Below are 57671 nucleotides of genomic sequence, written 5' to 3' on the forward strand. Positions count from 1 at the left end.
GTTTTGATTGTCCTGCTGTTTTTAGGCTCATTCCGTTCCACCGCCATTACAGGCATGACCTTGCCGATTGCCCTCCTTGGCACTCTGACGTTTATTTGGATCTTTGGCTTTAGCATCAATATGATGACCTTACTGGCACTATCACTCAGTATTGGTCTACTGATTGATGATGCGATTGTGGTACGTGAAAATATTGTTCGACATGCAGACATGGGCAAAGACCCTGTCACAGCAGCCCTTGATGGGACCAAAGAAATTGGACTCGCTGTTTTAGCCACTACCTTAACGATTGTTGCGGTGTTCTTACCTGTGGCATTTATGGGCGGTATTATCGGTCGCTTTTTCTATCAATTTGGCGTAACCGTCAGTACCGCTGTGCTGATCTCGATGTTTGTCAGCTTTACTTTAGATCCAATGCTATCTGCACATTGGGCTGAAAAGCATAATCCACATAAGCCACCCAATCGAGTCAAACGTTTCTTTAATTGGATTTCTGGCAAACTAGATAATCTCAGCCATGGCTATGAGAAACTACTCAAGCTTGCTCTGCGCTTCCGATTCATCACCCTCATGATTGCAGTGGCCTCTCTATTCGGTGCATTAGGCTTATCTAAACTGATTGGAACAGAGTTTGTCCCTATTCCAGATAAAGGTGAGATTCGGATTAAGTTCGAAACACCCGTCGATGCCTCTTTGGAATATTCACAAGCCAAACTGCTGCAAGTCGATAAAATTATTCAGCAGCACCCTGACGTTCGAGCAACTTATGCGGTGATTAATGGCGTTACGGATCGTGGTAAAAACCATGTCAGTATTCGCGTAACAGTTACACCACGTACAGAACGCAAGAAAAGCTTAACCGACTTAAACAATGAGTTCCGTCAACACCTACAACAAGTGGGTGGCATTACCGTGACCTCAATTGCCTCCGCAGATGAAACGGTATCGGGCGGACAAAAGCCCGTGATGATTTCCATCAAAGGTCCAGACTTAGCCGAATTGCAAAAAATTTCAGACCGCTTTATGGCAGAAATTGCGCAAGTCAAAGGCATCGTTGACTTAGAAAGCTCACTTAAAGCCCCTAAACCGACTTTAGGCGTGCATATTAATCGGGTCTTAGCCAGCGATTTAGGGCTATCGGTCAACCAAATTGCCAATGTCATTCGTCCATTGATTGCAGGCGATGATGTCACCACATGGCAAGACGACAAAGGTGAAACCTATGACGTTAACCTACGCTTAACTGAAAATGCGCGGAGCTTACCTAGTGATGTACAAAACCTTTACCTCACATCGCAAAAAACGGATGCCAATGGTCAAGCTTTATTGATTCCCCTTTCTAGTGTTGCGCATTTAGAGCAAAGTCTGGGGGCATCGCAGATTAATCGTCGCGATCTAGCACGGGAAGTCTTAGTCGAGGCCAACACTGCTGGTCGACCTGCAGGTGATATTGGTGCAGATATTAAAAAAATTGAAGACAACTTTGACCTTCCAGCAGGTTATAGCTTTGACACACAAGGTTCAAACAAAGACATGGCTGAATCCGCAGGCTATGCCATGACCGCTATCACCTTATCGATTGTGTTTATTTATATTGTGCTAGGTTCACAGTTTAATAGTTTTATTCACCCTGCGGCGATTATGGCTTCCCTCCCTCTATCATTGATTGGGGTGTTCTTAACGCTCTTCTTATTTAACTCCACAATGAACTTGTTTTCCATTATTGGCATTATCATGTTGATGGGTCTGGTAACCAAGAATGCAATTCTATTGATCGATTTCATTAAAAAAGCCATGGATCACGGCGTTGATCGTTATCAAGCGATTATTGATGCGGGTAAAACACGTCTACGCCCTATTTTGATGACTACTAGTGCCATGGTGATGGGCATGGTGCCCCTGGCTTTAGGACTAGGTGAAGGAGGTGAACAAAGCGCACCGATGGCACATGCAGTGATCGGCGGTGTCATTACATCGACACTACTGACCTTGGTGGTGGTTCCTGTGATCTTCACCTATTTAGATGACTTTAAGAACTTTATGCTGCGTCAAGTACGTAAAATCATGTCATAATAATCAACATTTTTCTGAGGTGGTGTCGACATGCCTCCTCATTTTTTATCGTATAATCTTTGACTTTCAAAGTTTAAAATTTTAGGACAGTTTCCATGCGCGCGAGTCGCTTTTTATTTGCAACGTTAAGAGAAACCCCAAATGACGCAGAAGTGATTTCACATCAACTAATGCTGCGTGCTGGGATGATTCGTAAATTGGCTTCAGGTTTATATACTTGGCTGCCGATGGGCGTTCGCGTATTAAATAAAGTTGCAGCGATCGTTCATGAAGAAATGAACAATGCGGGTTCACTCGAAGTCCTGATGCCCGTAACTCAGCCAGCGTCTTTATGGGAAGAATCTGGTCGATATGTTCAATACGGCCCTGAATTGCTTCGTTTTAAAGACCGCCATGGCAACCCTTTCGTACTTGGTCCTACACATGAAGAAGTTATTACCGATCTTGCGCGCAATGAACTCAAAAGCTATAAACAATTGCCTGCAAACTTCTATCAAGTACAAACCAAATTCCGTGATGAAATTCGTCCACGTTTCGGTGTAATGCGTTCACGTGAATTTATCATGAAAGATGCTTATTCTTTCCACGCAAACCAAGAATCACTGCAAGAAACCTATGACATCATGTATGGCGCGTACTGCAAAATCTTTAGCCGTTTAGGTTTAGATTTCCGTCCAGTACAAGCAGATACAGGTTCAATTGGTGGTTCAGGCTCACATGAATTCCACGTATTAGCATCAAGTGGTGAAGATGATATCGCCTTCTCGACTGAATCTGACTATGCGGCAAATATTGAAATGGCAGAGGCCGTTTTAGTCGGTGAACGTGCAGCGCCAACCAAAGCTTTGGAAGTTGTCGACACACCAAATCAAAAAACCATTGCTGATGTCTCTAACTTCTTGAAATCTGATCCTGCACACTCTGTCAAAGCCTTGTTAGTGCAAGGTATTGCAGCCGAAGAAGGCCAAGCAACACCGGTAGTGGCATTGTTCTTACGTGGCGATCATGAGCTAAATGAAATTAAAGCCGAGAAGCATCCGCGCATTGCATCACCATTAACTTTTGCAACAGAAGAACAACTTGCTGCACTGGGTTTAACCGCTGGTTTCTGTGGACCACAAGGCTTGATAGAAAAAGGCTTAACGGTCATTGTCGACCGTGCTGCATCGGTACTGTCTGACTTTGTTGCGGGTGCAAATGAGGTTGATAAACACGTGACTGGTCTAAACTGGGAACGTGATGCGCAGTTCACCGAAGTTTATGACTTACGTAATGTGGTTGAGGGTGATCCGTCTCCAGACGGTAAAGGTACGCTGCAAATTAAACGTGGTATCGAAGTTGGGCATATTTTCCAACTGGGTCAAAAGTATTCAGAAGCTTTGGGTTGTAAAGTTTTAGGTGAAGATGGTAAGCCATTTACGGTAACCATGGGTTGTTACGGTATTGGTGTAACACGTGTAGTTGCCTCTGCAATTGAGCAAAACTTTGACGAAAAAGGCATTATTTGGCCTATGGCAATTGCACCGTTTGAAGTTGCCATTGTGCCGATGAATGCACATAAGTCTCCACGCACTTTGGAAGCAGCTGAAGCACTGTACGCTGAACTTACGACAGCAGGTTATGATGTTTTACTGGATGATCGTAACGAACGTCCAGGCGTGAAATTCTCAGACCTTGAGCTTACAGGTATTCCTCACCGTATTGTGATTGGTGAGAAAGGCTTAGATGCTGGTACTTTTGAATATAAAGGCCGTCGTGATGCTGAATCTGTAAACATTTCTAAAGAAGAGTTATTGGCGAAAATTGCAAAATAATTCATTTTAGATTAAAAAAATCCCGCGTATATCGCGGGATTTTTTATGAAAATTTAATTAGCAGAATTTTAAACCACCGTAACAGTTTGATCTAAAGTTTTGCCCTTGTAAGCTTAAATTGGTCAGTGGAAAATCCAAAGTCGTCGTATTCATTGGAACATTCCCAACAACTAAGGCAGAACCACCGACACATCCTGTTAAAAGATTACCGCAATTTCGAGGATTGTCCGTTAGATCTTTATTAATACCCGCAATGGTTTGTTTTAAGACTTCATTGGTAATTGCCACTTTGGTCGTTGGGCTTAAGCTACCCAGTTCGACTTCATCTTCCATTGCCAGCCACCAACCTTTATTCGCACCAACCGCAGCACCCGTCCATAAAATATCTTGGGACTGCAAGGATAATGATGCTGGGTTGTTTAAATACAATGCGTGAATTAAGCCTAAACTTTGGTTCACAGTGATATCTGTTTTAAGCCCAGTAATATTGCCGGACACCTGTTTATCTAAGTTTAAAAAACCGAGTACTTTAGCTGTTAATTGTCCACTAAAATCAATTTTCCCAACAGTACCCGTCCCTTTTAAAGTTACATCCTTCATTCGAGTCCCCGACACAACTGTCGAATTAATCGTAAAAGGCGCTGTAGTTGAAGATAGATTTAAATTATAAGTATCAGACGTATATGAAATATCATAACAAGGGTCTAAAGAACCACTGACACAAGTTGTCCCAGAACTACTTCCGAGTAATCGTCCTTGCACAATACCATTCATAGTTAATCCTGTATCTGCAAAGGTCATGCTACGAGCTGCTGTCACTGCAGTACCAGATGCAGTTTTGGTTTTCATATATCCACTAAAGGTATTAATTCCATTAGGTATCGCATTATTATTTGCATCTACATCATTATTGGTACCTAATGTCATCAAACCTTTAATCTTTTCAGCACTGACACGAAAACCAAGTACTTCACGTGTTGCGGCTGAAGTCGGATTTTTAATGGCAAACTGAATAAATGGATTTGTGATTAATGCCGAAGTTGCTGCACGCTGATCCGATGTATAGTTCGCATCATCAGGTAGTCCACTTAAAGAAATATGATCGATATCAATATCACAACTGTTGGCTCGAATTGAATTATTGTCGCCACCACATCCCAATTGAAGCTTTTTAATATTGGCATTCAGCTCCAATTCCGCACTTAGGGCCAACTTATAAAAACCAATGTTTGATTGATTATATGTTTTCCCTTGTGCATCGGTTGTATTTGTCCCCTGCTGAAACTCTAGGTTCATCAAAGACTGACCTTCGACTTCTGACAACTCCTCGTCATTTAAAGCGGTCATCGCATAACTTTGACTCAAGCCTAATGTCGCTGTGATTAGAATTGAAATTAAAGACTTATTCATTTTATTTATTCCTTGTCATCCTTTTTAGCGCGGCGTAATCCCTAATGTGCTACGCATAGCCCCACCCGTAATGGCAATATCTGCAACCTTCTGCATGGTACCTGTTGGAGACAATGCAACCTCCGTTCTAAAGGCAGTCCCTTGTCCCCCTGCTAATGCCTTATGGTTAAATTGCACTTGATTATCTATGACCACTGAGTCCTTTTGCATATGAATTTTTCCATTCAAACCCAAGTGACCTTGCATTTTGTTTAAGTTAAAACTTGAGGTTTTTGTTGCTGTTCCATTACTATCGGTATTACTTAAACTAATAAAACTGCCTTTTTTACTTTCATTACTCAGGTCTGTGCTACTCAGTGTATTAAACTCAAAATTGGATTTAAATGACAAATAGTTGCTTTGTGGTGTCCCGCCTACGGCCTCAAGCCCTGGAATAATAAAGAGTTCGCCTTTACCATCTAACATAAAAGCAATTGATGCGAGAACATCATCTTTTTTGGCAAAGTTATTAATCGGCACGACTTCTTTGGCACAACTATTCACCCCTTCTGGGCAGTTATACAGTGCACCTGGAAGCTGTCCGATTGCGATTTCCGCATTGGCAGCAAACAATAAACTATCGGCTTTGATATAGATTTCATTTTCATTAAAACCAATCACACCATTGGCTTTAAAGTATGAGTCAATATTACGTAAGCCTGTATAGTAGTTAACTTCTTCGCCATGCTTACTCATCGCACCATCAATGACGATAATAGACGTTGTTTTCGGGTTGCCTTGACTATCTTCACCATAACCATCGGTTGATACCGCGATGTCATAGCCCAACCCATCCTTCACTGTTCCAACGGTATTGGTATATTTCTTGGAAAAAAATGCCGCATTGGCATTTAGGTTATAAATTGGAATACCTAAACCCCATGTTCCTTCGTTAGTATTGTTTACTGCAATCGAATTATCTGAAATAAAGCGGGCTTTACGTGCAATCGCTTGAAAATCGAGCCCACGTACAGCAATAAAAGCCATATTTGAAGCATTGCCCGTTGGCGATGGGTTATAAATCAGTTCATAGTTTTGCGCACCCAATATCGTCTTAATTTGGTCATTGACCACAAAACCCATTGAGTTGGTGCGAATGTTATTGATATAAATCTGGCCAAAATCAATATAGGCATTTTGACTGTTTATTGCTGAATTGGGGTCAGTAGAAGTACGTACATTGAGCGGTGATAAATTTGAAAACTCGATGGCGTAACTACCTGTACCAGTATGCCCTAATTCAAACGTTGTCGGTGTCGCAGCGCCGAGCAAACTACTCCCTGCACGAGTAAAGTCAGCCGATACATTTAAATGTAAGCCGCCCGCATTCTTAAAACCATAACCTGCAGATGCAACCACCTCATTTTCTTGAACATTACCGTTAACACGGTTGACCATATTAAACTTAGCAACACCAGTTTGGTCAGCATTCAATACGATCTTGCCATTGGTTAATGCACCCGATGCCCCTATCCGAATTAAGTTCCGGTGAGTCGAGTTTGCTGAGCCATAACGTAAATCGACGTTTAACCCCGGATTTGTGGCATTGCCTACACGGCTGTCATGCACATCAGTTTTATCTTCCACTCGACCTAAAACAACAATATTATCGCCAACACTGCCCTTTGAGGTGAGAACTACACCTTCCGTTTCATCGATATAAAGATATCCATCAGCAGATAAATTGAAGTTGAAATCTTTTAAGGTTAAATCTTGATTATTCTGTCCATAACTAATACTGGCATTCTGCAATTTAAAATCTAAATGCACCTTTGAGTCGCGGTTAAACAAACCATTCGTCGTTGCCAAGTACACTTCAAAAGGTGAAATAGTCGAAAGCTTAAAACTTCCTAAATTTTGGTCTGTTTCACCTGTTGCACAATTCGGCGAACACATCAGCATAATTTGGGCAGCCGTTGCGGTAAAAGGTGACACACTTGCAGAGAGCTGAATACCAACCCCTTGCGTACCATTGGCTAATTGTGTTGTGCCCACATCAAAATCGAGTTTGGTTTTAATATTGTTATAACCTGTCGCCGTTTTCACTTCAATATTATGTAAGCCCAGTTTAATCGGTGTTTTACCGACTTCCGCAGGATCCATCCAATTCAATTGTTTAATGTCAACTTTTGAAGCTTCATGGGTAATTGAAATACCATCTTGACCCGTTACATCACTTAAAATCTGATCATTCAAAGCTTGTAATGCATAACTTTGATTCGCTGCACAGATACACAGTGTCAGAAGGTTTAGTTTTATTATTTTATGCATCTCAATATCCTTTTGAAACTATGTGTCTAACAGCGGCTACCCGCAGTGCCCGAGCAGTTATAGCTAAAGATTTTTAGATTTCCATCCAGATGTAAGTTTCCGTGAACATTTAAGCCCATAAAACCTTGTTCTTGACCTTTATCAAAAGTTGGTACAGTTTTACTCGTACCATAACTGTTATACGTTGATGTATTGAAATATCCATTTTCACCACTTTCCACTGAAAGACTGGCAAAACCCAAGTTTCGAATTTTAAGGGGTTTATCATCGAAAAATTTTAACAGCATCGCAGTTTGTGGCTTACCTTCTTTATTCAGAATTGTGGTACCTTCCAGCGAAAATTTATCAATTTGCATGGTGCCTTGGAACTGCTTAAACACTAGCCATTTTCGTTGCCCATTTTCCTTATGATTATTTGGGGAAATGGCGATACGACACAGTTCTAATAAAGCGCAATCTTGATTTGCACGCATTTGATAATAGGTTTCAGTGACAATAGCTCGCCCATTTGCATCTACACCATTGGTCCTAGAGATCGTATTTAAACTCATATCATTGGCATATTGGTGGTTGATCGATAGGGTTAAGCTCAAATCCGCGCCGCCCTGCCCAGTCACACCGACCAGCTCCGTATTATCCAAATCTACCAAACCCGCTTGAGATAACATGGATACCGCCATCAACATGGTTACACATAATTTTTTCATCATGTCGGTATCCTATAGCCCTGTGGTCTTAATTTTTAAGTGTTGGATCAATACACCATCTATAGCAACTGAACCCAAATTCACAGGAACTGCTGTTCCAGTCCCGCGGAATACCACACCAGTAGATTGTGTCGCCGTATTGGCTTTGAGCGTATTGGTGGTCGGATCCCGTGTCACGCTACCAATCGAAATACTGCTATGTGTTGCGTTATTTCCTTGGTATTGAATCGCAGTACTCCCTGCCCCAGTTTGAACAAAATTCGAACCACAATAGGCCACATTACAGGTTGATCCTTTATAATCTGCATTGTTTCCACCTTGTACATCTGGGTAGTAGGTATAAATCTGCTTATAAATTTCAGGCACGTTCGGAATACGCGTGACTTCAAGAATAATATTGCGTCCTTCCGAACCTACAACAAAAGGCTGATACATATTGCCCAAGACCAAGTTAATATTTGGGCTATATAAATAAAGCCCCTCGCTCGCATCAAAAATTGGAGCCAATGAACGATCTAATGCAGGTGTGACTGCCGTACCGTCGTTGGTCGCAGCTGTGCTCAGTCGAAAAACTTTAGCATTCAATAGCGCTTTATTTGCGTCATCGTTGGTATAGACCAATCCAGATGGATCATCATTGGTATTGATCCGAAGTAAGGCTGCCATCCCAAAGGTTTTATTTTGCTGGTCTAAGGTAGATGCTTGAGTTTGAAACATACGCACCTGTGAGCCATTTAAACTCAATCCATTTGCAACCGCCTGTAAACGTATTCTTTGATTTAAACTTAAATCAGGATCCGCAGCCGCATTGGTTGTTGTCGGTGCACCTGTAATAGGATCCACTTTATTTTGGGAGTTCCAACTTCGTGAAAAAGCATCCCACCATAAACCTAATTTAATATTATTATCTGCGTCACTGGCTAGAACGGTCGCTAAAGGGGCTTCCAGCCCTAGAAAACTCACATCTGAACTTGCATTCGATTGATGAAACTGTTTAATCCCCGTGGCTGTGCCAGCACGAAATAACCAAGGGTTAACATCGCTTCCCCATGTAAAGCCCTGATTGCTGAAACGACTATTGGCATTATTATCAGACCGTGAAAGTGCTAAACCATAAATAAAGATGTCCGCTTTGGTTCGTTTCGTGGTCAGATCATCGGCATTGGTATATTTGGAGTAGTTCTCACCCACAGGAATAATACGAATAAAGCCCGTGTCGTATTGTTGTGGATTGGCCACGCCACGGTTATAACTAGAAGCCGTGGAAAGATCATTAGCCCCTTGAAACACCATCTTGAAGTTTTCAGGAAGTAACGCAATGCCTTCACCCGTAGTATCCGCTAGAAATTCATCGGAAAGTGACTCAAGGGCAAATGTAGGCTGCGCAAGCATGAGTCCGACAAGACTAGCTAAACAGGATTTTTTCAATCCTGTGGGATATATACGATTCGTCATCTCGACCATCCTTATTATTCGATGCTCCGCATCTTTATGTACTGCATCCTTTGCTTGGCATTCTACTCTGCGCACTATAATTTTTATTTGCGTCAACCAAAGCACTCTAATTCACAATTGATTATGCTGAAACTCAGCACAAATGCAAAACCAACTGTCCGATAATATTTATTTTCCGATGAATGAATTGACATAAAAAAAGCGGATCAATGATCCGCTTTTTTAAATATCAATAACTTAGGTCTTCGGCAAAGTCACACCTGTTTGACCTTGGTACTTACCACCACGGTCTTTATACGATGTTTCACACACTTCGTCAGATTCGAAGAACAACATTTGTGCAACACCCTCACCTGCATAAATACGTGCAGGAAGATTGGTTGTGTTCGAGAACTCTAAAGTAACATGACCTTCCCACTCAGGCTCAAGTGGTGTGACGTTTACGATAATACCGCAACGTGCATAGGTCGATTTACCCAAACACACAGTCAACACATTACGTGGAATACGGAAATACTCAACGGTACGTGCTAAAGCAAATGAGTTTGGTGGAATAATACAAACATCAGCTTCAATGTCGATAAAACTTTTATCATCAAAGTTTTTTGGATCTACAATTGCCGAGTGAACATTGGTAAAAACTTTAAACTCACGTGCACAACGAACATCATAACCATAGCTCGACACACCATAAGAAATGAGTTTTTGACCATTTTCATCTAAACGAACTTGGTTTTCTGCATACGGTTCGATCATGCCGTGTTTTTCGCTCATTTCGCGAATCCAACGATCGGACTTAATAGCCATTTATTCTTTCCAAAAAAGCTTAATTTCAATAATTGCGTTGTACTTTAACTGAAATCGCTTTCAATGAAAATAAGCGCGTTTAAGTTCTCAAAATTTCTGTCTTTAATTACTAAATTAAAAACTTAAAATCGCAGAATAGCTCAGTGGAATCGAAAAACTCATCAAAACCAGCGACGCTGTTTTTTGCAGGTTGGATTGGTTCAGCCAACGAATTTTATTGCTCGCTAAAATTGACCCAATAAAAGTCCAAAAGAAAGCTATCGGAACAATCAACACCAAAAACAGCGACATATGTGACAAGTAATAATCCAATTTTGTCCACGCAATAGTCGGGAAAATGGCAGAAGCAAATAACAATGCTTTAGGGTTCAATAATGTTGCCAAAAACAGTTCACGCGCCCGAATAGTCGGTTGATTAAAACTCACCTCGACATCGGCTGTACGCCATAATTTGATGGCCAAATAAATGATATAGCTCGCACTGAACAGTTTTAAAATGGTCGGCAATAAAGGCAAGTGCACAGACACTTTTCCAATGAGGAAGCCCCATGCCGTGATTGAAATGAGATAACCAAAAGCTTCTGCAGGAATAAGACGCAAAGATTTACGAATACCGACTTGAATGCCCGAAGAGGCAAGTAAGGTATTGGTTGGTCCTGGAGTTAAAAGAATGGTTATCACTAAACCAATAAAAAACCAAGTGACCATATTCACAGACCCACATATATATAGCTATAAGCGTAATGACTTGCCTTGATGAAAGCAATCAAATTTAGTGAACCGTGATAACAGTTTTTTTAATTTTCATTCAATACTTAACATAAATAACGTATAAGCCCCTTACCCAATCTAGCATTCATAAAAATGACGCCACATGCTTTATTCTTTTTTCAAATCAATGATTTTATAAATCAAATAGACATGCCTAATGAAAAAAAACTATTCAAATGATTTTTAATCAGTTACTTTTAAAACATGCGTATTTTTATTCATCAATCTGATCACGCTAAGTCAAGGATAAAAGAGCCAAGTGAATGGCTTTGAAGATAATAAAACGAGGAAAAGTATATGAAAAAATGGACTCAACTCACGCTACTTTCAATTGCACTTGCGGGTCTAGGAGCATGCTCAAGTGACAATAAAACTACGACTTCAGGCGATGCTCAAACTGAAACCAGTGCACAAGCATCCGACAAACTCCAAAGTAAATTTGTCAACATAGCAACAGGCGGCGCATCTGGGCCGTATAACGTGATTGGCACCAGTTTGGCTGAAATTTATAATAAAACCTACGGTGTAAATTCAAAAACCCAAACCACAGGCGCATCGGTAGAAAATCTTAACTTACTCAAACAGAAAAAAGTCGAAATGGCTTTTGTCATGAGTGACAGCTTAACTGAAGCACTGAATGGCACAGGTAGTTTTGCCAGTGGGAAAATTGATAATGTCCAACAAGTGGCGGCACTCTATCCCAACTATGTACAAATTGTGGCATCAAAAAAATCAGGCATTAAAAAGCTTGAAGACTTAAAAGGTAAACGCATTGCCGTCGGCGCACAAAACTCAGGGGTTGAAGTTAATGCTCGCACCCTCTTAAATGGTTTTGGTATTACTTACAATGACGTGAAGGTCGATTATCTAGGCTATGCAGAAGCCGCGGATGCTTTAAAGGGTGGAAAAATTGACGCTGCATTCTTAACCAGTGGTATCCCCAACTCATCCTTGATGGAACTGCAACAAGGTTTCGATTTACAACTGGTCGGGATCGATCCTGAGAAAGTGAAACAAATCGCCAAAAACCAAACCTATTTCCTATCTCTAAATATTCCAAAAGGCACTTATGGCAATGCAGAAGATATTCCAACTGCAGCTATTATGAATGCTCTAGTGGTACGTTCCGATCTTTCTGAAGATGATGTTTATAAACTGACCAAAACCTTCTTTGATAGTTTAGGACAGTTGGCCAACTCACATCAGGCAGCGACAGAAATTAATCTGGAAACGGCTCAAAAAGGCGTGGTTGCTCCGCTACACCCTGGGGCTAAGCGTTATTACGACGAACTCGCAGCGAAAAAATGAGGCTGAAAAAAAGTGCAGTGTTTACTGCACTTTTTCTACTCGGTTTATGCGGACTGCTGTTCTTACCCGTTCGCTATAGCGAAGTGACTGTTGCTCACATGCAGTGCCGAATTTCAACAGCACAATTTAGTTTGCAGTGGAAACATTCAGTCGAAAAAACTCGTTGGATTGAAAACTATCAACGAGAGCAACAGCACTTTATATTGCGCTACACCGACCTGATTTCTTTCGGTGCAGGTACACCGAATGACTATCCCATCATCTTTCAAAAAGACGGTATAGTCAGAATGAAAGTTAATCGGCGCATTGATCAAATCAACTGGATCATTTCCAAGAATATGCAAGGCAGTATCATCATTCATCAGAGCGTCTGGCCTATTTTTCAACAATATCCAGATTACACCTTGGTGCAAATTACAGCACAACAACAGCCCTTGTGGAAAGCATGGCAGATCGGAGAATGCCGATGACTCAAAATGAAGACAAAGTTGCCCCTGAACAATTAGATGAGCAACAACAACAAGCCATTTTAGAAAAATTTGATCGTGAGTCAGTGACTCGTACCCCAAGCAACAAATCTGTGGCATGGTTTATAGCGGCGATTGCTATTTTCTATTCCTTATTTCATTTATTTATTACCTTTAATCCACTCCCCGAACTGATTCAACGTTCCGCCCATGTCGCTATTGGTTTGGTTTTAATCTTTCTACTTTATCCTGCGCGTCAGTCCAGTTCACGACAAAGCATCCCTTGGTTGGATTGGTTACTTGCCCTAGCCTCTTTAGCAACCTTTTTATACCTTTGGAAAGAATATCAAGCCATTATGACCACGCGTGGGGGTATTCCAAACACTTTAGATATTGTTTTTGCCATTTTAGCCGTGGTGGTGGTGGTTGAAGGCGCTCGGCGGGTTATGGGATGGATGCTGCCTATTTTAGGTTTAGCTTTTCTGTCTTACCCGTTTTTTAGCCACTATGACTGGGTCCCAGATCGTTTATTGACGCGTTCATATAGTATTAGTGATATTTTCGGGCAAATGTATTTAAAAACCGAAGGGCTTTATTCTTCCGCTATTGGCGCTTCAGTCACTTTTATTTTTCTGTTTATTTTGTTTGGTGCTTTTCTGGCGAAATCAGGCATGGGCAAATTGTTTAATGATCTTGCGATGGCACTTGCGGGACATAAACAAGGTGGCCCTGCAAAAGTTGCCGTCATTTCCAGTGGATTTATGGGCAGTATTAATGGCACAGCGGTGGCCAATGTCGTGGGGACCGGTTCATTCACCATTCCCCTGATGAAAAAAATTGGTTACCACAAAAATTTTGCAGGTGCCGTTGAAGCCAGTGCCTCTGTAGGTGGACAAATTTTACCCCCAGTGATGGGAGCCAGTGCCTTCATTATGGCTGAAACCACGGGTGTCAGTTATGGCACCATTGCCCTTGCAGCCACGCTTCCGGCTTTACTCTACTATTTAGGTGTGATGGCGCAAGTCCATTTCCGTGCTGGTAAAGACAATTTAAAAGGCGTACCGAAAGCGGATTTGCCACGGGTTAAAGATGTCCTAAAAGAGCGAGGGCACTTGCTTATTCCAATCGTGGCTTTGGTGTTTTTCCTCTTTCAATCCATCCCTGTCAGTTATGCCGCGGTCTACACCATTGTGTTAACTGTGATTGTGGCGAGTTTCCGCAAATCGACCCGTATGGGCTTCAAAGAAATATTAGAAGCGTTCGCTGATGGTGCAAAACAATCCCTTTCGGTCATGGCAGCCTGTGCTGTGGTGGGGATTATTATTGGTGTGGTGAGCCTGACCAGCTTTGGCTCTGTCATGACCTCCTCGATTATGAGCATCGGTGCAGGCAGCCTATTTCTAACGCTATTCTTTACCATGATTGCATCGATGATTTTAGGTATGGGGCTTCCGTCGATTCCAGCCTATATCATTACCGCGACAATGGCTGCACCGGCTTTGGCAAACTTTGATATTCCCACACTGGTGGCGCATATGTTTGTGTTCTACTTTGGTCTGTTTGCCAATATTACCCCCCCTGTCGCCTTAGCCGCCTTTGCAGGTGCGGGAATCGCAGGGGGCGACCCAATGCGCACAGGCTTCCAAGCCTTGAAACTTTCTTTGGCTGGTTTCATTGTCCCGTTCTTGTTTGTCTATAACCCTGCCATGCTGATGATTGATACGGCCAATGTCGCAGTCAACGCACGTGAGTTTGCTTTTCCTGCTTGGACGACTATTGTGAGTATTGTATTTACCTCAGTGGTTGGGATTTTGGCACTGGGTGCAGCAGTTGAAGGTTACTTTAAAGTTGGTTTGAATTGGTTCTGGCGGATTTTCTTAGGTGCAGGTGCTTTATGTATGATTATCCCTGAAACCGTGACTGATATTATCGGGATTGTGATGGTGGTGATCGCCATCAGCATTAATATTATGCAAGCCAAAAAACAAAATCAGTCCTATTCACTCTCCTAAAAAAGCAAAAAGAAGCCCAACTCAACAGGTTGGGCTTTTTTTATGGCTGATTTAGAAAATACGAGTCTGATCTTTTTCAGCCTGAGGCAGTGCGGCTGCAATTTTTTCAGCAATCTGCATATAGCTGTCTGCTGCACTGTCTTCCACTAAAACAGAAGGCTTGCCCGCATCCGCATTTTCACGGATTTGTACATTTAAAGGCAAACGTCCCAACAGCGGAATAGCATATTGCTCCGACAGTTGATCTCCACCGCCCGTACCAAAAATTTGCTCTTCAAATCCACAATTTGAGCAAATATGGGTCGACATATTTTCCACAACACCCATAACTGGAATATGTACGCGGTTAAATAACTCAATGCCTTTGGTCGCATCCATAAGTGCCACGTTTTGCGGTGTGGTTACAATCACTGCACCTGTCACAGGAATACGCTGCGCAAGCGTCAACTGAATATCACCTGTACCCGGTGGCATATCAATCATCAAGACATCTAAGTCAGGCCATAAGGTTTGATTGAACAGTTGCATCAACGCACCTGTCGCTTTCGGCCCACGCCAAGCCACAGGAGTATTATGATCACCTGTTAAATGCCCAATCGATAACACTGCCAAACCATAGGCATCTAAGGGTACAAAATTTTCCGCTTCAATCATCGGCGTTTTGCCCGCATTGCCCAACATGGTCGGAATACTTGGACCATAAATGTCCGCATCTAAGACCCCAACTTTTAAGCCGAGCTTTTGCAAAGCAAGTGCAAGGTTTACTGTGGTGGTGGATTTGCCCACGCCGCCCTTGCCCGAGGACACCAAAATCACATTTTGAATACGCGGATGCTTCGGCACATCACGTTGTTGTGGCGCTGCTTTTTGGATGGGGGGATTGTTTGGATCAGTTTCAACGGGTTGTGCTGCAGCTTGGGGGGCTGAGCCTGAAGCATCAATCACTGGGGGTAAATTGCTTTTCGGTGCAGCCTCTTTTGCTTGGCTTGAACAGCTCTCACCTTCAGCATGTTGATGTCCACAGCCACCGGACTTTTCTTTATGTCCCGTTTTTTGTTGAATCACATGCATGTTTAATTCTTTGATACCGCATGCTTCAAGCGCAACCGCCAAATCATCATGAATCTTTTGTAAATCATCGGCTTCGGCAGGAAAAGTATTGATGGTAATTTGCAGAATATTGCCCTGCACATTCACTTGAGTAATGCGGTCTTTCAACGCATGGTTTGAATTGGGCAAGATATAGTTTTGCAGTACTGTTTGGATTTCTTCTTCCTTTACCTCCTGCGCAGGAGAAAAAACTGATTTAAGAGAAGAAAGCCACGACATATATGTACTCCAAATTCGAGTATTCAGCTGAATGCTATAGTTTAACCACAAAACGAACTTAGGTTAAGTTCAGTATTTATGGATTATGCCATGAAATTTAGTATTCCTAGCTTTTTAGTTGGTTTTATACGCTGAATATCAAAGGACAAAGCTTAGCTGTTTAAGCTAACTGAAAAAATAAAATCGGTGAATTGCATCAAATTTGAACGTAAAGAATTGTAAGTACAATCCAATCTCCCCATTTAAGGTGATGTTATTGCATAGCAAAATATCTATATTCTATTGTTCTATCTTGACGCGATTTGGGGAGAAAATAATGAAACTTTGGGCCGTGGTTGTTTTGGCTTGCACCATATCTAGCTTTAGTTTTGCAGACACGTCAACCAATTCATTTAAAACCCCTGCGGGTCAAACGGTGACTATCGGTGATCAAGTTCAAGACATGCAGAAAAAAATCGATTTATCGCCAATTTCTATGTCCTCTACCCCAATCAGCAGTGCACCGAATAGCCCACTTGAGACGGTATATGTATATGAAATTGCAAACTATCGTTACACCATCCGCACCGTGAACAATCAAATTCAGAGCATCATGTGGTTTAACTTGGACGCAGACCCTGCACTCAGTACACAGTCTACGCCATAGTATTAGCGAACATTTAAGGCCGACATTCGCCATCTCGGACGGATTAAGCTTGGTCGTCTTTTTTAAACTTTTGCAGTGTTTCTGTGGCTTTCTTTTTCAACTCGTCAAACTTTTCAGTGGCTTGCACCTTAAATTCTTCCAGTTTAATTTCAGCCTCATGCTTTAACTCTGTGGCTTTAAGTTTTGCCTCATCCAGTTTATGCCCTGCTTCAACTTTAAAATGATCCAATTTTTCCTGCGCGACTTGTTTCGCATGCTCGGCTTTGGCTTGTGCAGACTCCAACTTTTGCTCAAAAGCTGCATCATCTTCGGCTTTACTTTCTGCTGCTTTTTGCTTTAAGTCAGTCAGCTGCTTTTCAGCATCTAGCTTGGCTTCAGTGGCCTGATGTTTGACATCTTCCAGTACTTTCTCGCCTTCGAGTTTTGCCGCTTGCGCTTTCAACTTCAAGTCTTCAGCCAACTCAGTCGCTTTGGTTTTTAAATCATCGAGTTTATTGTCATTCGTCATGTCACAGCCCTCTTTCGTATTTAAAATTTTGCTTAACTCAGAGTTATACCTTGCTTTTTAAGTGCTGACGTCATTTGCATCATTTGGAAACAATAGCTGTACAGGATGCAGCAATTTAAACACCATCCTGTACCACTCAACGGAAGAGACTAACGCTTTAAAGTACTGATAAAGCTCATAACTGCAAACAGCCAAATAAATAGAATGAAACTGCGTGCTTGAGTAAAATGGGTCACGTCTGCACCGTGTACCATATTATGACGGCTGGCCGTAACACTTGAACTCGCATCCATTTTCAATGCTTCAAGGCTCAGAAAATACGGATTGATTTCACTGGCAATTTTAACTTTATGCCATAGGCTTTTTACTTCATGGCCTTTCAAACCCGGCACGATTTTATAGACATCAACAAACTTGGTCTGATTTTGCTGTAAATACCCATGTTCAATCAGCGCATCCGTCAAAATTCCTTCAATTTGACCATAAAGAACCGTAATACAACCTGCATAACACTGCTGTTGATATAGTTTTAACGTTTCTTCAATCACGCTGCAGCGTTGGGCTTGGAATGCCCCCAAGTCCATCGCGTCGTAAGCGTCAAGCAAAGTCGTTTGGAAATAGTCCGTTTGAATTAAATCGGGCAATTGAAACTCAGCAATATTCGCCTCTTTTTCATTGGCCATTTGCCAGAAAAACAACAGATTGAGCACGTCATTGGCCATTGGTTCATAACTTTCATACTCAAGCTGATCGGCCATGACTGCAAAGTACGGATCTTCAGACTCTAGCTGACGGAGCGACTCGACCAATTGTGCATGTGGTCGACTGCCCATTGAAGCAAGGTATTGTTCAGCTTGTTGTAAAAGTCGATTGCCCAGTAGTTTAGTCGCTTGTGGATTTTGCGGAATTCGGGTCACGGGTTGGTCGAAATCAAAATCATCATCGATCATGGACGGTATACTCTAAATAGGCTGAATGTACTGAATAACACTATTATATAGCAGTGCTTAAAATTGAAGGCAGATTACTTCATCATTAGCTTTTAAGGTTTAGTGCTATTTTAATAACATCAGCAATAGTTTCGGAATTAATACCTCTCTTTCGAGCATGTTCAGAATAAAACCAACTGATTAATTCTTTATTGCCTTTGGAAGCATTACAACCAACACAACATAAGGCAATATTCTCTAATGTTTTAATATTGATATCATTAATGATGTGCTCCCATGATTTCTTTTTAGCTCTTTCAGTGCCAAATTCACAGCCACAATAAACACAACACTGATCACGTTCTAAAACTAGTTCTTCAATATTTTTGGGTATTCCCCATGAGTTAGACAAAATGATGTACACCTTCTTTTTTAAGATATTAAAAGCGATATTTTCGATCTTTGCACTATTGGCTCATGAATATTTGGCAATAGATCCATCTTCGGGCCGATCAATTCATATGGGCTTTAGTCTCATTTGAAAACTTTTCACCGATTCACTTGTGCAAGTCGCGGCTATCTAAGGTAAAATCGTTGACCTTATATAAAATACGAATGAGAGAGTCATATCCGTGCGTAATATTTTAGTCACTAACGCCCTACCATACGCCAATGGCCCCATCCATATGGGACACTTACTCGGTTATATCCAAGCAGATATTTGGGTTCGTGCCATGCGTGCAATGGGACACGATGTGACTTATGTATGTGCGGATGATGCTCACGGTACAGCCATCATGCTACGTGCCGAAGCCAATGGTATTTCACCTGAAGATCAAATTGCCAACGTACAAAAAGAACACATCCGTGATTTTGATGGTTTCGGTGTGCATTTCGACCATTATGATTCAACCCATAGTGATGAAAACCGTGTTCGCGCATCTGAAATTTATGTGAAAAACCGTGAAGCAGGCAATATTGCCATCCGTCCTGTCAACCAGCTTTTTGACCCTGAAAAAGGCATGTTCTTATCGGATCGTTTCATTAAAGGCACGTGCCCGAAATGTAAGTCGGAAGATCAATACGGCGATGCGTGTGAAGTCTGCGGTACAACCTACAATGCGACTGAACTTTTAAACCCGAAATCGACTTTAAGTGGTGCAACGCCTGTTGAGAAATCGTCAGATCATTACTTCTTTAAACTGCCGAATTTCTCAGAATATTTACAAAAATGGACGCGTGACCAAGGTCGCCTACCAGTTTCAATTGCTAACAAACTGGATGAATGGTTTGAAGCGGGTTTATCTGATTGGGATATTTCACGTGATGCACCGTATTTCGGTTTTGAAATTCCAGATGCACCAAACAAATATTTCTATGTTTGGGTGGATGCGCCGATTGGTTATATGTCTAGTTTTGAAAACTATATCAAAGCTAAACGTCCTGATTTAAGTTTTGATGACTTTTGGAAGAAAGACTCTGACAAAGAAGTCTATCACTTCATTGGTAAAGACATCGTTTACTTCCATGCCCTGTTCTGGCCTGCAATGCTTGAAGGTGCAAACTACCGTACGCCATCAGGTTTATTCGTCAACGGTTTCTTGACGGTGAATGGTCAGAAGATGTCGAAGTCTCGCGGTACATTCATCAAGGCTGAAACGTATTTAGAGCACTTAAACCCTGAATACTTACGTTACTACTTCGCGTCTAAACTGTCTGATAAAGTTGAAGACTCTGATCTGAACTTGGATGATTTCGTTCAGAAAGTAAACTCTGACTTAGTTGGTAAAGTGGTCAACATTGCCAGCCGTTGTGCAAAATTCATCAACACCAAGTTTGAAAATAAATTATCAGCAACTTGTGCAGAGCCTGAATTGGTACAAAGCTTTATTGATGCAGGCGATTCAATTGCGAAAGCCTATGAAGCACGTGAGTTCTCTGCTGCGATTCGTGAAATCATGGCACTTGCAGATAAAGCCAACCAATATATTGATGAGAAAAAACCTTGGGCTTTAGCGAAAGTTGAAGGCGAAGAACAACAAGTACATGATGTATGTTCGGTGGGAATTAACCTGTTCCGTCAACTTGCCGTTTACTTAGCACCTGTACTTCCAACCTTAGCGGCTCAAGTACAAGAGTTCTTAAAACTAGACCGCTTTGACTTTGCTTCTGCTCAAACAGCATTGGTCGATCATGAAATTGCATTGTTCCAACCTTTAATGCAACGTGTAGACCCGAAAGCAGTTGCGGCAATGGTCGATGCATCTAAAGACTCTTTAGCGGCTGCGGCTGAACCTGTAAAAGTTGAGAAAAAGAAAGAGAAAAAAACTGCACCTGCGAAAGTTGAACTTAAAGTAGGTGAAGCAGAGATCATTGGCATTGAAGACTTTATGAAAGTTGACCTACGTGTCGCTGAAGTTTTAGAAGCGGCAACGGTTGAAGGTTCGGACAAACTTCTTCAACTAACTTTAAATGTCGGCGAAGCTGAACCGCGTAATGTATTCAGTGGTATTCGTGAGTTCTATCAACCAGAAGACCTCAAAGGTAAATTGGTGGTGATGGTCGCTAACCTTGCACCGCGTAAAATGCGTTTTGGTATTTCAAACGGTATGGTTTTAGCTGCAGGTAATGGCGAAGGTGTTTGGGTGATTTCACCTGAATCTGGCGCTAAGCCGGGTGATAAAGTGTCTTAAGGTTTGGATCTTAGATGAAAAAAGCCTCTACGTTGTAGGGGCTTTTTTTATTTTATAAGGATATCGTTCCTTTCACATTTAGAATAGGCATTAAAACGCCATCGAGCTCATTAGTCATGTCACCGGCTTTGTTGCACAAACCTATCTCTAAAGGCTTATTCCACAATATAATTCTCAAATGAATAAGCCCACACCTAAAATCTATCGTACAACCAATTGGTCTTCTTATAACAGTGCATTAATAAATCGAGGAAATCTCTCAATTTGGTTTGATCCCAAGACTCAATGGTACGCTCAACCCAAAGGTAAACATGGTCGAAATCAAACTTATTCAGATACAGCCATCCAATGCTGTTTAATGATCAAATCCTTATTTCGTCTTTCTTTACGCATGGTCACTGGCTTTGTGCAAAGTCTCATTCATCTTTGTAGATTAGATTGGACAGCACCAGACTATTCCACCATCTGCAGAAGACAAAAGCATATTGATATTGCAATTAACTATCAAAAAAGCAGTAATGGTCTCCAGCTACTCGTCGATTCTACTGGCTTAAAGTTTCTAGGCGAAGGTGAATGGAAGCGTAAGAAACACCAACCTGAATATCGTCGCCAATGGCGTAAACTTCATATTGGTATAGATGCTGAAACTCTTCAAATACGCGCTATTCAACTCACTACAAATAATGTGAGTGATTCACAAGTGCTTGGTGATTTACTCGATCAGATTCCACAAGATGAGCAGATTGACTCTGTCTATACTGATGGGGCTTATGACACCAAGCAATGCCGTCAAGTAATTGCAGACCGACAAGCACATGCGGTGATTCCGCCAAGAAAAAATGCGAAACCTTGGAAAGATACAAAGACCAGCTCGCTAGAGCGAAATGAATTACTTCGAACAGTTAAACGTTTAGGAAGAACAATATGGAAAAATTGGTCAGGCTATCATCGCAGAAGTCTGATAGAAACCAAGATGCATTGCATCAAATTATTAGGCGATAAACTCCGTGCGAGAAACTTTCAAAGCCAAGTCAATGAGATTCATGCACGTGTGGCCGTATTAAATAAATTTACAGATTTAGGCCGACCTCACACCCAAGTTGCCACTTAAATTTAGATAACTTGGAAGAAGTTTAGCTTTTGAATGTTTGTGCAACAAAGCCGTTACCTATACAAAATCCAGTTTTGTTGTTGTAAACCTTATCACTTCATACCAAAAATAAGTTTCAAACCTAACACTGTCATCACCGTCCCTGCTGCGCGGTCAAATACGGCTTTAAACTTCAAATACACACGGCGCGGCTTTTCAGCAGACAATGCCACTGCAACCAACGAACACCAACCCGCATCAATAAAGAAACATAGGATAGGCAGTACATAATAGTAATAAGTTGGGATTTCTTTGGGTAAAAGTGCAGTAAAAATACTGGCTAGAACAATCGCAATTTTAGGGTTGGATAGCTGAGTAATTAAACCAGTCATAAAGGCACGGCGTAAAGTCATTGCTTTCGAGCTGGAATGATCTGCCTCAATTGGCTCTTTGGCATGTTTAATAATTTTAAACGCGAGCCAAAGCAAATAGATCCCACCACAAATTTTTAAGGCCAAATACGCTGACGGCACTGCCAACAAAAAGGCTTGTAAACCAAGTACAGCCAACAGACCAAAAACAGCTGCGCCTGTTCCTGTCCCCAGTGCGGTAAAGAGGCCATGCTTTCGAGAAATCGCAATCGAATTTTTTGCTACATAAATCGACGTCGGTCCAGGGCTCATTGCGCCTAACATTAATGCAAAGGCAATCGAGCCCAAAATCCAAAATGATTCCAAGAGTGACCTCTAAATTGAGAAAATTTATCAGATGCGATTTTACGCTAAACAAAGTTTTTACGATATTCACTTTATCAGTTATTTTTCACATTTATATCGTGATCAAGCCGTAGCGTGTACGTCCATTATATTTTTTAATGATAAATAAAAAAGCCTATTTTAAGGAAATTTGGCATAGGGCATAGTGAAAACAACAATAGAGCAATTGCTCAAAAATAAACTGCAACATCAGTTATTTAGATCATATTCAATTTTAATAAAAAGACAAATGTGTATTAAAAATAGCCATCATATGCTTATTTTTGATTACAAAATATAATGAGGGAATTACTTCCCTTTTCATACTTTTTTAATATATAAAAAGACTTACTATTTATAAGGTTTTATTTCTAAAAACCACATTTTTTAACTTCATAATTTTTAACATCATAATTAAAGGTGAACCATGCAAAATAAGAAGCGCCCCCCATTAGACGCGCAACAGTCCCATCTTTGGATCATTGGTGGTGGTATCGCAGGTATGGCTGCTGCTGCATTTGCGATCCGTGATGCCAAAGTCCCTACCAAAAATATCCATATTTTAGAAGAACTCGATATTTCAGGCGGCTCGATGGATGGCGGACATACACCGCATGCCGCGCAAGCTTGGGTAACACGTGGTGGGCGGATGCTGACCGATGAAACTTATTTGTGCCTATGGGACTTATTTTCTAGTATTCCATCTTTGGAAAATCCAGACATTTCTGTGCGTGAAGAATGTCGTGAGTTTAATGAAAAAGTAAAAACCCACGCCAATGCACGTTTAATTGATGCCAAACATGTCATTGCGGATGCAGCAAAGCTTGGTCTGAATACACTACATCGTGCACAGATGCTGCGCCTATTGGCTTCAAAAGAAGAAAAAATTGGCAGTCGCCGCATTGATGAGTTTTTTGATGAAGCCTTTTTTGAAACCAATTTCTGGCGCATGTGGCGCACGACTTTCGCTTTTCAAAAATGGCACAGTGCAGCAGAGTTAAGACGCTATTTCTTGCGTTTTATTCAAGAATTGCCACGCATTCATACCTTAGCTGGTGTGAAACGTACCAAGTACAATCAATATGACTCGATGATTCTGCCCCTACAGCGTTGGCTAGTCGCACAAGGCGTCGATGTACGTTTTGGACACTATGTCACAGATGCTGACTTCATTACCAATGCTGAAACTCAAAAGCGCCATGCCTCGCGACTATATGTACAATTGCCTGAAGGCTCAGAGCAAATTAATCTGAAAGCCAATGATTTAGCTATTTTCACTTTAGGCTCTATTACAGCAGACTCACGTTATGGTGGTAATCATGACGTGCCTGCCCTCATTCGTCATCGAGAAGATCATGGCTGGACACTTTGGGAAACACTGGCGCAAAAAGCCCCAGACTTTGGCCGTCCAATGACCTTTTATGGCAATGTCGATGAACATAAGTGGGAGTCTTTCACTCTGACCATGAAAGATGACGTGTTGCTTAAACGCATTATTGACTATACGGGGAATGAACCAGGCACAGGCGCACTGATGACTTGGTATGAGTCGGGTTGGCATTTATCCATAGTGGTTCCCGCACAGCCGCACTTTGCCGACTTACCTGAAGGCCTGTATACCTTATGGGGCTATGGCTTCCAAATTGACCATATGGGCGATTACATCAAGAAACCAATGTCCGAAGCCACAGGGCAAGAAATCCTAACAGAACTGATTAAACAGCTCGGTTTTGACGACATTTTAGATCATGTTTTGGCAACCACCCATGTAACCACTGCCATGATGCCATATGCTTCTGCCCTGTTTGCCTGCCGTAAACCGGGAGATCGTCCACAGGTGATTCCGCAAGGCTCACAAAACTTTGCTTTCCTTGGACAGTTTGTGGAAATTGAAGATGACGTGGTCTTTACTGTGGAATATTCAGTTCGTGGAGCGATGCTTGCCATTTATGAATTCTTTGGGATGGAACGTGAAATCCCTGAAATTTACAACGGTCTGCTTGATCCGAAAGTCGGTTTGAAAGCTTTGGAAACCGTGTTCCACTAAGCTTTTAACAATAGTGATAAGAGCATGCTTCTGTGCTCTTATCATTTTTGAGCAAAATTTCACTTATTTGAATTACAAAACTCACTTGCAGCTTTGATTGCATAGAGGCAGCATTAGACTCATCTAAAACTTTAAAAATAAATCTATGAAACTAGCAGAAGCACTTTTATTGCGTAGTGACTTACAAACCAAACTCGCTTCTTTACAACAACGGATCAACAATAATGTGCTAATCCAAGAAGGCGATGAACTGAGTGAAGACCCCAATACGCTGATTGGTGAGGCCTTTAGTGTAAATACAGAGTTACATCATCTGATTGAAAGAATTCATGCGACCAATGCTCAAGCTAAAACCAGCACGGGTCAATCCATGCTCAGTGTTTTAAACACACGTGATTTGCTCACACAACAGCATCGTATTATTCAACAGGCCATCGACAGCTCACGACGTGAAAATGGTCGTTATAGTTCGAGTGAAATTCGCTGGGTTAAAACCATTACGGTTGCAGACTTGCAAAAACAAGCCGATGCAATTAGCCAGCAACTCAGGCAAAATAACTTAGAGATTCAAGCTTCAAATTGGCAAATCGAACTGATCTAGTCAATTTGAGCCACAACAGTTTGGGCATATTGGGCGAGTACAAGGCCTTTTATACGTTTGTAAGGCTTTAATTCAACAAACGTTTGCAGGAAGTAAGACGTCTACTTCACATTTTCACAAATCTGGCGTAGCACAATGCATCTTTTATACTGCACATCGCACCTTGCACCACCATGTACTGACAATATGCCTCCCTATTTTTACCTATTAGTAGGCATCAGCCTGTGGAGGTTTTTTCTGATTAAAAGCCATATCTTGTGATGGAAGTTTATAGTCACGATCATGCACAGGAACACCACCAATAATCATGGTACGAGCCTCAATTCTAGGCTGATTCAAATCCTTTTTTGCATCACACGCGGTCAGTTGAGTGAGCAATAAAACCAATACTAGGGTAGATAAGGTTTTCATCATAGCCCCTCATTTATCATTATTGTGCTTTCAGCATAGCACTTTTATTTTTCCAATCCTATCGACTTTGTTACAACTCTTATCCATCTACATGAGGGTTCTCTGTGAATTTTCTTTATAAAATAAATATCAATCATTCATAAATAAAACAATAACATGAATGATTTAGATTAGAAAAATACAAAGTAATTTACAAAATCTTACAGGATTGAATATTTACAACGGACACTTTTGTCCGTTAAATAATAGCACTTCCAAATTAAATGAAATAATCACCATGACCAGTCGTCAACAGCGTGCTGCACAAAACCGTGAAGAATTGCTGGAAGCCGCAGTTCAGGTTTTTCGTACACACGGGATCAATGCACCCTTACAGCAGGTAATTGATGCCGCCAATGTCGGACGGGCGACGTTTTATCGTAATTTTGATGACCGTCGTGCCTTAGTGATTGCACTCATGGAGCAAGCTTTGGAACGTCTCGCAGTTCGTGCAGAAGCATTTTCTCAATATGAAGATGGTTTTATCCGTTTAATTGAAAACCATGTCTATAACTTACCGTATTTAACTGCGCTGATGGAATATTGGCGGGTGATTGAGCGTAATGATCCCGTCATGGTCGATATCTACGCACGCCGCGATGCGATTTTACAACCTTTAATTGATCAAGCCATTCGACACGGCGTATGCCGCCCCGATTTGACCACTCAAGATTACGCCATGATTACGGCCATTTTAAGGACTTCATTCCAAGGGCTGACCGATACAGAGCAACAACAACTTGCACAACGTGCGATTGAGCTACTCCTCAATGGTATTCGGGCATAAAGGTCACCACTCATGACACAGCCACCGCGTTTACTCGAACCTGCGCCAAACTGGACAGCAGAAGAAAAGCCAACCCTACCCGGCTCTCCTGCCGTGATTGCGCACTCCACGCCTAAACGCTTCATATATTTTTTTATTGGTTTGTTTGTCGCACTATCTGCAAGTCTCAGTAACGGTTTTATTACCGCAAATTTACCCTTAATTCAGGGTGAATATGGACTAACACCCTCTGAGGTGGCATGGATTCCTGCGGCTTATGTGATGGCCAATGTCAGTGCGAACCTGATTCTGTTTAAAGCTCGCCAACAATACGGTCTGCGTCTATTTTCTGAAATTGGCTTACTGCTTTTTATTGTGGTTTTGGTTTTACACGTCTTTGTGCATACCTTTGAAATGGCTGTACTGGTGCGTTTCATTAGCGGAATGGTTGCAGCACCGCTCAGCTCTTTAGGCATGTATTACATTATGCAGGCCTTTAAACGGGAGGATTTTGGTCGCAGTATCTATTTGGCTTTAGGCTTTCAACAGCTTGGAATTCCCTTGGCATGGATCATTTCCCCGTATCTCATTGACGTCAATAACTGGAATGTCCTATACACCTTTGAAATTGGTTTAGCCCTGTGCTGTTTCGCAATGGTGGTGTCGCTGAAGTTGCCCCGCAGCCTAAGAATTGCTGTTTTTGAAAAGCAAGACTTCTTCACCTTTGCCCTGCTTGCGCCCGGTTTTGCCTTTTTGTGTATTGTGCTGACCCAAGGGCCTATTTTGTGGTGGCTTGAAGTGAAGTGGTTGGCCTATTTGCTCATTGCAGGGTTTAGCCTGATTGTGATTGGCTTGGTCTATGAGCATTATCGGGTCAATCCATTGATTATGACGCGTTGGCTGGGGACATCGTCCACGCTTCGTTTTATCATCGGTGCTTTTGCAATTCGCTTCTTAATGTCGGAGCAAAGTTATGCTGCCGTGAGTTTTCTCAAAACTATGGGCATGGGCCCCGATCAATTTGTGCCACTCTATGTGGTGATCTTTTTCGGCATCGTGTCTGGTACCTTATTTAGTGCGATTACTTTTTCACGTGAACGGATTATTTGGCACCTACTATTAGCAGAAGCTTTGGTGTTGATTGCTTGCGGACTAGATTTTCACCTTACCAGTGATATTCGCCCTTACAACTTCTACGGCAGTCAGTTTTTGGTCGGCTTTGCCAGTGGTGTGTTTATTGGCCCACTCTTGATCACGGGTATCTTAAGCGCCATGCAAAAAGGCCCTACTCATATTGTCACATTCATTGTTTTATTTTCAGCGACTCAAACATTTGGTGGCTTAGTCGGTTCATCGTTTTACTCCACCTATCAACAAGTCCGAACACAAAACTATCGTGCTGAGATGATTCAGCAACTCCCCGAAACCAATCCATTGATTGCACAGCGCCTTTTAGCGTATCAACAAAGTTCGCATACTTACACACTCGATCAGCAGTTAGAGCAACAACAAGCCTTAAAAAATCTCAATCAAGTGGTGACTCGAGAGGCTCAAGTACGTGCCTATAACGATGTGATTAGTTTCAATGGCATCGTTGCCATGCTGCTGTTGTTGTGGGGGACATTCCTAATTGCACGGAATCAATATCAACTGCGACAACAAGCGAAAGTCGGTCCTGCCTAATGCCACTGCTCCCTATTTATTGAGAAATTGTTATGTCTGAAGATCAAAAACCAATAGCTCCCGCTGAAACCACTGCAAGGTCTGAAAATTCCTCTCAGCCTGAGGCAACAACGACACCGATTACGCCGCCTTCGAGTAAATTGATTCCAACAGCGAAACGTACGCTGATTTTGATGTTTTTAATACTCATCATCGGTATTGGCATCATTTTATGGGCATGGAAAATTGGGCCATTTGACAGTGCTGTTGAGTCCACTGACAACAGCTATGTCAAAGGCAAAACCACGGTGCTTTCTTCGCAAATTAATGGTTATGTCAAAGATGTGTTGGTCAGTGATTTTGATCACGTCAAAAAAGGACAGGTGTTGATGCATATTGATGCCACGACTTATGACCAAAAAGTCACTCAAGCTGAAGCAGGTGTAGATCAGGCGCAGAATGCTCTGTCTAATCAAAACCAAAATATTGCACAGCGTAAAGCCGATATTGTAGCGGCAGAAGCCAAGGTCGAACAAGCTCGAGCAGCCTACCAACTGTCATTGGCACAACAGCAGCGCTATCAACAGTTGGGCGACTCTGGTGCGGCGTCTAAATCGGAACAAGACAAAGCCTTTGCCGATACCCAAAATAATTTAGCTTTACTGCAACAAGCACAGGCCAATGTATTGGTGGCGAAAGAAGCGCTCAAAACCGCGCAAGTGGCTGAAACAGGACTCAAAGCACAAGTGACCAATGCCGCTGCGCAACTGGATCAAGCAAAAACCACCAAAAATTACAGCAGTATTATCGCCCCGATGGATGGACAACTGGGTGAAGTCAATCCACGTGTGGGACAATATGTGGCCGCAGGCACACAGTTGCTCTATCTGATTCCACAACAAACTTGGGTCACTGCCAACTTTAAAGAAACTCAAATTGCCAACATGAAAATTGGACAAAAAGCATGGTTCACGGTGGATGCCCTCAATCATCAGAAATTTACAGGTCATGTCGAGCAAATTTCCCCAGCGGCGGGTTCAGAGTTCAGTGTACTTAAAGCTGATAATGCGACAGGTAACTTTACTAAAGTGGTACAACGCATTGCGGTACGGATTGCAATTGATCCGAATCAAACGAGCATTGAAAATTTACGCCCAGGCATGTCCGTGATTAGTTCGGTCGATACCCACTCTGCACAGCGTTAATTCTGTGCAGAAACCACGACTTTTCACTTACACTAAGCACTCAACCTGATTGATTAAAGTCCTATGTTTGAACAGATTGCACAGTCCATTCCCTATCAGCACATCAGTGTTGGCGGGATCAATATCAGCATCAAACGTTTAGACTTGGTCCATCCACACATTTCAGGCAATAAATTTTTTAAACTGAAATACAATCTATTGGCGGCGCAGCAACAAGGCTATAAAAAACTGCTGACTTTTGGCGGTGCCTATTCCAATCATATTGCCGCGACGGCCTATGCAGCGCAGTTATTTGGTTTTGAGAGTCTAGGCATTATTCGGGGCGAAGAACTGGCAAGTAAACCTTTAAATACAACCTTAAATACAGCACAGCAATTCGGCATGCAGGTGCAGTTTGTAACGCGAGAAGTCTATCGGCAAAAGCAAAGCTCAGCCTACTTAGCTCAGTTGCAACAAGATTACCCTGATTATTATGTGATTCCCGAAGGCGGAAGCAATCCCCTTGCCATTCAAGGCTGCACAGAAATTCTCTCTGATGCTGATCGACAAAATTACGATCTGATCTGTTGTGCCGTAGGCACAGGTGGCACCATTGCAGGTCTCATTGAAGCCAGTCATTCACAGCAGCAAATTTTGGGCTTCTCCGCGCTCAAAGGGGACTTTTTGAGTCGAGAGCTAGAGCAACTGACTGAAAAACGGAATTGGCAAATTACCGATCAATATTGCTGTGGTGGTTATGCCAAAACCACCGCTGAACTCTTGCAATTTATTCGTGCGTTTGAGCAGCAATATGACATTCCACTGGAACAGATTTACACAGGCAAAATGCTGTTGGGTTTAACCGATTTAATTCAACAAGGTACATTCCCCAAAGATCATCGTATTTTAGTGATTCATTCAGGTGGGTTGCAAGGTCGTTTAGCCGCGCTTTAGATAGTCCTGAAAAAGCAAAAAAGATGGTCTATAATGCCCTGCTTTATTCTCCCGTGAGTGTGTCATGTCCGCAAATCAATATGATGTCTTAGTTTTAGGTGCAGGTGCATCTGGCTTAATGACAGCCTATATGGCAGCTCAACGCGGACGTAAAGTGGTGGTGGTAGAAAAAGCCAATAAAGTCGGCAAAAAAATTCTCATGTCAGGTGGGGGTAAATGTAACTTTACCAACCTCTATGTCGAGCCAAGCAACTTTATTTCACATAATCCACACTTTGTGATTTCAGCCCTCACTCGCTATACCAATTGGGACTTTATTGGCCTAGTATGTGAGTACGGCATTGAATATGAAGAGCGTAAACACGGTCAGCTTTTCACCCTAAAAGGTGCCAAAGAAATTTTAGCTATGCTGTTGAGCGAGTGTGAAAAAACAGGTTTGGTCGATATTAAAACCAACTGTGAAGTGAAAGCCATCACCGCACTCGATGAGCAAGGTTTTCAAATTGCCACGACACTAGGTTATTTTGAGGCTGAATCTGTCGTGGTTGCATCAGGTGGTTTATCCATTCCAACTTTAGGTGGTTCTGGCATTGGTTATGAAATTGCCAAACAATTTGACCACCATGTATATCCAACTCGCGCAGGTTTGGTGCCTTTTACCTTTTCAGATAGCTTTAAAGAAGTGACCACACGCTTAAGTGGCAATGCGGTCGATGCCACTTTATCGAATGACTTAAACGCTTTCACCGAAGCCCTTTTATTTACCCATCGTGGGCTCAGTGGGCCAAGCTCGCTACAGCTGTCGAATTATTGGGATGTGGGACAAAGCTTCAAAATTGACTTCTTGCCAAGTGTGGATTTGCACGACTATTTAAAAGCCAAGAAGCACAGTCAACCCAAAGCCCTGCTGCGTACTTTACTTGGTGAACATTTTCCTAAAAGTGTGGTGGTTGAACTGCAAAACCTCATTTGGCCTGAACTGGCTGAAACAGCGATTGGCCAACTGTCGGATGAGAAACTGGAGCACATTGCAACGCGCTTGCATGCGTTTGAAGTCAAACCATCAGGAACCGAAGGCTACCGTACTGCTGAGGTGACTTTAGGTGGCGTAGACACCACTGAAGTTTCATCGAAAACCATGGAAAGTAAAAAGCAAAAAGGCTTGTACTTTGTCGGTGAAATACTCGATGTTACAGGACATTTGGGAGGCTTTAACTTCCAATGGGCATGGTCATCTGCGCATGCCGCATCAGAATATGTCTAAGCAATGTACTTAAGCTATAAATTATTCCAAATAGTCCGTGCGTAGCAGTACGTACTGCTTTTGCTTCTGCTGACGGGCAAGTGCTAAGTCCATTTTCGCAATAGCAATATGGACATGGCTCGGATGGATCACTGAACGTTTCATCATCAATGTTTTTTTTAATATTTGTATCATCTGTTTTTTCCTTTTTAAACTGCAATTTATAAAAATAAATCGTGAAATGTCCATACAGCTATCACAAAAGTATAGGCATGTAAGTATTTCTAATTTATGAAATATCCATATTCCACATGCATCAAACATACCAAATTAAAGTTCATTCAACACTATAGACTTTTGTATTATTTTTCATCAGATTCAACCGCATCGCGTCCCTCAGTTGCCGCAGTCGGTATTCTTTCAGCATTGGTCTGTGTTGTCTCACTGGTCTTGGTTTTTGCAAATACAAATTTATAAGCACTCACAAAAAATCCAACCGTAATACCTGCAATGATGATTGGGGCAAAATATTTATTTGGGGTTTTTTTTGACATCAGTTTACTCCAATAAAAAACACCAACCGCCATCAGCGGTCGGTGTTTAGTGCGATTAATTTAGTCTGGATCTTTGGGGTGAACGTCAATATCTTGTTCAGCTTCACCCGTTGAACCAAAAGGTTTATTTAAAGGTTTATGCGCAGGATCGACCTCTGCTGTAGTTGGAATATCATCTGCATGTTGATATTCCTCTGCAACCGTTGGTGTATCCATTTGCTCTTTCAGTGAGGCATGCTCTTCTTTGCCCTGTCCTGATTGCGTGCTTTCAGCTTTGGCCTGATAAAGTGGATTCGGTTGCGTACCTTCTTTTTTGGCTTTATCTAACAAATCGGTCAAAACCCGTTCCGCAGGTTGACGCCCACCGAGACCAAAAGCCAGTGCAAATGCAATGGCAACGGCCCCAAGCGTTAAGCCAAAAGCCAAATTCACAATGGAATCTGCGATACCCATTGCACGCAAGCCCATCGCCAATACCAAGCCAATGATCAAGACACGAACAATGTTCGCCACCCAACGAGAGCTGTTGTATTCACCACGCTCAATCACCTGTGCAACCAAGTTCGCCAGCCAGAAGCCCACGCCCAGAATGACTGCACCCAATAGGATGTTTGCACCAAACTGGATAAACATCGCAATCAAACCACTAATCTGTTCAAAACCGAGCCGATTTGCCGCCTCAGAGACCGCAAATAACATGGTAAAGAACACAATGAAATAACCCACGACGCAAGACGCTTTGGTGTTTCCTAAGAAACGTTGCAAGCCAACTTTGCTTGGAATGTCATCTACACCTGTTCCCGACAAGACTTCAACCACAAGGCTTGCAACAAAACGTGACACTACATAGGCCAAAATTAAAATTAATGCCGCCGCAATGATGTGCGGAATCGCATTCATGATTTCATACAACATGGCCGTCGCAGGTTGAGAAATTGCATCAATCCCTAAAGCTTCAAACGCAATAATCAGCGCTGTGATAATGACGATTGCAAAAACAAAAGATCCGAGCACTTTAGCCAAATCTGAGTTTTTAAACAGTCCTACTTTTTCAACCTGTTTTTGTACATCTAGGCTTCTCAATAAACCCTCAATAATGCCCCGTACAATTTTTGCCAGAATATAGCCCGCAAAAACAATTACACCCGCAATAAAGATATTTGGCAGATACAGTACGGCTTCATTGACCATATTTTGGATCGGAAAGAGCAGCCCTGTCAGACCGAGTATCGACAAAACAATGGGTAAGAATAGTAATAAAATCAGCCAATACACAATTTCACTGATGTTTTGGCTCAGGGTACTGACTCCGACATCCTGACTGAGCTTTTCATCTAGCTGAGTGCGATCAAGTCCTTTTTGTAAACCCACTTTGACCAGATTTGCCACAATCCAGCCAATAAAACCCACAGCAACAGCAGCCAACAGTTGTGGAATAAACAACAAGAACTGTTGAACCATATTACTAAATGGCCCACTTACACTGGTGAGATTGAGGACATTGAGTGCGCCAATCACTGCAATGATCAAAATAAGCCAAAACACAACTCGAGAGATAATATTTTCAATATTTGAGCGATGGCCGGTAGCACTGGAAAGTTTTTGGTTGGTCCCAAGTTTGGTTAAAACCTTTTTCACAGCACTTGCAATCAATAATGCAATAATCCAACCAATGATCAGGATGGCGATTGCGGACAGGATCGGGTGAAACTGATCCCAATAATACATCGCATCAAATCGACCCTGATGCCCTACATAATCATTCATTTTGTTCTCCCTCTTGTTATGTCTACCTCACAGCGACCTTCGCTCAAATACAGATTTTAGTTTTGAAGTGACTGTCTGCCATGAGGTATCAATGAGAAATGGAATACCTTTTTGATGACTGCTAAAGAAAAAGCCCCTGTACATGACAAGGGCTTTAGTCTCATTTAGCGGTCAGTTGCAGTCGCCGTATTGCTATCGGTGGCTACCGCTTCATCACCTGCTGTTGCAGTGGTGCTGTTATTCGGTGTTGCAGGCTCTGCACTCGGATTTGGATGTCCTGGAGGCGCCTCATTCGGATTTGGCTTGGTATCTGCAAACATATAAAGTAATAATGCGATTAAGAAAATTCCGACCAATGCCAACATATACACAGGCACGCGTTTTTTCTTTTGCCGCTCCTCTGGCGTTTGTACATGGGGCGGTTTATTGAAATCATGTGTCATAGCTCCCCCTCAATTTTCTATTATCAAGTTGTCGAATTTTTATACTAACAACTGCTTGTGTAGCATTGTGTTTCAAAGCATAGTGAGATAGTAAACAAATGCTTTATTTTAAGTTAAGTTATTATTTTTTATGGTTTTAAAAACACCCATTCATCTGTCAATTCAGTGTTAAAAGTCATATAAAAAGTATTTCATATAGGCATAGACAAAAAGAGTCTGGCGAACAGCGCTCTTCAACTGAATTTGCGCTATAATTATGCACCTTGTTTTAGCTGTTTTTGGACTTTATGGCATATCGTCAACAAAGTGTAACGCTTGATTTAGACACTGATGTTACGCACCAATGTCATTTGCACTACACGCGAGACCAACATCTTATTGGTATTATTGAATTTTCTAAGCCTAGTTATATTCTAAAGTGGGGCGATCTGGAGTTTTTCCGTCGTCGTACTGAAGAGTTTTCAGTGATGCCTTTTCCTGAATGTGTCAATGCCATGATTATTGATATTCGAAATGTGCAAGCCTTTTTAGACAATGAAACACCCATTATTCCTTGGCGCTTACTGGAAGAAGAATGTCCTGTGCGTTTAGTTGTACCTCAAGACCGTTTAGATCACTATATTGTGCTGTTTGAGCCAACATGGCTGACGACGGATATTGAAACAGCTATTTCTGAAATCCGTGAATATATGGATATGTTTGTGCACTAAGCACTTCTTGATACATGCCTGATCATCTCCTCCCCCTGCGATTGTGCCCCGTCATTTGTTCATAACGTACAGTCGCTTTTATTTTTAGTTTTTAATCCTCTGCGGAAAACGTAGGACAGTAAACCGAATCTAACTGACTTTTATATACTGCGTCATAAAACGGATCATCTTCAAAATAAAGCACTTTTCTTTGCTATTGCAGTTTTAGCATGTTCTACACGAACAAAATCCATTCTGTCATGCATCCATAACGATACGCATAGCCAACCCTGTGGCATTAGACATTAGCCTAATAAAATGAATTAGAAAACTTGAAATGGCACGCATTATGCATAATTTTCTTTTTAATATCAGAGGAATATAGCGATGCACTTATTTAAAGCATTATTAACAAAATATTAAAAATCCCACTTGAGCAGCAAAAGCAATCTCGATTAAGATGCAGACTAAGCTGTAAAAAAATACCATAAAAAGAACATCTTTTGCACAGAATAAAGCTTTAACCCAATTCTGACGTTTTTGATAAAAACAATGCAATTGATGCTGCAAACAAAAGGAGTTTGTACATGACCATGCAACGTAATCTTTCTGCCTTATTTTGTGCAAGTGCACTTGCGCTGAGCCTCAGTGCATGTAGCGACAACAAAGCACCTGCAACGGATGCAGCTAGCACTGGCGCAGATGCTTCACAGTCAGGCACTTTAGATAAGATTAAAAAATCAGGAACCATTGTTTTAGGTTACCGTGACTCCTCTATTCCATTCTCCTATATCGCAGACAACCCAAATCAACCAGTCGGTTATGCACATGATTTACAGCTCAAAGTGGTTGAAGCTGTTAAACAAAAGCTGAATATGCCTGATTTGAAAGTTCGCTATAACTTAGTCACCAGCCAAAACCGTATTCCATTGGTTTCAAATGGCACAGTCGATCTTGAATGTGGTTCAACTACAAACAACAAAGAACGCCAGCAACAAGTTGATTTTTCTGTGGGCTTCTTTGAAGTGGGTTCACGTTTACTTACTGCAACCGATTCAGGTGTGAAGGACTTTGCTGACTTAAAAGGCAAAAAATTAGTAACGACAGCAGGAACAACCTCTGAACGCTATATCCGTCAGCATGAAAAAGAACTTGGTATTGGTGAAGTGATTTCTGCTAAAGACCATGCTGAATCATTCTTAATGCTCCAAAGCGGTCGTGCTGCTGCGTTTATGATGGATGACATTTTACTTGCTGGAGAAAAATCGAAAGCCAAAGATCCAAACAAGTGGCACATTGTTGGTACAGCACCAATTCAAGAAGTTTATGGCTGTATGTTGCGTAAAGGTGACACAGGCTTTAAGCAAGTGGTTGATGATGCAATTAAAGCCACTTATAGCTCAGGTGAAATTAACAAGATGTACAACAAATGGTTTGAACAACCAATTCCACCGAAAAACATTAACCTGAACTTTGCTATGTCAGACCAACTTAAAGCCTTAATTGCAAACCCACATGACCGTGATCAGTAAACGATAAGGGAAAGATTAATGTTCACTCAGGCAAAGTTTCTTTGCCTGACCTATTTTAGGGGATTGTCATGAATTATACCTGGAACTGGGCCGTCCTTTGGCAATCCACAGGCGTCGGAGATAGCACCTATCTCAGTTGGATTTTGATTGGTTTAGGCTGGCTGTTTGTTATTGCCATTGTGGCTTGGAGCATTGCAATGGTGCTCGGAAGTATTCTCGGCATTATGCGCACGCTTCCCAATAAAACCGCACGTGCCATCGGCACTGGTTACGTCACCATTTTTCGTAATGTACCGCTACTGATCCAATTATTTATTTGGTTTTATGTGGTGCCGAATTTCTTACCTGGTCCGATTAAGTCATGGTGGATTAATGATTTAAGTGCAGGAACAACAGCGCTGATTTCAGCCAGTATTGGTCTTGGACTGTTTACCGCAGCACGTGTCTGCGAACAAGTCCGCACAGGTATTGAAGCCTTACCGACAGGACAGGTGAATGCAGGTTATGCCATGGGGTTTAGTACCGCACAACTATACCGCTATGTCATTTTACCGCAGTCCTTCCGTACGATTTTGCCGCCTCTGAGCTCAGAGTTGACCAACTGCGTCAAGAATACTTCTGTGGCCTCTTTGGTTGGGGTCTCCGAGATTATTTCTCAGATGAAAACCATCAGCGAATATACACAGAACACCATCGAAATCTATACCTATGTCACGATTATTTTCATCGTTATCAACGTGTGCCTAATTACCTTAATGACGCTGCTTGAAAAACGCTTACGTGTCCCAGGTTTAATTGCAGGAGCTAAATAATGGAATGGCTCACCGCATTTACCCATGATTTGCAGTTATCTGCACCTGCCCTATGGCATGGTTTAGGCATCACTTTAAAAGTGGTCTGTATTGCCACCATTGGCGGTATTTTCATTGGCACGCTGTTGGCACTGATGCGTTTGTCTTCAATTCGCATCTTGAATTTAATTGCCCAAGGCTATGTCAATTTATTCCGCTCGATTCCTCTGCTGTTGGTATTGATGTGGTTCTACTTTGCTGTACCGTTCATCTACACCACAGTCACGGGAAATTACCTGACCATTGATACCGCTTTGGTCTCAAGTATTGTGGCGTTCATGCTGTTTGAAGCGGCTTATTTCTCGGAAATTGTACGTGCAGGGATTCAATCGATTCCTAAAGGACAGTCTGCCGCGGCTTATGCACTAGGCATGACCTATGGTCAGTCCATGCGCTTAATCATTTTGCCGCAAGCCTTTCGTAAAATGACACCGCTGCTGTTACAGCAAACCATCATCTTGTTCCAAGACTCGACCATGGTGTACGCCATTGGCCTACTCGACTTTTTCCGCACCAACTACGTGCGGGGCGATTTGATGTCTCTATTAACACAATATATTTTATTTGCAGGCCTAGTGTATTTCACCATCAGTATGCTAGCCACATATGCAGTAAAACGATTACAAAGGAGGTTAAGCGTATGAGCGACCAAAAAGTAATGATTGACCTCCAAAATGTCAGTAAATGGTATGGCGATTTTCAAGTGTTAACCGATTGCACCACACAAATTTGTCAAGGTGAAGTGGTGGTGGTCTGTGGTCCATCAGGCTCAGGAAAATCGACCCTGATTAAAACAGTGAATGGACTGGAAGCCTTCCAACAAGGTCAAATCACAGTCGATGGAATTCCCATCAAAGACCCGAAAACAGATTTGACCAAATTACGCAGTCGCGTAGGCATGGTGTTTCAGCATTTCGAGTTGTTTCCACATCTCAGCATTACTGAAAATTTAACCATTGCCCAAATTAAAGTATTGGGACGCTCTGAAGCTGAAGCGAAAAAGAAAGGCTTAGGCTATTTAGAACGGGTTGGGCTGAGTGCACATGCACATAAATTTCCAGCACAACTTTCAGGTGGACAACAACAACGTGTCGCAATTGCCCGTGCATTAAGCATGGATCCGATTGCCATGTTGTTTGATGAGCCTACATCGGCGCTTGACCCTGAAATGATTAATGAAGTTCTTGATGTGATGGTCGAGTTGGCACATGAAGGCATGACCATGATGTGTGTCACCCATGAAATGGGCTTTGCCCGCCAAGTGGCCAACCGTGTGTTGTTTATGGATCAAGGTAAAATTGTCGAAGACTGTAGCAAAGATGATTTCTTTAACACCAAACGTGGTGATCGTGCTCAACAGTTCTTAGACAAGATCTTGCACTAGCACAGACGTGTTATCCCACATTAAAAAAGCAGATCACACGATCTGCTTTTTTAATTCACGCTCTAGTCTAAAACCAAGCGCGCATTGGTGGCTTGAACAGGACGATTATTCGGATACCCCATCAGTGCAGCGAAGTTTGCGATTTGCTGTGCTGATGCCTGCTGAATATCTTTTAAGACCACCCAACGTACACCTTCAGTACACGGTGGTGTCGTGAGCGAACCATTAAAACGGTAGTACTCGCGATGTGTCGGCAGAAATTGATCTGCGTTTAAATTGAATACTTTCTGGGGGTGCCTGTACTGCTGCCACAGTCCATCAAGTGCTTGATTCTTTTCCCCTTGTTCATACATCATCGCAATCACAGTCAGCTCGCCTTTTTCAGAAGCATGGACTAAATGTAATTCCATCGGAAAGCTTTTGCCGTGAACCGTATTTTCTGAAGGGCTATGTAAATGCATTTGCAATAATTGAAATCGTTCTCCCTCTAAACTTAAATAACTGCCTTGATGAAAATTGGCTTGTAAAGTATGAGGGAGCTTCACGATACTCGTTGCAGCCGTTTTATAATCAAAATCAAATGGCGCAAGGTCTGCTGAAATAACATGCTCAATATTAATAGGCGATTGATTATGCCCCGCACAAGTTTGGTATTTGCTATTGAGCTGACTCCAATACTGCGGTGCTGTTTGTGCTTGATAACCCCAATCCGAAGTTACTTCACTACTGGCCCAAGCCATCACACATGGGAGACCAAACAATGTTGCTATTAGTTTTTTCTTCATCATAATCCATCAAAAAATATCAGTTTAAAATGCCCCAATATCCTCTAAGAAATCACGCTCAAGCAGCAAAACCTAAAATGCCAATTCTGCTGCTTGTCTTTGTTTTTTGTGCAAACTCTGTAATCATGACTTTTCAGCAAAAAGCCAATATTGCCCGACTATTTTGTCTCGTTGTAGATGTAAAACGATGAAATAGGACTGATCATATATGACAATAATTACAATTAATTACATATAGTTATGTGATTATTCAGGTTTTATCTATGATAAATTAAAATAAGAATGAGAAAATACAAATCATGTTTAAAAACTTTCACTGATGCACAATCAGCACGCACATTTCATGGCATGAGCGTTCCAAAAGAGAACAAAGCAACGGAGACTCAGCTCACAATAGCTGCTAACCGAATTTTTTTATCATTTTTTTGTGTTGCTACTTTTTGGGTTTCACTCAAAAGACAAAATATACACCTGTATATTTAAAATAAAGAAAATTAGATAAACATAATATATTCATTAACTTAATATTAATTTATATTTTAACCCATGCACCACTGCAATGCACAAACACCATCATGGTGCACACTTTTGCTTTATATCGAGTCTTGTTATTTTTAAGCAAAACTTAATCAATATTTCCTTTTTGCTGAGATCTTCACGAAATTACAGGCATCAGTATACTGAGTTTCTTTTTGCAAAATTTTGCACTCAAATGGAACCTAAACATGCAAAATATTGACTTACTTTTTCTTCTTCTTGGTGCGGTTTTAGTCCTTGCCATGCATGCGGGCTTTGCTTTTTTAGAACTAGGGACAGTTCGTCATAAAAATCAAGTCAACGCTTTAAGCAAAATTTTAACGGACTTTTCACTTTCCGCAATTGCCTACTTCTTTGTAGGTTATTACATTTCCTATGGACACCATTTTTTCCATATCGGGGATACCTTAGCGGCGGATCATGGTTATAACCTGATGCGCTGTTTTTTCCTGCTCACTTTTGCGGCCGCAATTCCAGCCATTATTTCAGGCGGTATTGCCGAGCGTGCCAAAATGCGCTCACAAGCGATTGCCACCGTGTTATTGGTGGCCTTGGTTTATCCTTTCTTTGAAGGAATCGCATGGAATGGCAACTTTGGTTTACAACAGTGGCTACAAGACACTTTCGGTGCAAGTTTCCATGACTTCGCAGGTTCAGTGGTGGTACATGCTATGGGAGGCTGGATCGCTCTGGCTGCGGTGGTTCTACTCGGTGCACGTGATGGTCGCTACAAAAAAGATGGTCGTGTCAGTGCACATCCCCCTTCGTCTATTCCTTTCTTGGCTTTAGGTTCATGGATTTTGATTGTTGGTTGGTTCGGCTTTAACGTGATGAGTGCACAACGTTTAGATGCAATTTCAGGACTGGTCGCGATTAACTCACTTATGGCCATGGTTGGCGGAACTTTAGCAGCCAACTTCGCAGGAAAAAATGACCCGGGCTTCTTACACAATGGTCCTTTAGCGGGTCTTGTGGCAATTTGTGCAGGTTCGGATGTCGTACATCCGATTGGGGCATTGGTGATTGGCGCCATTGCTGGACTGATTTTTGTCAAACTTTTCACCTACACCCAAAACAAGCTGAAAGTCGATGATGTACTCGGAGTATGGCCTTTGCACGGCGTATGTGGTGCCTTTGGTGGGCTTGCAGTCGGGATCTTTGGTCAAAAATGGCTTGGGGGCTTAGGCGGTGTTGCGATGATGTCACAGCTGATTGGTACGCTCTTAGCTATTGGTATTGCTGTTATTGGTGGATTGGTGGTCTATGGCTCTTTAAAAGCCACGATGGGCATTCGTTTAAGCCAAGAAGATGAATTCCGCGGTGCAGATTTATCCATTCATAAAATCTCTGCCAACTCAGATGACAGTATGTTCTAAACACATTTCCATTTTAATGCGGCTCACATTGGCCGCTTTTTTTTATTCGTATTGAACATTATAAGAGGCTTTTAGCATTCTAAATAATCAAAAATCTCAGACAATGCCGTAATACTCGGTGCAGTCATCTGTACTGAGGGTACATGAAAACCAGATAGCCACAGGGCTTGCATTCCAGCCTGCTGCGCACCTTGTACATCATTAATAGGATGATCACCGATAAATAAGCATTGCTCCACCTCAACAGCCAGTTGCTGTAAGGTGTCAATAAAAATATCAACTTGAGGTTTGGCTTGGCCAAACAATCCAGAGCTATTGATCACATCAAAATAATGCTGAAAGCCCAAGCCATTTAATATAGACAGCCGTGTGGCATGACCACCATTTGAAATAATGGCGAGTTTATATCCTGCTTGCTTTAGACGGGTCAGCGTTTGTTCTGCCTCAGGCATCGCCACTGCACTGGAACCAAACTGCTCAAACCAGAAATTGCTTAATGCTTCTAAATGCGGAGGCGCCTGCCAGTTTAACTCCTGTAGCAAAGCGTAAGCCACTGAAGCACCGATACTGGGATGGGTTAAATACTCTTTTAAGGGATAACCACCATTGTCGATCCGATTCACAATCGACTCAATCTGTTCTACATCGACGAAGTTAAGTTGGCTTTGATAATAGTCGACAAGGCTTTGACTAAAAGCCGCAACACTTCGCCCACGATGCGTCAAGGTATTATCCAAATCAAATAGAACAGCACGTATCGACATGTTTAAACCTCATGTATTTGAGAGCAAATGTAACACTGAACCGACACTTTGTATTCGCCTTAAAGCGATAACCAAAGCACAGATCATGCTAAAGCAGATGAAACAGCGTTTATGTTAAGCCTCGTTTAAGCTGACGCTGTTGGAATAGCGCTTATTTTCAGAACATGGCCTCACTTGTGTCGGATCAGCAACGTTTTTTCATCCTTCAGTTTTTTATTTTGACGCTGGGTTTTGCCGTATTGTGGCTGCTCTTCCCTGTAGCGGGCACCATCGACTTACAACTGATTCACCCCTTTATGGATCAAACTGGTCATTTTCCACTAAAGCGCGACTGGGCCTTAGCAGAACTGAATCACCGTTATGTTAAAGACATCATCATCGCAGTGTATGTAATTTATTTGCTGAAATGGCTCGCTTCATATAAATGGGCTGCGTTAAAACCCCAGCGTTGGCAAAATGGCTATTTCATTGGCTTAGTCCTCATCAGTACCAGCCTCATTGGAATTTTAAAATCACAATCCGCGCATGCCTGCCCATGGGACATGACTCTGGCCACGACACATGATTTCTTTTGGGACTTATCCGCCAGCGCAGGACATTGCTTCCCTGGAGGACATGCCGCAACAGGTTTTGCGCTCTTTGTGGGATATTTCGTATACCGTCTAAATGAACCCAAACGCGCGTGGTTTTATTTTCTTGCCGCCCTCATTCTAGGCTTTGTCATGGGTTGGGCGCAAATGATGCGGGGCGCACATTTCCTCAGTCACAATTTATGGACGGCATGGGTGATTTGGCTGGTCAATGTACTGGCATATGCGCTGTGTTATAAGCAGTTTACACAGCCCAGCCCAAATCAAGCCGAAACTACAGCTTAAAGATCACTTGAACTTGTAAGCCGCCCAATCCTGTACTTTGTCCAAAGTGCAGTTTGGCGCCAATTTTTTCTGCGGCTTTATCGACAATGGATAAACCCAGTCCACTGCCGACTTCCAGATGATGATGTACGCGATAGAAACGCTTTAAGATATGATCATAAAGCTCTGGCGCAATGCCCGGCCCACTGTCTTCAATTTGAACAATGGCTTGCTGATCTTGTTGATAAATGGAGACATTAATCACGCCCTGTTCAGGCGTATATTTAATCGCATTATCCAAGAGATTATAGACAATCGAATGTAAGGCAGAACTTTGAGTTTCTATCCACAGTGCTTCATGCTGTTCCAAGCCCAAATCAATGTTTTTCGCTAGTGCCAGTTCCATCAGTTGCTCCATACATTCAACTGCTACATCACTTAGCCCTAGTCTTTGTGTAGGTTCTAAACTTGGTACAGAAGCATCCTGTTTTGCCAAATTGAGCAATTGTGATACCAAATGTTGAATCCGAATTAAGCCTAAACTTAGGTTTTTTAACGCTTGGTGTTCTGGAAATTCATGCAGCAAAATTTTCATTTGCAAATTCAGCGCAGTAATCGGGGTTCTGAGCTCATGCGCTGCATCGGCAATGAATTGCTTTTGTTCTTGTTGCGACAGCGAAATTCGTTCAAATAAACGGTTCATTTCATTGATGGTCGGAAGAATTTCCAAAGGATAACCATCGGGCCTAATCTCGCTTAGTTCATGCGGTTCACGCTGTGCAAGTTCCGCTTTAAACTCATCCAAGGGTTTTAGACTACGCCCAATAATCCAACTCAGCCCCCATAAAGCCAAAGGCATAAACAGTAAATATGGAATCAACATATTGGCCGCCAGCTCTAAAGCCAGCTTTTGTCTTACACTGCGCTGCTGACTGACTTGAATTTGATACTTTTCTGTTGGCAGCACATAGGTATTCCATAATCCTTGTGCTGTATGATGGGTATAAAATCCAGCTTTTTTAACGGGTTGTATTAATAAATCAAACTCATGTTGCCGTTGTTCAGGCAGTCCATATGACCAGACATCTACAAACAAATCTTCTTCGTGATAGTGTCTGTCCGCTTCAAACTCACTCTTAATTGGAGCGGGATCATGCTCTGCAACACGCTCAGCCAAATTACGCATTTGTGCATCGAGTATCTCATTGGTCTCTTCAAGCGCAATGCGATATGCTGCAATCACCAACAAACACCCCATCACAATACTAAATAAAGAGGTATAGGTAATCAGTTGACGCTTTAAGGAAACAGGAGTCGACTTCGCCATTTTATGCTTCAACCTGCCCCAAACGATAGCCTAAACCTCGAATGGTACGGATAAAGTCTTTGCCAAGTTTGGCACGTAAATGGTGAATATAAACTTCAATGGTATTGCTGTTAATTTCCGAGTCAAGGTCATAGAGCTTTTCTTCCAAATTGGTTTTGGAAAAAATTTTATTTGGATGACTGACCAAAGGAATTAGAATAGCCCATTCACGGTTCGATAAATCAATGGTCTGCCCTTTGTACTTGGCTAAGTGCAAATCTTCATCTAATTCTAGACCTGCATAACTCAAAGTCTGGCTTTGCTTTTGCTGTTTTAACGCGCCACTACGACGTAAAAGCGCATGAATACGTGCCAACAACTCATCAAACTCATAAGGTTTGATTAAGTAATCATCCGCGCCATGATTTAAACCATCGACTCTGTTTTGTAACTGATCTCGCGCTGAAATAATCAGCACAGGCAAAGTTGGATAAAGTGAACGAATATTTTTTAGAACCTGCATCCCATCCATCATCGGTAGACCCAAATCCAGCAGCACCACATCAAATGGATATTGTTGTAATTGCTTTAAACCATCAAAACCATTGTTGACCCACACCACATCAAACTGCTGATAACGCAGCAGCGTTTGTGTGGACTCTGCAATCATAAAATCATCTTCAATAATCAATATTTTTGACATGGTCTAAGCGCTCGCTTTGGTCGCAGTACAGTGTTCTAACATATTATTTTTTGAATCAATCACCGTACTTTTTACCCCAAGTAAACTCAATAAGCTTGGGAACAAATGATCTTGGCTTAATTCTTGGCTTTTTTGTTGCCCTAAGCAAGCGATTTGTTGCGGATTCTGCTTTTGCCATGTTTCTGAAAACCACATCAGCATCGGTACGTGGGTCTGTTGGCTCGGTGCAATAGCATAAGGTGAACCATGTAAATACAGACCGTGCTCACCAGTCGACTCACCATGGTCAGATAAATACCAAAAACCGGTCTCAAAGTTTGAGTTTTGCTTTAATACACCGATCAGTTGACTCAACACATGGTCGGTATAAACAATGGAGTTGTCATAACTATTTTTCAGCTGTTCAGGTGTGCAGGCTTGAATGGCATTGGTTTCGCACATTGGTTGGAAGGGCTGAAACTTAGGCGTTGAACGCTTATAGTAAGCTGGTCCATGACTGCCCATTTGGTGTAATACAATTAAACGTGGCGTTTTATCATCAGCCGAAATACCGGTCATATAGGCTTTTAAGCTATCCACCAAAATTTCATCGGTACATTCACCATCGGCTGAACACCATTTTTTCTGTATCGGTTCAGGAATTTTATACTGCTCAACCCGATCACAAACGCCTTTGCAGCCAGAATTATTGTCAATCCATGTCACTTTGTAACCTGCACGCTGTGCAAGATCTAATAAACCTTCACGGTGGTGCGCTAACTGTGCATCATAGTTTTCACGTGGCATGCCTGAAAACATACAAGGCACCGAAACTGCAGTGGCTGTCCCGCAAGAACTGACTTGATTAAAGTTGATGACATTGAGTTTTTCCAGCTCAGGGTTGGTCTTTTTCGCATAGCCATTTAGAGAAAAACTTTCTGCACGTGCCGTTTCACCGACCACCAAAACCATCAATTTCGGCAAGTTTTGCTGTCCGACTTGCTCCACCAAATGGGCATCTTCACCATAAGTCACTAACGGTAAATGCTGCTGTGGTCGATTCTTTTTATAATACGACAGGGTTGAACTGATCGCATTTTGCGGTGAAATCATCCCTTTGAGATCACGATGCTCACGGAAAATCGCGGCATAATCAACAAAGAAAATAAATAACATGCCTGCAATCAGAAAAATAGAGACTGCACTACCGAACAGCTTGTGCAATAACACGGTTTTTAAAGGATCACGGCGGATTTTAACCTTAAATAAAACGACTAAAGGTAGCACCACCATCGCCCCAATCCACAGTACTAGACGCCATGACAACAAGTCGCGCACTTCATTGCCATCGGTTTGCATCATGTTTTGGATCTGATCTGGTGTGATCGAAACGCCTAAACTGTTGACAAAATAGGCACTCATTCCACCAATGATGATCAATAACGCAGCCAACCCTTTAGCCATCGGCCGCCACTGTAGCAGCTGAAAAACCAAATGATAAAAAGCCAACACCACCAAAACGGTAGCGCCGATAAAGGCATACGCTTTAAAACCATGATACGGTGTAAGCAACTGAACTTGCTTATAGAACATCACATTTAAAACCACGGCTAACCACAGCGCCAAATATACGTTAAAGCGCGAAAGTGAAACTTCTTTAAAAATAGACTGCAAATTGAACATTTTAAATCATGTCTTGCTGAGCGGATGCCCCAATGTAGTTTTCTAAACTTAAAACTCGCTTAAATAAAAAAGGCGCTGTGGCCGAATATATAAAGTCATACCGATCAGTTAAGCAATCAGATGCCCTTTTTGAGCCGCCCAATATTATTTGATACGCGGAAGCGTCATCCGCAACCTGCATGTCCATTTAAAAGGAATATTTTTGCAGAATGATCATTTAAATGCAGAAAAGCAAAAGGTTTTGCGGATGACAAATGTTTTTGGTTCTTTTGGCTACGCAAAAGAACGGACGAGCTCCAAATATTAAATTTTAAAATACGAAGATTCCATCATGAACGACAAAAAGTTAAGGAGTTTCTATAAAACTCCTTAACTGATCAGCATTAATCTGTATAGACTTTACCCTTTTCTATCACTTAAACATTAAAATTTGTATTCAATCCCTGTGCCTACTACAGGTTGTTTGGTTTCAAATGATGCTTGTTCAAGCGTCAAAATCCCTGCGTAACCATAAGCTTTAACTTGCTTGGTAAAGGCATAATCAGCACCTGCAATAAACTGCTGTGCATCAAAGTCATCTTTAGATGTTTTAAAGCTGGTTGAGTTTTGACTGTATTGAGCTTTCACTGTCCAAGCTTTGGCAGTCGGTAAGTTATATTCAGCCCCAACCAACCAGCCTTGTGCGTCGTCTATGGTAGCTGCGACAGCATCATTACCTTGTACATCCGCCACTTCAGAAGTTTGATATAAGGCTTTCAACGCCAAACCATTATTCAGATTTACTCGGCCAATGGCACGCAAAGTATCAGCTGCTGCAAAGGCACTACCTGCCACCCCGCCAGTCACTTCAGGCGCTGAAGCATTCAAAGTGCCACGTCCTGCAAAGGTTGACGGAATGGCCTTATCATAACCAATCCCTGCAACAAACTTTTTACTGTCATAGACCACTGATGCTGACCAAGCATCGCCCAGACCACGCCCTGCAACTTTTGCACCGCCTTTAGATTTTTCAATACCACCAGCTTCACCTGTTGCTAACAGTGCCGCAGCTTTCAGTTTACCTGCGCCCACTCCCCAAGCAGGTGTTTCATAGACCAGCACGTTATCGACTCGGTTTTCACCCGTGAAAATCCCCGCCACATCGGCTTTGTTGGCCACATAGTTATTAAAGGTATCTACCACTGAAGACAGTTGTTTAACGGGGGTATCAATTTTACCGACTTTCAATGTGCCAAGTTTCTGGTCTTGTAAGCCAACGAGTAAATTACGCGGAACGAAAGTATCCGTGCTACCACCATTGTCCACATAGAAGGTAAATTCAGCTTGGTATAGTGCATTTAAGCGATCTGTTAGCTTCTCTTCGCCCTTTAACCCCAAAAAGGAGTTGTTAGAGTTCAGCTCGACCACATCGCGGTCTTTATTTGGTGAAGTATTGTCTTCAGGTAAATAATCGGCCGTAACATCAATTTCACCATAAAAAGTAGGTGCTGCGAATGTTACCCCTGCCACTAAACTTAAAGCGATTGCGGCTGCAATTTGTGTTTTCATTATCAAAATATCCTACGGTAAATTTGTTACAAATATTACCGTTCAGACATATATGACAAAACAATTAAAAAATTATTTAGTTATATTTTTTAATTGTTTACATCATTATTTAGCACTTTTTATGATTTATTTATGAATGAATTATGAAAGGTCTGAATGCATCGCAATGCCACGCCATTTGAAGATAAACCACAGGCTCAACATCGCAATGACTACAATCATACACAGATAATTAAAATAGCCGAGCCAATCTCCCAATAGACCGCTCACACTATACAAACCACCACTGACAGTGGCCATCAACGCTACTTGAAAAGTAAAGTCCGTGCCTGCCATATGTTTACGACTGTACTGCATCACTAGGGTGAGCATGACCACCAACAGCATCGATGAGGTCATATCTTCAAAGGCATTGATCAGATATATCAGCCACGGCTGCATACTGTGCTGGTTTTCATATTGAAAGGCCAACCATGTATAAGCCGCCAGACTGAATATTTTAAGCACCGAATACAGCACTAAAGCCGTGGCACGACGAATCAACTTCAAACTATAGCCCGCAAGTCCTGCACCCATTAAGGCGGCACATGCACCTAGCATGGTGACATAAAGCCCTATCTGAGAAAAACTCAGCCCCAAATCGACCATTAAAGGTTTCAAAAGTGGCCCTGCTAAACCATCCGCTATTTTAAAGCTCAGCAGCACTGCCAACCATGCTGCGAGTACGGGACTCTGGACAAAATAAGCCAAATAGTTTTTGATCTCTTGGAGATTGAAAGGTGAAGGCTGAGCTTCTGAAACAGCTCGATGCTTTGGCTCTGGATAAATTAAAATCGGCAGCGTGTTTATAAAGACCATTGCCGCCAGCATCAAAAAAGTGCTCTGCCAGCTCAGCCAATCTAGTGCCCACAAGATTGCACCACCACCGACAATAAAACCCAGACGCGATCCAATTACCTGAAAGGTATTACCCCAGTGCTGTTGCTCCCCTTTTAAAATATTAACCGCCAATCCATCGGTTGCAATATCTTGCGTTGCCCCTAGCAAATTCATACTCAGGAGGCCCACAAAGAAAGCCCATAAATAAATAGGTTGATTTAATCCATCAATCGGGAGGAAAGACAGTCCGATCAGCACCAGCACCGTAAGAAACTGCAATGGAATAATCCAACTCCGATAGTGGCCGAAACGGGTGATCCCAAAGCGATCTAACACTGGTGCCCAAAACACTTTGATCGACCATGGCAACATCAGCAGTCCAAAGCCCCCAATCTGTGCCAATGAAACACCCTGCACTCTTAAAATGACGGGCAAGGCATGGGTCATAAACCCGACGGGTAAGCCCTGCGCCCAATACAATGAAAACAGCAAAATATATACATTGCGAATCTGTAGCATGCTGTTCCTATATACATGGATTGGTCAAAATGTTCATCTGAGATCGGTATCCGTTCACTTTTTTTGCCAATGAATTCAAGCCAATCAGTGCTTATGATGAGATGATATACATCTTGGTCGATTGAGTATAATAACAATGAACCAATATTTTCCAGAGCTACCAGATCAAGTTCCAAGTCGTAACTCATCTGCATTCACTCGCGCTATTTTTAAGCAGCTCTTTTTAGCGCAAGGTTGGCGCTTTGTTGGCGAATTTCCCAATCTACCTAAAGCGGTAGCAATTATTTCACCGCATACCTCAGATATCGATGCATGGCATGGCTTTACGGCTCTATTGGGCTTAGGCCTGCAAATCACCATTTTTGGCAAGAACAACTTGTTTCATACCCCATTGAAACCGTTACTTGAGTGGATTGGCGTGATTCCAGTCAATCGTAGCCATGCTCAAGGGTTAACCCAAGACATTATCGATATTATTCACAGCAAAGAAAAAATTTGGGTCGGTATGGCACCTGAAGGCACACGTAAGCAAGCGGAATCCATCCGTAGTGGCTTTTATCGCATTGCGCATGGTGCACAGATTCCGATTGTGATGTTTTCTTTTGACTATGCGCAAAAAACCATCCACTGCTTGGGCGTATTTCATCCCACAGGACATTTTGAGCAAGACCTAGAGCATATTTTAGATCTGTATATCGGCAAATTTTCAGCCAAGAACCCAAAATGGTTAGCCAAGCCTTTACAAAAACGCTTAAAAAATAGCTAGTAAATCAAGGTCGAATCTGCTGAGATGTGCACCATTATTTGTTTTGCGTTTTAGTATTTTTGACCATGAATTTTGCTCGTTTATCTCTGATTGGTGTACTCACACTGACTATGGCAGGATGTGATCTTGCATCAAAGAAAACACCAACAACAACTCCCATTCAAGCCCGCGAACCTGTGATTGCGATTGCACTCGGCGGTGGCGGTGCCAAAGGTTTTGCACACATTGGGGTGCTTAAAGTTTTAGAGTCACATGGTATTAAACCTAAAATTGTCACAGGAACCAGTGCGGGAAGTTTTGTGGGCAGTATCTATGCCAGTGGTAAAACGCCTTTCCAGCTTCAGCAAATTGCCTTGACCTTAAAAGAATCGGACATTCGAGACTTAACCCTCAACTCCCAAGGGTTTGTTCAAGGTCAAAAGCTGCAAGACTATGTCAACAAACACGTCGGCAACAAACCGATTCAACAGTTCCCTATCCGCTTTGCTGCGGTGGCGACCCGTCTTGATACTGGACGTAAAGCCGATTTTATCAAAGGCAATGCAGGCCAAGCAGTACGTGCCTCATGCAGTATTCCGAACGTTTTTGTCCCTGCAGTGATTGGTGGAACCAAGTATGTTGATGGCGGTCTGGTCAGCCCAATTCCAGTCAAAACAGCCAAGGACATGGGTGCGGATATTGTGATTGCTATTGATATTTCAGCGCGCCCTGTCGGTAACAAACCCCTCAATATGTGGGGCTTGCTCGACCAGACCATTAATATTATGGGGCAGCAAAGCATCAATGAAGAATTGAGCCAAGCGACTGTGGTGATTCAACCCAAAGTCGGACACTTGGGCACTTTGGACTTAAAAGCCAGCAATCAATCTATTTTAGAAGGTGAAAAAGCTGCACAGCTCAAAATTAAATCGATTGAAAAAGCCATTGTCGATTTTAAAAAGACCCCAGCTGCTTTTAAACCTGCCCCTAAAGCCAAATTCTAAAAAATTTGATTTTTAATATTCAAAGACTTATTCATCTGCTAAATTGATATAGATGCTTCTGCATCTATATCCCTATAACGAATATATGAGTAGATGTATGGAATTTGCTTTTGAGCCTTGGCACTGGTTTGTATTGGGCGTTCTGTTAATCCTATCAGAGCTGATTCTGCCTGCTTTTGCCGCATTGTGGTTCGGTATTGCGGCCATTATGGTCGGTATTCTGTACTGGATGTTCCCCATGATGGGCGTTACCACGCAGTTTGTGACGTGGATTATTTTGTCGATTTTATGCACTTTACTTTGGTTTAAGTTTATTAAACCGCTTTCGACTGACAAGACCAAAGCAGGACTGTCTCGCGAAGCAACCATCGGTCAAATTGGCATGGTGATTCAAGCGAGTCCTGAAAATGAACACATTCGCGTTCGCTTTCCCATTCCAGTACTCGGTTCAGATGAATGGAACTGTCGTACTTTAGATAAAGTCCATGTCGGCGACCGTGTTCGTGTCGTTGAAATACTGGGCAATGATTTAATGGTCAAAGCACATCTCTCAAGCAACGAAAATAGATAAAAGTGAGTTAAGCATATGTCTGGTGGATTTATTGTCGTTTTAGCAATTTTGGCTTTTGCCGCTGTCACCATTTTTAAAGGTGTCCGTATTGTTCCACAAGGTTATAAATGGATCGTGCAACGTCTGGGTAAATACCATACCACGTTGAATCCAGGTCTCAACTTTGTGATTCCTTATGTCGATGAAGTGGCTTATAAAGTGACGACCAAAGACATTGTATTAGACATTCCCTCTCAAGAAGTGATTACCCGCGATAATGCCGTTTTGCTTATGAATGCAGTGGCCTACATCAACATCACCACGCCTGTAAATGCCGTCTATGGGATTGAAAACTATACATGGGCCATTCAAAACTTAGTGCAAACCTCACTGCGTTCAATCGTTGGTGAAATGGATCTCGATGATGCGCTATCGTCTCGTGATCACATTAAAGCCAAACTTAAAGCAGCCATTTCGGATGATATTTCAGACTGGGGGATTACCCTCAAAACCGTTGAAATCCAAGACATTCAACCCTCTTCAACCATGCAAGCAGCAATGGAAGCGCAAGCGGCAGCTGAGCGTCAACGTCGTGCGACCGTGACCAAAGCCGATGGTGAAAAACAAGCCGCGATTTTAGAGGCAGATGGCCGTTTAGAAGCGTCTCGCCGTGACGCAGAAGCGCAAGTCGTCTTAGCAGAGTCTTCTCAGCGTGCTATTGAAATGGTCACTTCTGCTGTGGGCGATAAGGAAATTCCTGTGGCTTACTTGTTGGGTGAACAATATGTCAAAGCGATGCAAGATATGTCTAAATCGAACAACGCTAAAACAGTGGTGTTACCAGCCGATATTTTAAGTACCATCCGCGGTGTTATGGGACGTAAAGACATCTAACTGATGCTTGGTTTGATTAAATGAGGACAGCTTTCGAGCTGTCTTTTTTATTGGGGTTGTGAAAAAACTCAAGCCTCTAAGGAACAAGCATTAAAAAAGAGGACACGCTATGTCCTCTTTTTTTAATCTAAACACTGAAACTTAGCTTTGGCGAGCCAATAAAAACTGTGAAATCTGATTAAGTTCTGCTGCCGCATCAGTTGGGAAATAAGCCAAAGCAGCAAAGGCTTGATTATGCAAAGTCTTGGCATAGTCTTGTGCAGCCTCAAGTCCCATCAAGGCTGGATAAGTCGATTTTTCGACTTGCTCATCCTTCCCTGCGGTTTTACCCAGTACATCTGTATTTGAAATGATATCTAAAATATCGTCTTGCACCTGAAAAGCCAAACCAATTGCCTGCGCATATTCGCGTAACGTAGGAATCGCTTGATCGCAACCGTCAAATACAGTCACCGCGGCCATCATCACCGCAGCAGAGATTAATGCACCCGTTTTATTCCGATGGATATTTTCAAGTGCAGCCTGATCGACACGTTTACCTTCGGCTTGCAGGTCAAGGACTTGGCCACACACCATTTTAGAGCTCGCTGTCGCTAAAATTTGCATCTGCTTCAGTACAATACCCTGATCAACCACTGGGCCAGCATCAAACAGTCGACTACCTAAAATTTCAAATGCCATAGACTGCAAGATATCACCCGCAAGCAAAGCTGTATCTTCACCATAAGCCACGTGACAGGTCGGCTGACCACGGCGCAAAAGATCATTGTCCATACACGGCAAATCATCATGTGCCAAGGAATAACAATGAATCAGTTCCACAGCCACAGCGGCACGGCGCACGGCAGCGGCAGCGGCATTATTGTTTGGATTTAAATGTGCCGTGGCATAGCACAGCGCAGGACGCACACGTTTGCCACCTAACATGACCGCATGATGCACAGCACTCTTTAACGGTTCCGGAATTGAAAAAGCATCAAGTGCCGTCAATAAATCATCGTGAATACGTTGTTGAGCCTGTTGGAGTGCATTTGCTGATACGTCGGTTAGTGCTGACACATTCGCCTCGAATAACAATAGGATAAATTAATCTGGTGCTCAGTTTGACTGAGTCGATCATTTGAAATGATCTGTTGGCATGATACTGCTTTCTGCCCGCTTTCTCTATGCCGAAAGCACAAACAAGGCACAGTATTCTATTAATTTTTGCAGACGAGGTGATAAGAATGACTTTTCTACTATTTCAAGCAACCATTACACAAGCAATTAAGCTCTAAAATTCACCGCTCATGCTCTTGGTTATTTTTCGCATGCTTATCACAGACCTAGAGTTGAGATAAAAAAGCCTCTACAGAGAGAGGCTTTTTACATAGCGCTACTCCAAGCTTTCCGCTGGAATACACACCCAACCTTCCATCAACACGCGAGCACTACGACTCATGACAGCTTTTTTCACTATCCACTGACCCTTTTCTTGTATCGCTTGCGCTCCGACACGTAAAGTCCCTGAAGGATGACCAAAACGAACCGCTTCACGTGCTCCACCACCCGCGGCCAAATTGACCAAGGTTCCAGGTATCGCTGCTGCGGTACCAATGGCAACAGCCGCTGTCCCCATCATCGCATGGTGTAATTTACCCATAGAAAGTGCACGAACCAATAAATCGGTGTCTTGCTCTGTAATGGTTTTACCACTCGAAGAGACATATTGTTTTGGCTTAGAAACAAAAGCAATTTTAGGCGTGTGTTGACGACTGCCAGCTTCAGAAATGTCTTGAATCAGCCCCATCTGTTTTGCACCATAGGCACGAATGGTTTCAAAACGCGCTAAAGCTTTGGCATCGCCATTAATTGCGTCTTGTAATTCACTCCCCGTGTAGCCAATGTCTTCTGCATTTAAGAAAATAGTCGGAATACCTGCATTGATAAACGTTGCTTGAAAGCGACCAATCTCTGGAACCTCTAAAGTGTCAACCAAATTCCCTGTTGGGAACATTGCACCCCCATCTTCACCATCATCGGCTGGATCTAAAAATTCAATTTGCACTTCTGCAGCTGGGAACGTCACGCCATCAAGTTCAAAATCACCTGTTTCTTGAACTTGGCCCTGCGTAATAGGTACATGTGCAATAATGGTTTTTTGAATATTCACCTGCCAAATGCGGACTGTGCAGATGCCATTTTCTGGAATACGTGCAGCATCGACCAAACCATTTGAAATCGCAAATGAACCAACAGCAGCCGTTAAGTTACCGCAGTTTCCGCTCCAGTCGACAAAAGGCTGATCAATCGACACCTGCCCAAATAAATAGTCGACATCATGTTCGGGCTGTTGGCTCTTCGCTAAAATCACCGTTTTACTGGTACTCGATGTTGCACCACCCATACCATCAATCTGCTTTGCATAAGGATCGGGGCTACCAATCACACGGAGCAATAACTGATCTCGAACGCGTCCAGCCTGTTGCGCGGCTTCTGGGAGATCATCTAATTTAAAGAATACGCCCTTACTGGTCCCTCCACGCATATACGTTGCTGGAATTTTGATTTGCGGTGCAAAACTCATTTTTATTGAATCCTTCATATTTATCATTGTGTTAAGTCAAAAGATCTGATTTAACTTAGGCTCATCATACCTTTTTTCCCTATGCCTACGTAAAATACAGACTTAAGTCTAAAAAAACATCATTTGTGAACGTCCGGTTTCCAAATAAAATTCCTGATTTGATAATTTAAATAAAATTAATATATTGATTCGTATGTTTTTTATTTACAATTCATTACACATTATTTTTCATATGAATAATAACTTTTTTTCATGGATTTTGAGCTACTATGCGATTTCTTCGCGATCTATTACAATCGGAAACACTTATCCATTGTCGGGCTGAAATAACTTGAATAAAGAGTCGTCTCAACTTCAGCGTGGCTTAAAGAACCGTCATATTCAATTGATTGCCATGGGCGGCGCAATTGGTACTGGCTTATTTTTAGGTTCCGCTCATGTGATTGAATCTGCTGGCCCATCTATTATTTTGGGCTATGCAATTGGCGGTTTAATTGCATTTCTAATCATGCGTCAACTTGGGGAAATGATCGTTGAGGAACCTGTAGCTGGTTCTTTTAGTCATTTTGCAAACAAATACTGGGGTAAATTTGCAGGCTTTCTTGCAGGCTGGAACTACTGGATTCTATATGTTCTAGTGGCCATGACCGAGCTGACCGCTGTTGCGAAGTATATCAACTACTGGTGGCCCCATATTCCTGCATGGGCATCTGTTCTCACCTTCTTTGTGATCATTACCTTAGTCAATTTAGGTAATGTGAAGTTTTACGGTGAATCAGAGTTCTGGCTAGCTATTATCAAAGTCACGGCCGTCGTCGCTATGATTGTATTTGGTCTTTATCTTTTGGCCACGGCAGGCGCAGATTCCACGGCTTCATTTAGCAACCTTTGGTCACATGGCGGTTTCTTCCCACATGGCGTTGAAGGTCTCTTCTATATGCTTGCCTTCCTCATGTTTGCCTTTGGCGGCATTGAGTTGATTGGTATGGCTGCGGCAGAAGCTGATAACCCACAAAAATCAATTCCTAAAGCAATCAACCAAGTGGTATTCCGTATCCTCATTTTCTATGTGGGTTCTTTGACCATTTTATTATCGCTGGTACCTTGGAATGAATTGCAACTTGGCGGCTTAGATAAGAGCCCATTTGTAATGATCTTCAGTCAATTAGGTATTGGTTGGGCTGCACATTTACTGAATTTTATTATCTTGACTGCAGCACTTTCTGTATATAACAGCGGTATGTATGCTAACAGCCGCATGCTGTTTGGTTTAGCACAGCAAGGCAATGCACCTAAAATATTCAGTAAAACCAATAAACAAGGTGTGCCAATTCCAGCAGTCTTGTTCTCTGCTTTACTGATTTTCGGTTGTGTACTATTGAATTATTTTGCGCCAGAAGATGCTCTCAGCAACTTAATTTATATTGTTGTTGGTGCTTTGGTATTGAACTGGGCCATGATCAGCTTAACTCATCTTCAATTTATGAAGGCCATGAAAAGCGAAGCGAAAAAACCATTATTTCCTGCACTTTGGTCGCCTTTCAGTAACTACCTTGTTCTTGCATTTATTGCTGTAGTGCTTTACATCATGTGGACTCAAGGTTTAAGCGGCGCTGTGATCATGATTCCAATCTGGATCGTATTAATGTTCGTTCTATACAAAATTCTGTATAGAAAAGCATAAAATATTCATTTTTAAATAGTTATTGTTTCGGCAATAACTATTTTTTTTGAGTAAAATCAGCTACATTAACCGCACTTTTGCGCT

At 42.2% G+C, this 57671-nt stretch carries 52 protein-coding genes and 1 tRNA gene (2 of these 53 cut by a window edge); 28 read left to right on the forward strand and 25 right to left on the reverse strand.

What is annotated here, in order from left to right:
* Window positions 1–2073, forward strand: partial view of an efflux RND transporter permease subunit gene (locus tag AC5EUN_RS11945; RefSeq protein WP_159153530.1) — the 3' portion only. The gene continues 1032 nt to the left of window position 1, outside the view; the window shows 2073 of its 3105 coding nt (coding positions 1033–3105); its start codon lies beyond the left edge, outside the window; the stop codon is at window positions 2071–2073.
* A 95-nt stretch (window positions 2074–2168) separates the two neighbouring features.
* A complete protein-coding gene (locus tag AC5EUN_RS11950; protein WP_159153531.1) occupies window positions 2169–3887 on the forward strand; it encodes a proline--tRNA ligase in 1719 nt (572 codons plus the stop codon).
* 57 nt (window positions 3888–3944) lie between these two features.
* Here the strand turns inward: AC5EUN_RS11950 and AC5EUN_RS11955 are convergent, their stop codons facing one another.
* From AC5EUN_RS11955 to AC5EUN_RS11980, 6 genes are all read right to left on the reverse strand, one after another.
* Window positions 3945–5297, reverse strand: a complete 1353-nt coding sequence (locus AC5EUN_RS11955; RefSeq protein WP_058952140.1) for a hypothetical protein — start codon at window positions 5295–5297, stop codon at window positions 3945–3947.
* A gap of 24 nt (window positions 5298–5321) precedes the next feature.
* A complete protein-coding gene (locus AC5EUN_RS11960; protein WP_159153532.1) occupies window positions 5322–7607 on the reverse strand; it encodes a DUF6160 family protein in 2286 nt (761 codons plus the stop codon).
* Between the two features lie 26 nt (window positions 7608–7633).
* A complete protein-coding gene (locus tag AC5EUN_RS11965; protein WP_159153533.1) occupies window positions 7634–8317 on the reverse strand; it encodes a hypothetical protein in 684 nt (227 codons plus the stop codon).
* Window positions 8318–8326: 9 nt separating this feature from the next.
* Window positions 8327–9769 carry a hypothetical protein gene (locus AC5EUN_RS11970; RefSeq protein ID WP_159153534.1) on the reverse strand — a complete coding sequence of 481 codons (1443 nt, stop codon included), beginning with the start codon at window positions 9767–9769 and terminating at the stop codon, window positions 8327–8329.
* Window positions 9770–10006: 237 nt separating this feature from the next.
* On the reverse strand, window positions 10007–10576 hold the full coding sequence (gene dcd, locus AC5EUN_RS11975) for a dCTP deaminase (protein ID WP_004694514.1): 570 nt from the start codon (window positions 10574–10576) through the stop codon (window positions 10007–10009).
* Window positions 10577–10690: 114 nt separating this feature from the next.
* Entirely contained in the window at window positions 10691–11284 is a 594-nt protein-coding gene (locus AC5EUN_RS11980; RefSeq protein ID WP_087010438.1) for a LysE family translocator, read from the reverse strand.
* A 360-nt stretch (window positions 11285–11644) separates the two neighbouring features.
* Between AC5EUN_RS11980 and AC5EUN_RS11985 the strand changes: the two genes are divergently transcribed.
* From AC5EUN_RS11985 to AC5EUN_RS11995, 3 genes are read left to right on the forward strand one after another with little or no spacing between them, the layout of a single operon-like run.
* Window positions 11645–12655: a TAXI family TRAP transporter solute-binding subunit gene (locus tag AC5EUN_RS11985; protein ID WP_159128167.1), complete on the forward strand. Its 1011-nt coding sequence runs from the start codon at window positions 11645–11647 to the stop codon at window positions 12653–12655.
* Window positions 12652–13125, forward strand: a complete 474-nt coding sequence (locus AC5EUN_RS11990; RefSeq protein ID WP_159153535.1) for a DUF1850 domain-containing protein — start codon at window positions 12652–12654, stop codon at window positions 13123–13125. Before AC5EUN_RS11985 ends, AC5EUN_RS11990 begins: the two co-directional genes overlap by 4 nt.
* The gene (locus AC5EUN_RS11995) at window positions 13122–15134 is read left to right on the forward strand and encodes a TRAP transporter permease (protein WP_159153536.1); all 2013 of its coding nucleotides are present in this window, start codon (window positions 13122–13124) and stop codon (window positions 15132–15134) included. The genes AC5EUN_RS11990 and AC5EUN_RS11995 overlap by 4 nt, the downstream gene beginning before the upstream one ends.
* Window positions 15135–15185: 51 nt before the next feature.
* On the opposite strand, the gene apbC is transcribed toward AC5EUN_RS11995, so the two are convergent.
* Window positions 15186–16463 carry an iron-sulfur cluster carrier protein ApbC gene (apbC, locus tag AC5EUN_RS12000; RefSeq protein WP_159153537.1) on the reverse strand — a complete coding sequence of 426 codons (1278 nt, stop codon included), beginning with the start codon at window positions 16461–16463 and terminating at the stop codon, window positions 15186–15188.
* 316 nt (window positions 16464–16779) lie between these two features.
* Here apbC and AC5EUN_RS12005 point away from each other — a divergent pair, with 316 nt between their 5' ends.
* Complete coding sequence (locus AC5EUN_RS12005; protein WP_004694526.1) at window positions 16780–17109, forward strand: hypothetical protein; 330 nt, start codon at window positions 16780–16782, stop codon at window positions 17107–17109.
* Window positions 17110–17152: 43 nt separating this feature from the next.
* Here AC5EUN_RS12005 and AC5EUN_RS12010 read toward each other — a convergent pair whose 3' ends face one another.
* The 3 genes from AC5EUN_RS12010 to AC5EUN_RS12020 form a co-directional block, all read right to left on the reverse strand.
* Window positions 17153–17617, reverse strand: a complete 465-nt coding sequence (locus AC5EUN_RS12010; RefSeq protein WP_159153538.1) for a hypothetical protein — start codon at window positions 17615–17617, stop codon at window positions 17153–17155.
* A gap of 149 nt (window positions 17618–17766) precedes the next feature.
* On the reverse strand, window positions 17767–18567 hold the full coding sequence (locus tag AC5EUN_RS12015; RefSeq protein ID WP_160362155.1) for a hypothetical protein: 801 nt from the start codon (window positions 18565–18567) through the stop codon (window positions 17767–17769).
* Between the two features lie 85 nt (window positions 18568–18652).
* Window positions 18653–18958, reverse strand: a complete 306-nt coding sequence (locus AC5EUN_RS12020) for an HNH endonuclease (RefSeq protein WP_159153540.1) — start codon at window positions 18956–18958, stop codon at window positions 18653–18655.
* 220 nt (window positions 18959–19178) lie between these two features.
* Between AC5EUN_RS12020 and metG the strand changes: the two genes are divergently transcribed.
* Window positions 19179–21239, forward strand: coding sequence for a methionine--tRNA ligase (gene metG, locus AC5EUN_RS12025; RefSeq protein ID WP_159153541.1), 2061 nt, complete (start codon window positions 19179–19181; stop codon window positions 21237–21239).
* Between the two features lie 178 nt (window positions 21240–21417).
* Window positions 21418–22350: an IS5-like element ISAha1 family transposase gene (locus AC5EUN_RS12030; protein WP_004637176.1), complete on the forward strand. Its 933-nt coding sequence runs from the start codon at window positions 21418–21420 to the stop codon at window positions 22348–22350.
* A 92-nt stretch (window positions 22351–22442) separates the two neighbouring features.
* On the opposite strand, the gene AC5EUN_RS12035 is transcribed toward AC5EUN_RS12030, so the two are convergent.
* Window positions 22443–23066, reverse strand: a complete 624-nt coding sequence (locus AC5EUN_RS12035) for a LysE family translocator (protein ID WP_004981207.1) — start codon at window positions 23064–23066, stop codon at window positions 22443–22445.
* A gap of 445 nt (window positions 23067–23511) precedes the next feature.
* Between AC5EUN_RS12035 and AC5EUN_RS12040 the strand changes: the two genes are divergently transcribed.
* Window positions 23512–25131 (forward strand): oleate hydratase, encoded by a 1620-nt coding sequence (locus tag AC5EUN_RS12040; protein ID WP_178905301.1) that lies wholly within the window; start codon window positions 23512–23514, stop codon window positions 25129–25131.
* 145 nt (window positions 25132–25276) lie between these two features.
* Window positions 25277–25732 (forward strand): DIP1984 family protein, encoded by a 456-nt coding sequence (locus AC5EUN_RS12045; RefSeq protein ID WP_159153208.1) that lies wholly within the window; start codon window positions 25277–25279, stop codon window positions 25730–25732.
* Window positions 25733–25939: 207 nt separating this feature from the next.
* On the opposite strand, the gene AC5EUN_RS12050 is transcribed toward AC5EUN_RS12045, so the two are convergent.
* The gene (locus AC5EUN_RS12050; protein ID WP_159153214.1) at window positions 25940–26143 is read right to left on the reverse strand and encodes an NF038215 family lipoprotein; all 204 of its coding nucleotides are present in this window, start codon (window positions 26141–26143) and stop codon (window positions 25940–25942) included.
* A gap of 277 nt (window positions 26144–26420) precedes the next feature.
* On the opposite strand from AC5EUN_RS12050, the gene AC5EUN_RS12055 reads away from it, so the two are divergent.
* The 5 genes from AC5EUN_RS12055 to AC5EUN_RS12075 all read left to right on the forward strand — a co-directional run bounded on the left by AC5EUN_RS12055 (window position 26421) and on the right by AC5EUN_RS12075 (window position 32012).
* Complete coding sequence (locus tag AC5EUN_RS12055) at window positions 26421–26969, forward strand: TetR/AcrR family transcriptional regulator (protein WP_178905302.1); 549 nt, start codon at window positions 26421–26423, stop codon at window positions 26967–26969.
* Between the two features lie 12 nt (window positions 26970–26981).
* A complete protein-coding gene (locus AC5EUN_RS12060) occupies window positions 26982–28631 on the forward strand; it encodes an MFS transporter (RefSeq protein ID WP_178905303.1) in 1650 nt (549 codons plus the stop codon).
* A gap of 32 nt (window positions 28632–28663) precedes the next feature.
* On the forward strand, window positions 28664–29815 hold the full coding sequence (locus AC5EUN_RS12065) for an HlyD family secretion protein (RefSeq protein ID WP_178905304.1): 1152 nt from the start codon (window positions 28664–28666) through the stop codon (window positions 29813–29815).
* Window positions 29816–29878: 63 nt separating this feature from the next.
* Complete coding sequence (locus tag AC5EUN_RS12070) at window positions 29879–30748, forward strand: 1-aminocyclopropane-1-carboxylate deaminase/D-cysteine desulfhydrase (protein ID WP_159153205.1); 870 nt, start codon at window positions 29879–29881, stop codon at window positions 30746–30748.
* Between the two features lie 64 nt (window positions 30749–30812).
* Complete coding sequence (locus tag AC5EUN_RS12075; RefSeq protein WP_159153204.1) at window positions 30813–32012, forward strand: BaiN/RdsA family NAD(P)/FAD-dependent oxidoreductase; 1200 nt, start codon at window positions 30813–30815, stop codon at window positions 32010–32012.
* A gap of 21 nt (window positions 32013–32033) precedes the next feature.
* Here the strand turns inward: AC5EUN_RS12075 and AC5EUN_RS12080 are convergent, their stop codons facing one another.
* The 4 genes from AC5EUN_RS12080 to AC5EUN_RS12095 all read right to left on the reverse strand — a co-directional run bounded on the left by AC5EUN_RS12080 (window position 32034) and on the right by AC5EUN_RS12095 (window position 34755).
* A complete protein-coding gene (locus AC5EUN_RS12080) occupies window positions 32034–32186 on the reverse strand; it encodes a hypothetical protein (RefSeq protein WP_171519357.1) in 153 nt (50 codons plus the stop codon).
* A gap of 167 nt (window positions 32187–32353) precedes the next feature.
* A complete protein-coding gene (locus AC5EUN_RS12085) occupies window positions 32354–32545 on the reverse strand; it encodes a hypothetical protein (protein WP_159153203.1) in 192 nt (63 codons plus the stop codon).
* A 60-nt stretch (window positions 32546–32605) separates the two neighbouring features.
* The gene (locus AC5EUN_RS12090) at window positions 32606–34312 is read right to left on the reverse strand and encodes a mechanosensitive ion channel (protein ID WP_159153202.1); all 1707 of its coding nucleotides are present in this window, start codon (window positions 34310–34312) and stop codon (window positions 32606–32608) included.
* 164 nt (window positions 34313–34476) lie between these two features.
* A complete protein-coding gene (locus tag AC5EUN_RS12095; protein WP_058952166.1) occupies window positions 34477–34755 on the reverse strand; it encodes a hypothetical protein in 279 nt (92 codons plus the stop codon).
* A gap of 287 nt (window positions 34756–35042) precedes the next feature.
* On the opposite strand from AC5EUN_RS12095, the gene AC5EUN_RS12100 reads away from it, so the two are divergent.
* The 5 genes from AC5EUN_RS12100 to AC5EUN_RS12120 all read left to right on the forward strand — a co-directional run bounded on the left by AC5EUN_RS12100 (window position 35043) and on the right by AC5EUN_RS12120 (window position 39211).
* A complete protein-coding gene (locus AC5EUN_RS12100; RefSeq protein ID WP_493352363.1) occupies window positions 35043–35465 on the forward strand; it encodes a hypothetical protein in 423 nt (140 codons plus the stop codon).
* 566 nt (window positions 35466–36031) lie between these two features.
* The gene (locus tag AC5EUN_RS12105) at window positions 36032–36976 is read left to right on the forward strand and encodes a transporter substrate-binding domain-containing protein (RefSeq protein WP_010326225.1); all 945 of its coding nucleotides are present in this window, start codon (window positions 36032–36034) and stop codon (window positions 36974–36976) included.
* Window positions 36977–37044: 68 nt separating this feature from the next.
* Window positions 37045–37788 (forward strand): amino acid ABC transporter permease, encoded by a 744-nt coding sequence (locus AC5EUN_RS12110; RefSeq protein WP_159153201.1) that lies wholly within the window; start codon window positions 37045–37047, stop codon window positions 37786–37788.
* Window positions 37788–38471, forward strand: coding sequence for an ABC transporter permease subunit (locus AC5EUN_RS12115; protein ID WP_493352364.1), 684 nt, complete (start codon window positions 37788–37790; stop codon window positions 38469–38471). Before AC5EUN_RS12110 ends, AC5EUN_RS12115 begins: the two co-directional genes overlap by 1 nt.
* Window positions 38472–38485: 14 nt before the next feature.
* Window positions 38486–39211: an amino acid ABC transporter ATP-binding protein gene (locus AC5EUN_RS12120; RefSeq protein ID WP_010326224.1), complete on the forward strand. Its 726-nt coding sequence runs from the start codon at window positions 38486–38488 to the stop codon at window positions 39209–39211.
* Between the two features lie 62 nt (window positions 39212–39273).
* On the opposite strand, the gene AC5EUN_RS12125 is transcribed toward AC5EUN_RS12120, so the two are convergent.
* Window positions 39274–39996, reverse strand: a complete 723-nt coding sequence (locus AC5EUN_RS12125) for a carbonic anhydrase (RefSeq protein WP_159153213.1) — start codon at window positions 39994–39996, stop codon at window positions 39274–39276.
* 725 nt (window positions 39997–40721) lie between these two features.
* Between AC5EUN_RS12125 and AC5EUN_RS12130 the strand changes: the two genes are divergently transcribed.
* Window positions 40722–41909: an ammonium transporter gene (locus tag AC5EUN_RS12130; protein ID WP_159153200.1), complete on the forward strand. Its 1188-nt coding sequence runs from the start codon at window positions 40722–40724 to the stop codon at window positions 41907–41909.
* A gap of 71 nt (window positions 41910–41980) precedes the next feature.
* Here the strand turns inward: AC5EUN_RS12130 and AC5EUN_RS12135 are convergent, their stop codons facing one another.
* A complete protein-coding gene (locus AC5EUN_RS12135) occupies window positions 41981–42673 on the reverse strand; it encodes an HAD family hydrolase (protein ID WP_159153199.1) in 693 nt (230 codons plus the stop codon).
* A 164-nt stretch (window positions 42674–42837) separates the two neighbouring features.
* On the opposite strand from AC5EUN_RS12135, the gene AC5EUN_RS12140 reads away from it, so the two are divergent.
* The gene (locus tag AC5EUN_RS12140; RefSeq protein ID WP_159153198.1) at window positions 42838–43548 is read left to right on the forward strand and encodes a phosphatase PAP2 family protein; all 711 of its coding nucleotides are present in this window, start codon (window positions 42838–42840) and stop codon (window positions 43546–43548) included.
* On the opposite strand, the gene AC5EUN_RS12145 is transcribed toward AC5EUN_RS12140, so the two are convergent.
* From AC5EUN_RS12145 to AC5EUN_RS12165, 5 genes are all read right to left on the reverse strand, one after another.
* On the reverse strand, window positions 43538–44854 hold the full coding sequence (locus tag AC5EUN_RS12145) for an ATP-binding protein (RefSeq protein ID WP_493352365.1): 1317 nt from the start codon (window positions 44852–44854) through the stop codon (window positions 43538–43540). The two genes, AC5EUN_RS12140 and AC5EUN_RS12145, sit on opposite strands and share 11 nt — an antisense overlap.
* Window position 44855: 1 nt before the next feature.
* Window positions 44856–45536, reverse strand: a complete 681-nt coding sequence (locus tag AC5EUN_RS12150; protein ID WP_004694591.1) for a response regulator transcription factor — start codon at window positions 45534–45536, stop codon at window positions 44856–44858.
* Between the two features lie 3 nt (window positions 45537–45539).
* Window positions 45540–47198: a phosphoethanolamine transferase gene (locus tag AC5EUN_RS12155; protein WP_159153197.1), complete on the reverse strand. Its 1659-nt coding sequence runs from the start codon at window positions 47196–47198 to the stop codon at window positions 45540–45542.
* A 423-nt stretch (window positions 47199–47621) separates the two neighbouring features.
* Window positions 47622–48746: a porin gene (locus AC5EUN_RS12160; protein ID WP_104221787.1), complete on the reverse strand. Its 1125-nt coding sequence runs from the start codon at window positions 48744–48746 to the stop codon at window positions 47622–47624.
* A 141-nt stretch (window positions 48747–48887) separates the two neighbouring features.
* Window positions 48888–50144 (reverse strand): MFS transporter, encoded by a 1257-nt coding sequence (locus tag AC5EUN_RS12165; protein ID WP_159153196.1) that lies wholly within the window; start codon window positions 50142–50144, stop codon window positions 48888–48890.
* A gap of 136 nt (window positions 50145–50280) precedes the next feature.
* Here AC5EUN_RS12165 and AC5EUN_RS12170 point away from each other — a divergent pair, with 136 nt between their 5' ends.
* From AC5EUN_RS12170 to AC5EUN_RS12185, 4 genes are all read left to right on the forward strand, one after another.
* Entirely contained in the window at window positions 50281–50910 is a 630-nt protein-coding gene (locus AC5EUN_RS12170; protein WP_493352366.1) for a 1-acyl-sn-glycerol-3-phosphate acyltransferase, read from the forward strand.
* Between the two features lie 65 nt (window positions 50911–50975).
* Window positions 50976–51893, forward strand: coding sequence for a patatin-like phospholipase family protein (locus AC5EUN_RS12175; RefSeq protein ID WP_160362356.1), 918 nt, complete (start codon window positions 50976–50978; stop codon window positions 51891–51893).
* Between the two features lie 97 nt (window positions 51894–51990).
* On the forward strand, window positions 51991–52464 hold the full coding sequence (locus tag AC5EUN_RS12180; protein ID WP_160362355.1) for an NfeD family protein: 474 nt from the start codon (window positions 51991–51993) through the stop codon (window positions 52462–52464).
* Window positions 52465–52479: 15 nt separating this feature from the next.
* On the forward strand, window positions 52480–53337 hold the full coding sequence (locus AC5EUN_RS12185) for an SPFH domain-containing protein (protein WP_004981272.1): 858 nt from the start codon (window positions 52480–52482) through the stop codon (window positions 53335–53337).
* A gap of 141 nt (window positions 53338–53478) precedes the next feature.
* Here the strand turns inward: AC5EUN_RS12185 and AC5EUN_RS12190 are convergent, their stop codons facing one another.
* Both AC5EUN_RS12190 and prpF read right to left on the reverse strand, forming a co-directional pair.
* Window positions 53479–54396 (reverse strand): polyprenyl synthetase family protein, encoded by a 918-nt coding sequence (locus AC5EUN_RS12190; RefSeq protein WP_160362354.1) that lies wholly within the window; start codon window positions 54394–54396, stop codon window positions 53479–53481.
* 316 nt (window positions 54397–54712) lie between these two features.
* Window positions 54713–55903, reverse strand: coding sequence for a 2-methylaconitate cis-trans isomerase PrpF (prpF, locus tag AC5EUN_RS12195; RefSeq protein ID WP_178896131.1), 1191 nt, complete (start codon window positions 55901–55903; stop codon window positions 54713–54715).
* Window positions 55904–56234: 331 nt separating this feature from the next.
* Between prpF and AC5EUN_RS12200 the strand changes: the two genes are divergently transcribed.
* Window positions 56235–57587: an amino acid permease gene (locus tag AC5EUN_RS12200; protein WP_029574969.1), complete on the forward strand. Its 1353-nt coding sequence runs from the start codon at window positions 56235–56237 to the stop codon at window positions 57585–57587.
* Between the two features lie 79 nt (window positions 57588–57666).
* Window positions 57667–57671: transfer RNA gene (locus AC5EUN_RS12205), tRNA-Arg, on the forward strand (it continues 71 nt past the right edge of the window).

It is taken from the genome of Acinetobacter sp. CAU_H_S170_2, assembly GCF_058890445.1.

Excerpts from the sequence above, each read along its gene's own strand:
- AC5EUN_RS11950 (WP_159153531.1), top strand. The coding sequence starts at position 2,169 with ATGCGCGCGAGTCGCTTTTTATTTGCAACGTTAAGAGAAACCCCAAAT.
- AC5EUN_RS11955 (WP_058952140.1), bottom strand. The coding sequence starts at position 5,297 with ATGAATAAGTCTTTAATTTCAATTCTAATCACAGCGACATTAGGCTTG.
- AC5EUN_RS11960 (WP_159153532.1), bottom strand. The coding sequence starts at position 7,607 with ATGCATAAAATAATAAAACTAAACCTTCTGACACTGTGTATCTGTGCA.
- AC5EUN_RS11965 (WP_159153533.1), bottom strand. The coding sequence starts at position 8,317 with ATGATGAAAAAATTATGTGTAACCATGTTGATGGCGGTATCCATGTTA.
- AC5EUN_RS11970 (WP_159153534.1), bottom strand. The coding sequence starts at position 9,769 with ATGACGAATCGTATATATCCCACAGGATTGAAAAAATCCTGTTTAGCT.
- dcd (WP_004694514.1), bottom strand. The coding sequence starts at position 10,576 with ATGGCTATTAAGTCCGATCGTTGGATTCGCGAAATGAGCGAAAAACAC.
- AC5EUN_RS11980 (WP_087010438.1), bottom strand. The coding sequence starts at position 11,284 with ATGGTCACTTGGTTTTTTATTGGTTTAGTGATAACCATTCTTTTAACT.
- AC5EUN_RS11985 (WP_159128167.1), top strand. The coding sequence starts at position 11,645 with ATGAAAAAATGGACTCAACTCACGCTACTTTCAATTGCACTTGCGGGT.
- AC5EUN_RS11990 (WP_159153535.1), top strand. The coding sequence starts at position 12,652 with ATGAGGCTGAAAAAAAGTGCAGTGTTTACTGCACTTTTTCTACTCGGT.
- AC5EUN_RS11995 (WP_159153536.1), top strand. The coding sequence starts at position 13,122 with ATGACTCAAAATGAAGACAAAGTTGCCCCTGAACAATTAGATGAGCAA.
- apbC (WP_159153537.1), bottom strand. The coding sequence starts at position 16,463 with ATGTCGTGGCTTTCTTCTCTTAAATCAGTTTTTTCTCCTGCGCAGGAG.
- AC5EUN_RS12005 (WP_004694526.1), top strand. The coding sequence starts at position 16,780 with ATGAAACTTTGGGCCGTGGTTGTTTTGGCTTGCACCATATCTAGCTTT.
- AC5EUN_RS12010 (WP_159153538.1), bottom strand. The coding sequence starts at position 17,617 with ATGACGAATGACAATAAACTCGATGATTTAAAAACCAAAGCGACTGAG.
- AC5EUN_RS12015 (WP_160362155.1), bottom strand. The coding sequence starts at position 18,567 with ATGATCGATGATGATTTTGATTTCGACCAACCCGTGACCCGAATTCCG.
- AC5EUN_RS12030 (WP_004637176.1), top strand. The coding sequence starts at position 21,418 with ATGAATAAGCCCACACCTAAAATCTATCGTACAACCAATTGGTCTTCT.
- AC5EUN_RS12040 (WP_178905301.1), top strand. The coding sequence starts at position 23,512 with ATGCAAAATAAGAAGCGCCCCCCATTAGACGCGCAACAGTCCCATCTT.
- AC5EUN_RS12045 (WP_159153208.1), top strand. The coding sequence starts at position 25,277 with ATGAAACTAGCAGAAGCACTTTTATTGCGTAGTGACTTACAAACCAAA.
- AC5EUN_RS12050 (WP_159153214.1), bottom strand. The coding sequence starts at position 26,143 with ATGAAAACCTTATCTACCCTAGTATTGGTTTTATTGCTCACTCAACTG.
- AC5EUN_RS12055 (WP_178905302.1), top strand. The coding sequence starts at position 26,421 with ATGACCAGTCGTCAACAGCGTGCTGCACAAAACCGTGAAGAATTGCTG.
- AC5EUN_RS12060 (WP_178905303.1), top strand. The coding sequence starts at position 26,982 with ATGACACAGCCACCGCGTTTACTCGAACCTGCGCCAAACTGGACAGCA.
- AC5EUN_RS12065 (WP_178905304.1), top strand. The coding sequence starts at position 28,664 with ATGTCTGAAGATCAAAAACCAATAGCTCCCGCTGAAACCACTGCAAGG.
- AC5EUN_RS12070 (WP_159153205.1), top strand. The coding sequence starts at position 29,879 with ATGTTTGAACAGATTGCACAGTCCATTCCCTATCAGCACATCAGTGTT.
- AC5EUN_RS12075 (WP_159153204.1), top strand. The coding sequence starts at position 30,813 with ATGTCCGCAAATCAATATGATGTCTTAGTTTTAGGTGCAGGTGCATCT.
- AC5EUN_RS12080 (WP_171519357.1), bottom strand. The coding sequence starts at position 32,186 with ATGATACAAATATTAAAAAAAACATTGATGATGAAACGTTCAGTGATC.
- AC5EUN_RS12085 (WP_159153203.1), bottom strand. The coding sequence starts at position 32,545 with ATGTCAAAAAAAACCCCAAATAAATATTTTGCCCCAATCATCATTGCA.
- AC5EUN_RS12090 (WP_159153202.1), bottom strand. The coding sequence starts at position 34,312 with ATGAATGATTATGTAGGGCATCAGGGTCGATTTGATGCGATGTATTAT.
- AC5EUN_RS12095 (WP_058952166.1), bottom strand. The coding sequence starts at position 34,755 with ATGACACATGATTTCAATAAACCGCCCCATGTACAAACGCCAGAGGAG.
- AC5EUN_RS12100 (WP_493352363.1), top strand. The coding sequence starts at position 35,043 with ATGGCATATCGTCAACAAAGTGTAACGCTTGATTTAGACACTGATGTT.
- AC5EUN_RS12105 (WP_010326225.1), top strand. The coding sequence starts at position 36,032 with ATGACCATGCAACGTAATCTTTCTGCCTTATTTTGTGCAAGTGCACTT.
- AC5EUN_RS12110 (WP_159153201.1), top strand. The coding sequence starts at position 37,045 with ATGAATTATACCTGGAACTGGGCCGTCCTTTGGCAATCCACAGGCGTC.
- AC5EUN_RS12115 (WP_493352364.1), top strand. The coding sequence starts at position 37,788 with ATGGAATGGCTCACCGCATTTACCCATGATTTGCAGTTATCTGCACCT.
- AC5EUN_RS12120 (WP_010326224.1), top strand. The coding sequence starts at position 38,486 with ATGATTGACCTCCAAAATGTCAGTAAATGGTATGGCGATTTTCAAGTG.
- AC5EUN_RS12125 (WP_159153213.1), bottom strand. The coding sequence starts at position 39,996 with ATGAAGAAAAAACTAATAGCAACATTGTTTGGTCTCCCATGTGTGATG.
- AC5EUN_RS12130 (WP_159153200.1), top strand. The coding sequence starts at position 40,722 with ATGCAAAATATTGACTTACTTTTTCTTCTTCTTGGTGCGGTTTTAGTC.
- AC5EUN_RS12135 (WP_159153199.1), bottom strand. The coding sequence starts at position 42,673 with ATGTCGATACGTGCTGTTCTATTTGATTTGGATAATACCTTGACGCAT.
- AC5EUN_RS12140 (WP_159153198.1), top strand. The coding sequence starts at position 42,838 with ATGGCCTCACTTGTGTCGGATCAGCAACGTTTTTTCATCCTTCAGTTT.
- AC5EUN_RS12145 (WP_493352365.1), bottom strand. The coding sequence starts at position 44,854 with ATGGCGAAGTCGACTCCTGTTTCCTTAAAGCGTCAACTGATTACCTAT.
- AC5EUN_RS12150 (WP_004694591.1), bottom strand. The coding sequence starts at position 45,536 with ATGTCAAAAATATTGATTATTGAAGATGATTTTATGATTGCAGAGTCC.
- AC5EUN_RS12155 (WP_159153197.1), bottom strand. The coding sequence starts at position 47,198 with ATGTTCAATTTGCAGTCTATTTTTAAAGAAGTTTCACTTTCGCGCTTT.
- AC5EUN_RS12160 (WP_104221787.1), bottom strand. The coding sequence starts at position 48,746 with ATGAAAACACAAATTGCAGCCGCAATCGCTTTAAGTTTAGTGGCAGGG.
- AC5EUN_RS12165 (WP_159153196.1), bottom strand. The coding sequence starts at position 50,144 with ATGCTACAGATTCGCAATGTATATATTTTGCTGTTTTCATTGTATTGG.
- AC5EUN_RS12170 (WP_493352366.1), top strand. The coding sequence starts at position 50,281 with ATGAACCAATATTTTCCAGAGCTACCAGATCAAGTTCCAAGTCGTAAC.
- AC5EUN_RS12175 (WP_160362356.1), top strand. The coding sequence starts at position 50,976 with ATGAATTTTGCTCGTTTATCTCTGATTGGTGTACTCACACTGACTATG.
- AC5EUN_RS12180 (WP_160362355.1), top strand. The coding sequence starts at position 51,991 with ATGGAATTTGCTTTTGAGCCTTGGCACTGGTTTGTATTGGGCGTTCTG.
- AC5EUN_RS12185 (WP_004981272.1), top strand. The coding sequence starts at position 52,480 with ATGTCTGGTGGATTTATTGTCGTTTTAGCAATTTTGGCTTTTGCCGCT.
- prpF (WP_178896131.1), bottom strand. The coding sequence starts at position 55,903 with ATGAGTTTTGCACCGCAAATCAAAATTCCAGCAACGTATATGCGTGGA.